The sequence below is a fragment of the Shinella sp. genome, from assembly GCF_052438155.1.
Taxonomy (GTDB): Bacteria; Pseudomonadota; Alphaproteobacteria; order Rhizobiales; family Rhizobiaceae; genus Shinella.
In genome coordinates, this window is record NZ_JBQVPI010000014.1 from 113,081 (window position 1) to 159,585 (window position 46,505).

Below are 46,505 nucleotides of genomic sequence, written 5' to 3' on the forward strand. Positions count from 1 at the left end.
GGTTCGCCGCTCGAAGGTGACGCTCGAGGCGCGCATCCGCCTCGAAGCGCAGACGCTCGACACGATCAGCCGGCTTCAGGCCGGTGACATCATCCCGTTCAACGAATCGGGTGATGTGCGCGTCGAGGTGAATGCGAACGGCCGCAATCTCTATGTTTGCGAATTCGGCCGGTCCGGCGCCCGCTACACGGTTCGCGTCAAAGATACATACGGCTCGGAGGATGACATCCTCCAGCACATCATCGGATAGTTTAAGCATGAAGCCTGTCGAGCGGAACGCCTCAGGCAAGTTTCGAATGGAATAGTGGTCATATGGCACCGAAGAAAACACCCCTTGACGACATGACGCCTTCCCTCAATGCGGGCGACCAGGAACTGGAGCAGGCGATCGACGACCTGCGCGGCGTTCTTCAGAAGGATGCTGTTTCCGGCGCGATGGACGCAGGCCTGCCGGCAACCATCGACGACCCGCTCGCCGCCTTCGGCGGTGATTTCGGCAGTTCCGACTTCGGTGGCGGCGCGGCATCCGATTTCGGCGCCGACACCAGCTTCGGCGGTTCGGATTTCGGCGGCTCCGACTTTGGCGGCGGCAACGATTTCTCCGCGGACCTTGGCGAAGCCTCGAAGCCGGGCAGCGCGCTTGAGTCCAACATGGACCTGATCATGAACATCCCGATCGATCTGCAGATCGTTCTGGGCTCATCGAAGATGCAGGTCTCCAGCCTCATGAACCTCAGCGAAGGTGCCACGATTGCACTCGACCGCCGCATCGGCGAACCCGTCGAGGTCATGGTCAACGGCCGCGTGATCGGCCGGGGCGAAATTACCGTTCTTGAAAACGACGACACCCGCTTCGGGGTGAAGCTCATCGAAGTGAAGAGTACACGAAAGGTCTGATACCGGTTTAGGTTTCAGGAGGATGATCCATGATGGATTTCGAAAATTTCGGCACCTCCACAGCGGTAGGAACACCGCTTTCGGCGGTTGAGAAGGCAGCAGCCGTCCTTCTCGCCATGGGCAAGGGTGTTGCCGGCAAGCTGCTGAAGTATTTCACCCAGAGCGAGCTCCAGGCGATCATCGCCGCCGCGCAGAACCTGCGCGCCATCCCGCCGCATGAACTGATCGACCTCGTCAACGAGTTCGAAGACCTGTTCACCGAAGGTGCGGGGCTGATGGACAATGCCAAGATGATGGAAGGCATTCTCGAAGAGGGCCTGACGCCGGACGAAGTGGATGGCCTGCTTGGCCGCCGCGCCGCCTTCCAGGCCTTCGAGACGACGATCTGGGACCGTCTGCAGGACGCCGACCCGGTCTTTGTCGCGAAATTCCTGCTCAACGAACATGCTCAGACGATCGCCTACATCCTGTCGATGATGCCCTCCGCCTTCGGCGCCAAGGTGCTGCTCGAAATCCCGGAAGAGCGCCGCGCCGACGTCATCAACCGTACGGTCAACCTGAAGGACGCGAGCCCGAAGGCGACCGCAATCGTCGAAGCCCGCGTCATCGAGATGATCAACGCGCTGGATGCGGATCGCAACGCGGTCGGCACCAACAAGGTCGCGGATCTGATGAACGAGCTGGAGAAGTCGCAGGTCGACGAAATGCTCGCCTCGCTCGAAACGGTCTCGACCGAATCGGTCAAGAAGGTTCGCCCGAAGATCTTCCTCTTCGAGGACGTGCTCTACATGCCGCAGAAGAGCCGCGTCTCGCTCTTCAACGACGTCTCCGGCGACATCATCACGGCCGCGCTGCGCGGCACGCCGATGGAACTGCGCGAAGCAATCCTCGCATGCATCGGCGCACGCCAGCGCCGCATGATCGAATCCGATCTCGCAGCCGGCGACCAGGGCGTCAACCCGCGCGAAGTGGCCATCGCCCGCCGCTCGATCACGCAGGAAGCCATCCGCCTCGCTGCGGCCGGACAAATCCAGTTGAAGGAAAAGGAAGAACAGCGGCAGGCTGCCTGACCCTCCTTGACACGTTGACGCCACAGGCGGAGCGTATCTGCGGCCCGAATCTCCTTTCAGGGGGTTCGGGCCGTTTGTTTTTGGCCGACCATGGCCACCGGGGAGCGCGACATGTCCGACGAGGACAAGGACAGTAAAACAGAACTCCCGTCAGAGAAGAAAATCCAGGATGCCATGGAGAAGGGCAATACGCCTTTCTCCCGCGAAATCACCATGTTCGCCTCGACGCTGGCGATCTATCTCTACCTCGTCTTCTTCATGCCGGGCGGCATTGCCCGCATGAACGAGACGTTGCGCGACTTTTTCGAACAGCCGGAGGCCTGGAACCTCAAGTCCGGCACGGACGTCATCGCCATCTTCCGCCATCTCGGCTGGGAAGCCGGCGCCCTGATGCTGCCCATTCTCGTGATGATGATGGCCTTCGGCGTGATCTCGTCGATCTTGCAGAACCTGCCAAGCCCCGTATTGGAGCGGGTGCGCCCGCAGATGTCCCGCCTCAGCCTGGTAAAGGGCCTCGGCCGCCTCTTCGGCAAGCAGGGCCTCGTCGAATTCGGCAAGTCGCTGATCAAGATCCTCATCGTGTCGCTGGTCGTTGCCCTTGCCATGCGCAGCAATTACTTCAGATCGCTCGACACCATGTTTTCCGAACCGGCGGCGCTGATCTACCTGATGGTGTCCGACATCAACAAGGTGCTGCTGATCATCCTCTTCGCCACCGCGATCATCGCCGGCCTCGACTTCGCCTGGACCCGTCATCACTGGTTTTCCGAACTGATGATGACGAAGCAGGAAGTGAAGGAGGAGATGAAGCAGTCGCAGGGTGACCCGATCGTCAAGGCGCGCATGCGCTCGATCCAGCGCGACCGTGCCCGCCGGCGCATGATCACCGCAGTGCCGCGCGCCACCCTCGTCATTGCCAACCCGACTCACTTCGCTGTTGCGTTGCGTTACGTGCGCGAAGAAGGCGACGCGCCGGTGATCGTCGCCAAGGGACAGGACCTTGTCGCCTTGAAGATTCGCGAGATCGCGGAAGAGAACGGAATTCCCGTTTTTGAAGACCCACCGCTCGCACGCTCAATGTTTGCGCAAGTCTCGGTAGATAGTGTCATTCCACCGGTGTTCTACAAAGCTGTGGCGGAACTGATTCACCGGGTATATGCAGCTTCGCCCCAGACCAGACGGGTAAACTAGATCCGATGAGAAAATGCACCTATTCCGCCGAACGCGAGAAGATTGTTGCAGAAGCAATTTGCCCGGTCGCCACAGAGCTTCGATTGCTCGATGCTGCCGATCTTGTCTCGTTGTTGCGTTTCGAGTGCTACGGTAATCTGGCCGATCTGGTCTCTTCCGCCGCAGAGCTTTATTTCCTGCCCGGCACGGTCAATTTCGGCGCCGGCGGCGACTATCGCCTCGACTGGGATACGGAGCCGGAGGTGACGCTGGACATGGAAATCCGCCCGCAGGGCGTGACGGTCTATGCGAAACTGCTGCTTCAGAAAGACACGGCCGGTGTGGAGGTTACCCACGTCGCCTTCAACGACCCGGCAGCCGATCCGGACGACAACACGGCCTTCCTGCGCAAGAGCCTGGCAGAGGCGCGCTACGTGAAGTCCAGCCCGTCGTCGCAACAGGCCCATTGACGAAAAAAGCAGCGGCCATGCCGGGCATGGCCGCGTTCATGTGTCAGTTGATATAGCCAAGGCGAATGGCCTTGGCGATCGCCTGGATGCGGTTCACCGCATCGAGCTTCGTGGTGGCCGTGCCGAGATAGGCGTTCACGGTATGCACCGAAAGTCCCATCTTCTCGGCAATCGCCTCTGAAATGCAGCCGTCGCCGGCCATCTGCAGGCAGGCGATCTCGCGCTCGCTGAGCGCTTCGGACGGCGCCAGCTTCTTTTCCTCGCAGGCCAGCATGTCGATGAGCACCTGGCAGCTCTTCATGTGGATATCGACGATCAGGTCGCTGGACGGCGAGATGAAGGTGCCCATGAAGACGACATAGCCATTGCCATGCGCGCCCAGCCGGATGGGGAATGCGATACCCGACCAGGGCATGAGTTGCGCCGTGAGGCGCGTGGTAAAGGGGGCAGCGCCCGATTCGGCGAACTGATTGTTGCCAGCGCCCTCCCAGATCAATGGCAGCATGGAAGCTTCGAGGTGGGCAAGCATCGTCGAACCATACGTATCGAGGAGCGTACGGGTATTCGCGCCGATGTCACGGCCCCAGTTGTGCAGCGAAAGTGTCAGCTTGCGCGCCGAGGGAAGGCCATGGCCGGTAACCCGGAGAACCGCGAAGTTCTCGGCACCGATGACTGTCTGCATCATCTGCAGGCGGGAAACGAAATCGGACGCCCGCGCCATCTTCGGCGGTCGCGCGAGCCGGATTTCCACCTCCAGGGCGGCAGGACCGGAAAGCTGGATGTTCATGGCAGTTCTCCTCAGACCAGGCTGTTGCGAACGGCCCAGGCGATCGCTTCAGACCGCGTCTTCGTCGCGGTCTTTCGCATCACGCTGGTGATGTAGTTGTTGATCGTATTGCGTGAGATGCCGAGGATGACGGCGATCTCGTCGCTCGTCTTGCCTTCGGCGATCCAGTAGAGGCACTCGATCTCGCGCTCCGTCAGTTCCATCTCGCGGTCATGACGAAGGATCGCGCCCTGGCAGCAGACGCTGGCGAAGTAGCCGGTCATGACGCCGACATCGCGCAGCTTGCTCTGCGAGAGGATGAAATGCTCCGGGAAGAGGAGCATCAGCGACATGCGCACCCGGCCGACATGGAAGGCGATGACGCAATATTCGCGACTGGTGCCCTTCGGCACCGCTATGTCATCGGCCAGGTGGTGGAAGCAGGGCTTGAGAAGCCCGAGGCACTTGTCCAGCTCGCTCATGCGGGACTGTCTGGCGATGACGGCACCGGAAATCGTGCGCACCATGTCAAAAGGCCAGTCCGAGGCGACGACGGTTTCGAGGCCCGCTTCGGGCGAGACGTCGTGGCGAACGAGGAGGTAATGCGAAGCGCTTACATAGTCGGTCAGCGCTTTCAGACCGGAGGAAAGGCCGGCGCGATTTGCACAGCGGCCGAGATGTTGAACCAGAAGCTCACGCGCACTCTTACGCTCACTCGCTTCCGCGGAAAATCCATAGGATTCCCGGGCCGCGACATCCGACCAGATCGTTTCCATGATAGCCCCCTGTTCCGATTCAGAACGGAGAATTCCCGCCTCCTTCCCGTCAAGGGCTTTGGAACCATCCAAAACCCTTCCCGCTCAGGCCGCATCGGCAAGAATCACCAAACGAATCAGTGACTAAAGTGTACATCGGCTATCGCTAAAAACCACCGCCATCTTCTCGGGATTTACTTTTGCAACCTTCTGTGAATCGACTTGAGTGGAGTGATTTGCTTATCTGCCCTCCCAGAAGCCATACCGTTAAGCGACTGTTAACCATACGTTATTCGCGACTGCTCGAACAAAAGCCCGTGCTAATTCGAGTGAAAATTGCGGCTTGCGCATGCCGCTCTCAACCAATGTGGTGGTAAAATTTTTTCAGCGATCACACGGCCGTGAACACGCCCGCTGGCGCCTGGAGTCCGAATGCACAAAATTGCTGCAAGCAGGCTGAACAAGCGTTGCCAAAAAGCGACAGCCGAGGCTCAAAAAACGGCAAGCGCGGTCGTTCCGGCAAACAAAAACGCGGCCACTTCGGGCCGCGTTTTGATCTTCTTTATACGAGGAGCCGTCAGGCTGCTTCTCTCTCGGCGGACCACTTGCGCAGGATTTTCGCGGCGCGTTCCTCGCTGATGTCCACCATCCGGCCGAGGCGGCGTTCCGGGCCTTCCTTGACGCGGCGGTTGAAGGTGCCGTCGCCGTCGTCGCCAGCATTGAGCAGGTCGTCCGTGCTGTCGAAGCCGAAGTCCGCGCCGAAGCCGTCCATGAGGGTAGCACCAGGGCCACCGATACCGGCAGTGGGCGAGAAGTCTGGCAGCTCGAGGCCGGCCGCATCGCTTTCCAGCGCAGTGGCCGCAGCGCCGCCACCGGAGACGGAACGGACCGCCGGGCGAAGGCCGAACCACACCACCAGGAAGGCGACGCCGACGAAGGCAAGCGCATTGATGATGCCGCCAAGATTGCGCGTCAGCACTTCCATGACGCCCGGTCCAGGCACAGCTTCGTTAAGCAGCTGATGATCCAGGAATTCCATGGCGGTGATGGTCACGACGTCGCCACGCTCGCCGTTGAGACCGGCAGCGGACGAGACGATCTTCTGCATGTCCGCGATATAGGCGTCGATCTTCGCCTGGTCCGCCGGTTCGCCGACCATGGCCGCAATGCGAGCCCGGTTGACGACGACCGCCACTGAGAGCTTTTCGAGCGCATAGCCGCTGCGAACGGTCGCGACGGTCTTGCTGTTGATTTCGTAGTTGGTCTGCTCTTCCTTCTTGTCCGCCGCGTCGCTTGATTTCTGGCCGTTGGCGTCGCCCTGGGGGCCGCCCTGCGGGATATTCTGCTCGACGGTCGCGGCCTTGTTGGCGGCCTGCTGCTCGGACTTCTGGGTTTCCCGTGTCACGCGGACAGAGCGCTCGACGCGCGATTCCGGATCGTAGACCGTCTCCTGGATCTGCTGCGTATCCATGTTGAGTGCTGCGGTAACGCTGGCGCGGAAATTCTCCATGCCGAGGAAGGGTGCAAGCGCCTTCTCGATATTGCGCTCGACTTCGGTCTGGATGGTCTGCACGGCCGTCAGCGACCGGTTGACCGCACCGTTCTCGGCATCGTCGCCGGAGGCGAGTAGCTGGCCGGCGGAATCGAGGATGGTCACGCCGTCGACCTCAAGTCCCGGAACCGAGGCTGCCACCAGGTGGCGGATCGCGGCCGACGATTCACGGCCGACCTGCGCACCCGCGCGGATCATGACGGAGGCGGTCGGCACCTGTTCGGCTTTGCGGAAATTGCCGCGCTCCGGCATGACGATGTGCACGCGGGCGGCGGCGATGCCGCTGATCTGCTGGATGGTGCGGGCGATTTCGCCTTCAAGGGCGCGAACGCGCGTCACTTCCTGCATGAAGGAGGTAAGGCCAAGCGAGCCAACCTTGTCAAAAAGTTCGTAGCCGGAATTGGCGCTGTTCGGCAGGCCGCGTTCGGCGAGATAAAGCCGCGCCTTGCCCGTCTGGCCGACCGGGACCTCGATGCTGTCGCCTGCCGTTCCGGTGGTGAAGTCGATATTGGCTTCGGCGAGCGCCAGGCTGATCTGGTTGACGTCGGTCTTTTCCAGTCCGACGTAGAGCGTCTCATAGGCGGGCTTGTTTACCAGGATCCCGGCTGCAAGCACGAGACCGACCGAAACGACGGCGGCTCCCGCCAGCATCGCAAGTTTCGCCTGCCCCAGCGAAGCCAGGTTCTTGTAGACTTTCGTCAACTGTTCCAACAGATTCATTCTGTTCCCGCACGGACTAGTCGCCTGGACACCGGGCAACATGCCGGCGCTATCAGGCAAATTTTCAATCTCGTGGGACGAAACCGGCACATTTCCGCACGCGCCGCCTGCCCCATGGAATACGTGGATCTAACTGACCCGAGATCGAGACTAGACCGTGAAACTTGCGCGAGCATGGCGTTGCCGTGCAAGACGAAGGGCAAGCGGGAACGAAAGATGGCGCCAAAAGGGCGCCATCTGAAAAGCCGATTATCTTTTCAAATCAACTAGAAAGCTTCGAAGTCGCCGACCGCCTTGCCGATCGGCTGGGAATGGCCGTGGCGCATTCCATTGCTCAGCGCCTTCTGCATATCTGCAAGCTTAACCAGATTGAGCGCCGTTGTGACATCGACGACCCAGTTTTCCGGAATGCTTCCGGTGATCGTGTCGATGAACTCGGCGAGGCCGCGCGTCTTCTGTACGGCAAGGTCGATGCCCTGCAGAACCATCATGCGTTCGGCGGCGTGCGCTCCCGTTTCGCCGTGAACGGCGGCCAGCTGCGGCTCGATGCGTTCGATCAGATAGGCGACGTCGTGCAGTTCGGACACGATACGCATCAGGACATCCGGAAGGGCTTCCTCCATGGCAGTCGCTGCACTCAGATACTCGGCTTGCATGGATAACCCTTTTCCCCCGAGCGGGGCCGGCAGATCGATGATCGGGACCGGCAACGCACATACTTTGGTATTTCGCTTCTTTCGGGCGCGATTGCCCGATCAGAAGAATTCGATTGAGCTTTCGACGGGCCTTGCGACAGGAACGGGCCGCTGCTCCAGCGCCACCGTCTTCTGCGTCTCGACGCCGGTCAGCGCATATTGCCGCGCGCGGCCGCTCGACGGCCAGTATTCCAGCTTGCGCCCATGCTCGCCGCCCGTGCTTTCGCCGACGACCTTGATGCCTTCATCCATCAGGAACTGGCGGGCAAACAGCGCGTTCTGTTCGCCGACATTGGAGAAGCGCGCGATCGTCTTCGCGCCGCCAAAGATCTTCGCTTCCAGCCGGTCACGCCGCGCGCCCTGCTTGAGGAGGCCGTTGATCAGCAGTTCCATCAGATGCACGCCGTAGCGTGTGGCGTCGCCGCCCGAGGCCATGGCCTCGGCCGAACCCGGCAGCAGGAAATGGTTCATGCCACCAACGCCAATGACCGGGTCACGCATGCAGGCGGCCACGCACGAACCGAGAATGGTGGTGAGCACCACATTCGGATCGTTGAGGACCTTGTATTCGCCCTGAATGACATGGACGCGGCGCGTCCCGGCTTCTGCTATCATTTCAAAGCCCCGAACACAGCTTCGATGGCCGCCTTCATCTTCTCGATGGTGAACGGCTTGGCGAGAACGTTGTTGGCACCGAGCGCCGCCGCCTTCTGCACCAGGGCACGGTCGCCCTGTGCGGTCAGGATGATGAAGGCTGCCTTCTTGGTGGTGGGGTTGGACCGCACCGCCTGAAGGAACTCGATGCCATCCATCTTCGGCATGTTGAAGTCGGAGATGACAAGGTGATGGGGCTGCTGGGCCATGATGGCCATGCCCTGCGCACCGTCGCCGGCTGCCGTGATCTGCTTGAAGCCAAGCTGCTGCAGGGCATCACCCAGCAGCAGGCGACTGGTCACCTGATCATCAACGATGAGGACTTTAATTTTTTCAGCGATAGACATTATTCGCTTCCTTCTCTGCGCGCCGCAGTGATCTTCAAGATTTCCTCCCCTATGGAGGAGAGCGGAAACTGGTGCTCGACGGCCCCCAGCTCGAAAGCCACTCTTGGCATTCCATATACGACGCAGGTTTTTTCGTTCTGACCGATGGTCCGTGCGCCTGCATGACGCATTTTCAAAAGGCCGCTTGCCCCGTCCCGGCCCATGCCGGTCAGGATGACGCCGACGGCATTGCGGCCCGCGAGTTCGGCAACCGAATCAAACAGCACATCCACCGAAGGGCGATGGCCGTTGACCGGATCCCGTTCCACCAACCGGCAGCAAGGTGCATGCACGCTGGCAATCTGGAGGTGGCGCTCGCCGCCGGGCGCCAGATAGATTTTCCCGATTTCGAGCCGCGCGCCGTCAGTCGCTTCCTGCACGACCGGGGAGCAGAGCCGGTTCAGCCGCTCCGCAAAGCTCTTGGTAAAGCTCGGCGGCATATGCTGCGTGATGACGGTCGGCGGGCAATTCGCCGGGAACTTCTGGAGCACGGCGATCAGCGCTTCGACGCCGCCCGTCGAAGAACCGATGGCCACGACCCTGCGACCAGGCTTGTAGCTGGCAACCGGGTTGACGTTGGCCGCGGTCGGCGCGAGCGGCGGCGGGGCCTCGTGGAACCGACGCTGCGAACGGGCAGCAGCCTTCACCTTTTCGGCGAGATCGCCGAACGGGCGGGCGTCGCCCGGCTGCGGCTTGCCGACGCAATCGAAGGCACCGATTTCCAACGCCATCAGCGAGGCTTCCGCGCCGCGATGGGTCAGCGTCGAGACCATGATGACCGGCATCGGCCGGAGCTTCATGATCTTGTCGAGGAACTCGAGCCCGTTCATGTTCGGCATCTCGATATCCAGCGTCACGACGTCCGGATTGAGCTGCTTGATCGCGTTGCGGGCTTCCATGGCGTCGCCGGCCTGGCCCACGACATTGACGTCCGGGTCGGCATTGAGCACGGCCGTGATCAGGCCGCGCATGGTCGGCGAATCGTCAACGACGAGTACGCGCGCGGGTGCCATCATACGCTCCTCCTGTGCTTGCCGGTGTAGCGGTAGGTTGTGATGCCGATATTATCGAACTGGTTCTTCGCCTCGCCGGAGACGCGCTCCGAATGGCCGATATAGAGATGACCGTTGTCGCCCAGCATGCCGGCGAAACGCGACCAGATCTTCACCTGCGTCGGCTCGTCGAAATAGATGACGACGTTGCGGCAGAAGATGACGTCGAACGCGCCCTTGAACGGCCACTGCGCCATCAGGTTCAGTTCGTTGAAGGTGATGAGCCGCTTCACCCGGTCGTCGATCTGCCATTTCTGCCGGCCGCCGACATCCGTCTCGCGGAAGAACTGTTTTCGCATGGCCGGGTTGACCGTTTCGAGCGCCGTCGCGTCGTAAGCGCCGGCCCGGGCGATGGCGAGAATCTTCGGGTCGATATCCGTCGCGAGGATACGAAAATCGTAATCGGCGGCGTTCGGCATCATCGAGAGCACGGTAAGCGCGATCGAATAGGGCTCCTGCCCATCCGAGCAGGCCGCCGACCAGATGCGCACGCGGCCGCCATTGCGGGCCCGCGCCAGAAGATCCGGCAGCACATCGCTTTTCAGATGGTCGAAATGGTGGTTTTCGCGGAAGAAGCGGGTGAAATTGGTCGTCAGGTGCGACAGCATTTCCTTGCGCGGCCCCGCACCGGCCGGTGAGGAGACGAGCGCACAGTATTCCCGGAACCCCTTGAGGCCGAGCTGGCGGATATGCTTCGACAGGCGCGAATAGACGAGCGAGGCCTTCGTCTCGTTGAGATAGATGCCGGCATCCGCATAGATCATGGCCGCAATCTCGGAGAGATCCTTGCGCGTCAGCGGGTATTCGCCGCTCGCCAGGCACTCGTCCGGAGACTGTCTCGTATCGATGGCCGGGGAATAGGTCATGCGGCTTCGCTTTCCGTATGCGGGAAGAGGGAATCGAGTTCGATGAGACAGATCATGCGGCCCTCCATGGCGAGGATGCCGCGGGCGTAGCCCTTTTCCGCTTCGTTCGCGATATCCGGCGTCGGCTGGATGTTCTCGTCGGTGACGGTGAGGATGTCGGAGACCGAATCGACCAGCAGCCCCACCACCTTCGGCCCGACCTGGGCGACGATGATGACGTGACGGACGGTCGGCTCGGCCGGCTTCATGCCGAGACGTTGAGACATATCGACGATCGGCAGGACGGCGCCGCGCAGGTTGATCATGCCCAGGAGATAGGATGGCGCATGCGGCATCGGTGTCGCCGGGGTCCAGCCACGGATTTCCCGGACCGACATGACGTTCACGCAGAACTCCTGGTCAGCGATCCTGAACGCGATCAGTTCGCGCCCGTGCATGATATTCTTTCCTGCGTACGTCATCGTCTCAACCGGTTGCAGCAAGCGAGATGTCTTGTCTCAGGGAGTGGCCGCGCGATGCGGCAACCACCGCATCGACGTCCAGGATCAGGGCCACACGACCGTCGCCGAGAATGGTCGCCGCGGCGATGCCCGGAACGTGCGTGTAGTTCGCCTCAAGGCTCTTGATGACGACCTGGCGCTGGCCCTGGATCGCATCGACCATGAGAGCGCGCTGGCCGCCACCTTCCGATTCGACGAGGAGTGCCACGCCGTCCATCGGGTTGGCCTGGATGTTGCGGAAATTGAGGATGCGGCCGACATCCACCAGCGGGCAGAACGAGTTGCGGATCGAGATAAGCCGCTGCGAGGCGCCGAAGGAATGGATGGCGGAGGCTTCCGGCTGCAAGGTCTCGACAATGGCCGTCAGCGGCACGACGAGCGTCTGGCCGGCAACCGTGACCACCATGCCGTCGAGAACGGCAAGCGTCAGCGGCAGGCTCATGGTGAAGACGGAGCCCTGGCCCGGCTTCGAGGAGATCGAGATGCGGCCGCCGAGCGCCTGGATCGAGCGCTTGACCACGTCCATGCCGACGCCGCGGCCGGAAAGGTCGGAAACCTTGTCGGCGGTGGAGAAACCGGCGTGGAAGATCAGATTGTCGATTTCCTCGTCGGACAGGTTCGCATCGGCCGCGATCAGGTCGTTGTCGATCGCCTTCTGGCGTACCTTCTCGCGGTTGATGCCGGCGCCGTCGTCGGCAAGCTCGATGACAATGCGGCCGGAACGGTGTTTTGCCGTCAGGCGGACCGTGCCTTCCGGGTTCTTGCCAAGCGCCTCGCGCTTCTCCGGCATTTCGAGGCCGTGATCGACCGCGTTGCGGATCATGTGCGTCAGCGGCTCGGCGAGCTTGTCGATGACGGTCTTGTCGACTTCGGTGTTCTCACCTTCCGTGATGAGACGGACCGACTTGCCGGTGATGTCGGCGATTTCGCGGACCGTGCGGGCCATGCGCTGGAAGACAGGCTTTACCGGCTGCGCGCGGATCGCCATCACCGAATCCTGGATCTCGCGGGTGAGCTGCTGCAGCTCCTCGAGGCCCATATTGATGGAGGACGTGCCGTTGCTGTCGTTCTCGACGACGCTCTGCGAGAGCATCGCCTGGTTGATGACAAGCTCGCCGACGAGGTTGATCAGGCGGTCGACGCGGTCGAGGTCGACGCGGATCGTCTGGCCGGCGGCAGCGGCCTGGTTGGCCTGCGCAGCACTCGCTGCCGATGCGGCGGCAGCCGCCTTGGCGTTGTCGGCGGCGCGGCTTGTGACCTGAGCAACCTTGCTTGCGGTTTCTGCGGCGGCAACGGCGGCAGCGGCATCGCTTTCGATGATCGCCGGTTCATCCTCGGCAGCGACAGAACCGCCATCGTCAAGGATCGACAGGTCGAACGGTACGGGCTGCATCGGCAGCTCTTCGTCATCGGCTGCTTCGCTGACGACGTCTTCCTCGATGGTGCGAATGTCGAGGTCGCAATCCCATTCGGCAAACTCGAAGACGGAGCGCACGCCATCCTCGCCCTTTTCGGTCGTGACCGAGATCTTCCAGGAGAAATAGGCTTCCTCCGGGTTCATCTTGTCGAGCGTCGGCAGGGCATCCATATCGCAATAGACGCTCATCTCGCCGAGACGCGAAACGTCGCGCAGCAAGAGGACAGCCTCATTGCCCTTGGCGTAGAGATCCTTCTTCGGCTTGAAGAGGACCTGGCAGGTCGGAACGTAGTGTGTCTCCGGTTCGTCGTCGAAATCGCCGAAGGAGAACGGGATCGGCTGGAACCCTTCGTCATTGACCACAGGCTTTTCCACGACCGGCGCCGGTGCAGTCGCCTTGGGAGCAGCGGCTGCAGATTTTGGCGCGGGCGCTTCGGCAGAAGCCGGCGTTTCGCCGTTCGCCAAAGCTTCGAGTTCGCGGATCAGGGTGCGGCTGCGGGCCTCGTCGACGCTTCCGCCGTCGCGGGCGGCATTGGTCAGGTCCGCCAGAACGTCGGCGGACTTTAGCATAACCTTCAGGACGTCCTGGGTCGGCTCCAGCTTGTTGGATCGAACGCAATCCAGTGTCGTCTCGAACACGTGGGCGAAGGAAACGAGGTCATCCAGGCCGAATGCACCGGCACCGCCCTTGATCGAATGCACGGCACGGAAAACGGCGTTGACCGTTTCCGGGTCGCGATCCCCGTCGTTCAGCTTCAAGAGACCGGATTCCAATTCCGCGAGTTGCTCCTCGCATTCCTGGAAGAAGATCTCTTTGATTTCGTTCATATCCATCGGGAGAATCCTGGACTAGTGAATTAGGCGGTTACGCGCTCGATTGCGTCGATCAGCTTGGTCGGATCGAAAGGCTTGACGATCCAGCCCGTGGCGCCGGCCTGGCGTGCACGGTTCTTCTTCTCGGCATCGCTTTCGGTGGTCAGGACCAGGATCGGGATTGCCCGGAACTTCTCGTTGCGGCGCACACCCTCGATGAAGCCGAAGCCATCGAGGCGCGGCATGTTGATGTCGGTGACGATGACATCCGGGTTGGCGTTTTCGAGAACTTCCAGGCCCTCGATGCCGTCTTCGGCCTGAATGGTCTCGAAACCTGCATTGTTGAGGGTAACCAGAAGCATGTTCCGGATCGTCCGTGAATCATCCACGGTGAGGACTTTTTTCTTCATTGCCGAAGCTCCTGTGCCAGCAAGTGATCAATGTTCACGCCGATAAGTTGCATTGTCTTCATGAAAGGATCGGAAACCTTGCCGAAGGTGAAGGGCTGCCTGTCCTCTTCCCAGCTCTTGGCACCGGCCATCAGCACCTGGGCACAGAGCGCGCCGACCCGCTCGACCGCCGAAGCGTCGATGACGAGCGGACTGCCCTTCAGACCCATGAGCTGCTGGTGCAGCGCCGTCGCCTCGTTGAGATCGAGAACGGGGGCAAGGCTTAAACTTTTCTGAACGGCTTTCTTGCTCGCCATTACCGGGTTCCTTGTCTGCGTCTGTCCAAAATCATCGTTGCCCTGTTCGGCACTGCGGGCGGATGGCTTTCTTCCGAAAGCCTGCTGCGTGCCGTCGAGAACCAATGCCGGGGTTGCCTGTTCGTCATCTCAGCCTCCAAAACCAACGGCGCGTGCCGAGAGGAAATCGAGGGGAGACGCCTGCGCTTCGTTGCGATCCGGCGCCATCTGCTGTTCCACCGATGCGGGGCGGCCCGGGCGTCGAAGATCGCGGCTTGGGGAAACATGGAACTCCCGGATCGTCCGGCCGAGTTCGAGAATGACAGCGTGCAGGTCGCCGCCTGCCTCGCCGACGCGGCCCGCATCCGAAGCGTCCGCTTCGAGGGCACGACCGGCGCGGCCGATATCGGCCGTGACACCGCCAAGCCCATCTACATCGACAGCGCTTTCGCGCACGATGCCGGTGATCGCGTCGTTGATGCCTTCAACCTGGCGCACGATGTTGCCGATCGCATCCTGGGTGCGGTGGACGTGCTCGACGCCGGTTTCGACCTGCGACTTGGTGCTGGTGACGAGCTGCTTGATCTCGCGAGCTGCATCCGCCGAACGCTGGGCGAGCGCCCGTACTTCCTGCGCGACGACCGCAAAGCCGCGGCCACTGTCGCCGGCCCGTGCAGCCTCGATGCCGGCATTCAACGCCAGCAGATTGGTCTGGAAGGCGATCTCGTCGATGACGCCGATGATCTGGCCGATCTTTTCCGCCGAAGCCTCGATATCCGCCATCGCCGACATGGCCTCGCCGACGATATTGCCGCTCTGGGTAACGGACTGTTGTGTGGAAGCAGCGGCAGACTGCGCCTTGCGGGTTTCAGTGAGCGTCTGGCGAACCCGCTCGACAATGGTGCCAAGCGCATTCGCCGTCTCGATCAGGGTCGCCGACTGCTCGGCGGAGCGGGCCGACAGCGCACCGGCACCCGAGGCAAGCGTGCCGACGAGACGGTCGCCCTCCGCCGCCCGGTCGGCTGCCGACGTGAGGCGGGACTGGATTTCGTCGAGCGCACCGTTCAGCGTCTCGGCAAGGTCGTGCCAGGCATCCGGCATCTCGCCGGCAACGCGGGCGGAGAAATCGAGTTGCGACAGGCTGCGGATCGTATCCCCGAACACGCGGTCAAGTTCGGCGCGATCCTCACGGCGCTGTTCGCTAAGCGCCCGCTGGTGGGCGTGGCGCAGTTCGTTGAAACGCAGCGAGACGCCGATTTCCATATCGACCATCGCGGTGCGCAGGAATGCGGAAACAAGATCAGTCAGTTCCTTGCGGCGCGCCTTGCCGGATCCGGAAAAGATGGATTTCGGCCAGTAATCCTCGATCAGGCCGGAGACGACCGTTTCGACGACAACAGAATGGCCGGCAATGCGCCAGCGCGGGTCGAGGCCCATCTGGCTTTCGCTGTCGGAGAGGACTTTGACGCGCTCGGCGTAAAGCGCATCGAACCGCGCATCGGTGAGTACGCTCCAGTGGGAGCTCTGGAGGTCGTGCAGGCGGTCGATCTGGCGCTCGCTCTGGAAGAGGCGTGCGGCATCGGGAAAGGTCTGGAAACGCTGGAAGAGATCGCGAAGCGCCGTTTCGACATGGCGTTCGAGCGTCTGGCGATGACGGCGGAGCGTATCGCCCTGGCTGCTCTCGACGCCAGCAAAACGCAAACGGTCGCGCAGGCTGGTTGCCTGTCCCGTTCGAGCCTGTTCTGCTGGCATTTCCTGCACCAAATTGCTCCCAAACCAACAATGCCCGGTCGCCCGCAACGGGTGACCGACTGAATTCTCGCATGGAGAGAGGTTGGCTGACGGAGCCGTGCTCAAGGGGGGTGCGTACCGGCAAACCGGCGCACGCGATGCCTCCCGTCGATCCATGATCAAATTCGGTGAAACTCGAATACCGGTTCAAATCCGGTACGGCGGGTCGGCATCATGCCTGGGTGAGAAATGGCGAATTTCCCATTCCGACGCGTAGTTCAATGTTTATGGTTAATTCCTTGCCTGAAGGTTAATAGTTCATAGCTTGCTTCCGGGTTCGCTAAAATTAACATTCCCCAACGTTGCGTCAGCCTCAGACAAGCTCGCGCGCGTAGGGTTAAGGAATAGGCTGACAATGATGTCAGGGGGAAAGAGCAATGATTGTTCTGGCATTGGGCGCGACCGTGATTGCTTCCGCAACGCTCGCCGCCGTCTATCTTCTTCTCGATATCGATGCGGCGCGCACGCCGGTCAAGGCCCGCGTTTTCTGAGCGCATCCGCTGACGGGTTTTACCCGTGCCCGGCGAGCGAGCGCCAGCGCGCCGCATAATCCGCCGCACTCTTCGGCAATTCTTCCGCAGTGGAAACAAGCGCCGGCTCTGGTGCCCTTCCCGCCGCAAGGCAGGCGGCCCCGATACTCGTGCCGGTCGCACTGCCGCCGGCAAGCACCGGGCGTCCGGTCGCGACCTTCAGCATCACCCGGAATGCCCTGTTGGCGGCAAATGGCCCCTCGACGATAATCGGCCCTTCCGCGCCGATCAGATCGAGACAGGTCGCGGTCATAAGCGCGAGGTGGAAGGCGATGACGGCCTGCGCCGCATCCTCGCTCAGCTCTTCGCGCGGCACGGTCCATGACGCCTTGCGGCCGGGGAACGGCCCGGACTCCTCCGGCAATGACGGCAGCAACATGGCGCCGCGCTCCAGCACGTCGACAATGGCAGCGGGGGGCAGATCACCCGACTTGCCGCCGAGCAACGAGAACGCCCTCCCCCCCATGAAGCGCGAGGACGGCACCGGATCCCCGAGCGCGTTGACGTTGATCAGCGTGTCGCGCGCCTCGTCCAGGATGACAGGCCGCGCGCCACTCGCCATCACTACGACCCAGGTGCCGGTGGAAACGACCGCGTAGGGTGCCTTTCGCGTCAATACATGGGGCAGCAGCGACGCGTTGGAATCGTGGATGCCGCAATGGACCGGTACATCCGGCCGAAGACCCGCCGCTGCGGCTACATCCGGGCGGATCAGGGCGAGCACGTCGCTCGCCTTGCGGACCGGCGGCATGAGGCGTGTCCAGCCCCGCCCCTCAACCAGGCTGGAAAAGCGCCCGTTGCGCGGTTCCCAAAGGTCGGCATGGCAGCCGAGCGACGTCACTTCGCTGGCGGCGATGCCGGTGAGGCGGAATGACCAGTATTGCGCATACATCAGGATTGCGCGCGCTTTCGCAAAGGCCTCCGGGAAGCGCATCGCCTGCCAGTAGATCTGCAGCCCGGCATTGAGGCCCATGGGCATGATCGGGGTGCCGCTCTCAGCAAAGCGCGGGCGGACCATGCGATAGGCTTCGGCGAATTCCTGCGGGCCTTCATGCTCATAGTCGAGCACCGGCAGGACAAGGTCGCCATCCTCACCGACAAGCGCGGCAGTGGCACCATGGGTGGTGACGGAAATCGCATCGATCGGGCGCTCCTGATTGAGAGCGCCAAGGCTTTCCACGATGAAGGCCCAGAGCTTTTCCGTGTCGAAATGCGGATAGGGTGCCGCATTCACCACGCCGTTCGGCATGGTGCGGGCGGCGATCTCCTGAAAGCTTTCACCATCGACGAGCACGACCTTGGCATTCGTCTTGCCGATATCGACGACGGCGATGGTTTTTGGCGCGGTCATCGGGTCAGTCCATATGAAAGACGGTGACGAGTGGCACGGCGACAGGCTCGTTGTCCGGCTTCGTCTCCATGATGTCAGCCATATGTGCCCACCAACGTTTCATCACGGGATGGTTCGGCAGGTCCGCCATGGTGTGATCGTCGCTCCGCCAGAGCACGCCGAAGAGCAGGTTCGTCTCTTCGTCGAGATGGATGGAGTAGTCCGAGACACCGGCCTCCTTCAGCAGGGCGGAAAGCTCCGGCCAGATCGCATCGTGCCGCGCCTTGTATTCGGCCGAGCAGCCGGGATTGAGCCGCATGCGAAACGCGTATTTCTCCATGGCTCAATGGCTCCTGCGGCCGCGAAAGCGCCGATAGAGGATCGGCAGCGCGATGACGGAGATCAAGAGCAGGCCGATGAAGATGGACATGACGATGCCCGGCACATTCAAGAGGCCGAAGCCGAAGGTGACCATGCCCATGATGAGCGCTGCAAGAACGACGCCCGGGATGGTGCCCGAGCCGCCGAGGATGTTGACGCCGCCGAGCACGACCATCGTCACCACTTCCAGCTCCCAGCCCATGGCGATGGAGGGGCGCGTCGAACCGAGGCGCGCAGTCAGGCAGATCGAGGCGATCGCTGCCATCAGGCCGGTCAAAAGAAAGAGCACGAACTTGACGCGCCCGACCCGCACACCGGAAAACAGCGCCGCCGTCTGGTTGTTGCCGATCGCGTAGACCGTCCGACCAAAACTCGTCCTGTGCAGCACGACGCCATAGATGACCGCGAGCACGACGAAGAGGCAGAGTTCGAAGGAAAAGACCCACCAGACATAGCCCTGCCCGAACCAGGAGAAGCTTTCCGGGTAGCCGGTAAATGCCTTGTCGCCGAGGATGACGAAGGAGAGGCCGCGGAACAGACTCATCGTGCCGATGGTGACGACGATGGACGGCAGGCCGAGGCCGGTGACGAGCAGGCCGTTGAACGCGCCGCAGAGCAGGCCGGTGGCAAGGCCGACCATGACCAGCGCCGGCGTATCGAAACCGAGCTGCACGGCGTAGCCCATCGCGGTTGAGGTCAGCGCGATGATGGACGCGACGGAGAGGTCGATCTCGCCGGAAATGATGACCAGCGCCATGGCAAAGGCGATCATCGCCTTTTCGGTGAAGTTGAAGGTGGCGTCCGACAGGTTCCAGGGATCGAGGAAATAGGGCGAGGCGAAGGAATTGACGAGAAAGATCGCCAGCGCCACGGCGACCAGTAGCGTCTCCCAGCTTTTCACCAGCCGCGCGCCGCGGCCTTCCAGCCGATCGGGGATGTGGCGCGCAACCATCTGGGTCTCAGCCATGGATAGCCTCCGCTTTCCTGAGAATGACCCGGCCCTTGCGTTTTTCGGCGCGCGCATTCACGGCAACCGCGATGATGATGACCATGCCGGAGATTGCCATCTGGGCGAAGGGCGAGATGTTAATGACTGGCAGCGCGTTTTTGATGACGCCGAGGAACAACGCGCCCAGCAGCGCGCCGCCCACCGAGCCGATGCCGCCGGCAATCGACACGCCGCCGATGACGCAGGCCGCGATTATGTCGAGTTCGAAGCCAGCTGCTATATCGACATAGGCCACGGCATAGCGCGAGACCCAGAGATAGCCGGAAAGGCCGGCTAGCGTGCCGGACAGGCAATAGGCGAAGAAGCGCGTGCGGCCGACATCGATGCCGGTATAGACCGCCGCATGCGGATTGCCGCCGACGGCGAAGAAGGCGCGGCCGAGCGGCGTGCGGCGCATCACCACGACCATGATACCGATGATGACCAGCGACAGCCAGGAGAGCAACGGGAAGCCGAGCACGGCTGCGCGTGGCAATGCCTTGAAGGCATCACTCATCTGGTGCGCATTGATCCAGGCGCCACCGGACAGGAGGAAGATCAGGCCGCGATAGATGGTAAGCGTGCCGAGCGTCACGACGATCGGCGGAATGTCGAGCTTCCAGACGAGCAGGCCGTTGATCGAGCCGAGCACGGCGCCGAGCGCCATGGCGGTCAGGATGACGAGCGGGATCGGCAGGCCCGGCATCGCCGCATTGATCATCGCTGCGACCATGCCTGACAGCGCGAGGTTCGCCGCCATGGAGAGGTCGATGCAGCGCGTCAGGATGACCGCCATCTGGCCGAGTGCCAGGATGATCAGGATCGACGTGTCATTATAGACATTGGCAAGATTGCCCGGCGTGACGAAAGGCGGGAAGCGGAGGGCGATCAACGCCACCAGGGCGACGATCGCCGCGACCAGCAGCATTTCGCGGTTCTTGAGCAAAAGTTTCATGCGGCCTCCTGAATGCCGGCGGCGGCGCGCACGAGTTTCTCGGCTGTCAGGTCCGCGCGTTCGAAGCGGCCGGCGATGCGGCCCTCGCGCATGACGATGACACGGTCGGCCATGCCCATGATTTCCGGGATTTCGGAGGAGACCATGATGACGCTGAGGCCGGAGGCGGCAAGCTCGCTCATGAAGGCGTGCACGGCGGCCTTCGAACCGATGTCGATGCCCTTGGTCGGCTCGTCAAGGATGATGACCTTCGGCCGCGTCGCGAGCCACTTGGCGATCACCACCTTCTGCTGGTTGCCGCCCGACAGCGTGCCGACATCCTGATCGAGCGAGGCGGCGCGCAGATCGAGGCGCGCGGTGTATTCCCGTGCCAAGGCGAACTCCTCCGCCATGCGAAGGAAACCGGCGCGCGAGGTGCGCGAGAGCGAGGGCAGCGTGACGTTCTGGAAGATCGGCAGACCGATGATCGCGCCCTGCCGGCCACGCTCCTCCGGCACATAGACGATGCCGGCTTCGATGGCTTCCGCCGGCGAGCGGATGACCTTGATTTCACCGTCGAGCCTGATCGCCCCGGCAGACGGCTTCGTGATGCCGATCAGCGACTGCATGAACTCCGAGCGGCCGGCGCCAACGAGGCCGTAGAAGCCGAGGATTTCGCCGCGGCGCAGTTCGAAATTGATGTCCTCGAATTCCGTCGGGTGGCGATAGCCGGAGACGGTGAGCACCGGCTCGCCGATTGCAACCTCCTGCTTGGGAAACACCTGGCCAACATCGCGGCCGACCATCAGGCGGACGAGGTCGTCCTGCGTCGTCTCGCCGATCAGCCCCTCGCCCACCATGCGGCCATCGCGAAAAACGGTGTAGCGGTCGGCGATCCGAAAAATCTCGTCGAACTTGTGGCTGATGAAGAGGATCGCCTTGCCATCCGCCTTCAGCCGGTCGACCAGTTCGTAGAGCTCGTGGATTTCCTTGTGCGACAGCGCCGCCGTCGGCTCGTCCATGATGACGACGCGGGCGTCGATGGAGAGCGCGCGGGCGATAGCGACGAGGTGCTTGTTGGCGATGCCGAGGTCGCGCAGGCGGATCGACGGATCGAGATCGGCGCCAACGCGCGACAGCAGCGCACGCGCATTCGCGTTCATCCTTTTCCAGTCGATCAGGCCGAGGCCGGTGCGCGGGGCGTGCCCCAGAAAGATGTTTTCGGCAACCGACAGCTCGTCGAACAGCACGGTCTCCTGATGGATGGCGGTGACGCCGGCCTTGGCGGCGGAGGTGGCAGTCGGGAAACGCGTCTCTACGCCATCGACCCGGATTTCCCCTTCGTCCGGCTGGTAGATGCCGGTGAGGATCTTGACGAGCGTCGACTTGCCGGCCCCGTTCTCGCCGACGAGCGCGGTCACGGAGCCCGGATAGAGCGCGAGCGAGACCTCGGCGAGCGCGCGCACGCCGGGAAAGGATTTCGAGATCCCCTCAAGTGCGATGGCGGGCTTCATCCGCGATGTGGTCGTGTCCTGCAGCAAGTCTCGGTCCACCAGCAAAATTTCGGAGCGATTGTCTTATTTTAGTGCCGCCGTCGCGGTTCCTCTTCTCCCCAGCGGGGAGAAGTGCCGAGCGAATGCGAGGCGATGAGGGGGAAGTCACGGCACAACGCCTGCGGCCAAGCCCCCTCATCCGACCTTCGGCCACCTTCTCCCCGAGGGGAGAAGGGGTAAAGCCAGATCAGAAGATCTTGGCGAACTCTTCGACGTTCTTGGCATCGTAGATGAAGGGATCGGCCATGGCGCCTTCGTTCTTGTCGTCGAGCTTGACGGTGCCCATGCGGCCCATCTTCAGTTCCGCGCCGGGCTTGGCTTCCGCACCGCCGATCAGGTCGTAGGCGATCATCGTCGCCGAGTAGCCGAGGTCGATCGGGTTCCAGATCGCGAAGGATTTTGACGCGCCCGACTTCACATGGCCGGCCATTTCGGACGGCAGGCCTAGGCCGGTGACGTTGATCTGGCCGACCTTGCCGGCGTCGGTGACGGCCTGTGCGGCGGCGACGATGCCGACGGAGGTCGGCGCGATGATCGCCTTCAGGTTCGGATGCGACTGGATGAGGCCCTGCGTCTCACGGTAGGACTTGTCGGCAAGGTCGTCGCCATAGACGGTCGCGACGACGTTGATGCCCTTGTAGTTCGGCAGCACCTTGGTCATCTCCTCGATCCAGACGTTCTGGTTGGTCGAGGTGGCCGTTGCCGAGAGTACCGCGACGTCGCCGCCATCAGGCAGGTTGTCGGCGGCAAGCTTGATGATCATGTTGCCGATCAGCGGGTTCGACGACGGGTTGAGGTGCATCGAGCGGCCTTCCGGCGCGACGCCCGAATCCCACGAGATGACCTTGATGCCGCGGTCCATGGCCTTCTTGAGGGCCGGTACAAGGGCATTTGTGTCGTTGGCCGAAACGGCGATGGCATCGACCTTCTGGGCGATCAGCGAATTGATCACCTCGATCTGACCTTCGGCGGTCGTCGTGGTCGGGCCGGTATAGATGACTTCGACGTCGCCGAGTTCCTTGGCGGCTTCCTGCGCGCCCTTGTTGGCGGCTTCGAAGAAGCCGATGCCGAGCGCCTTGACGACGAGGGCGATCTTCTTGGTTTCCGCCTGTGCGGTTGCCATCATCGCGACCGAGACGGCCGCGGTCACAAGCAATGTCTTCAGAATTTTCACGACGTTTCCTCCCAGTGAAAATCAACCCTCCGGCGTTATGCCGAGGAGGGTGCAGTCTGCGTTCTGGCGTCGGTCTGAACGTTTGCAACGATCAGGTTGACGCCGGCCTCCTCCAGCATCGCGGCATCCCTGTCCTCGATGCCCGAATCCGTGATGACGGTTGCGATGCGCTTCAGCCCGCACAGGATGAGGCTGGAGCGCTTCTTGAATTTTGTGGAATCGATCAGAACGATGAGCTCGTCCGCCTGGTCGATCAGCTTCTGTTCCGCCTGGATGAGCAGCGGATCGGCCTCCATCAGGCCTAGCGGCCCCAAGCCCTGCGCGCCCATGAACATGCGGCGCGCATAGAAATTGCGCGTCACGTCGTTGTCGAACGGGCTGAGCACGATGTTCTGCTCGCGGTAGATCGTGCCGCCGGAGAGCATGATCGTGTTCTTCGAATGCTTCAGCAGGTGTTCGGCGATGTTGAACGAGTTGGTGAAGACCTGCATGCGGCGGTTGGTCAGGAAATGCACCATCTGGAACGTCGTCGTGCCGCCGTTGATGATGATGGGGTCGCCATCCTCGCAGAGCCCGACCGCCTCCTTGGCGATCGCCTGCTTCTGGCGGGTGTTCAGCGTCTCGTTCACCGTGAAGGGTCGACCGGCAAGGCCGACGAACTGCGGCGGATGCAGCGCCTCGGCGCCGCCACGCACCCGGCGCAGCTTCTTCTGCACGTGAAGTGCTGCGATGTCGCGGCGGATCGTCGCCTCGGAACTGTCGGTCAGGTCCACCAGCTCGGGCACGGTGATGACCGGCTTTTCCTGAACCGCGGACAGAATGATCCGATGTCTTTCCTTCTCGTGCATGGCTCCTCCAGTGCTTGCAATGCTTCCATCACGATCGCGCAATGTCAATCACAATCAATCATATTTTTTCATTGTGCAGCGCAATATGATTGTTTTTGATCGTTTATGATTGACATCGGCGAAACTCTCATGTGATCTGAAAGCATGCCTTCAAGCGCGGCGATAGCCTTGCGAATGAGAACCATCGCCTTGCGCATGAGAAACACCGGGAGGAAATGCCGATGCTGGAGAAGAACCAGGGCGCACGCCTTGCTAACCTGTGGGATGACGCCAAGGCGTCGACGATGAGCGAATCGGAGCGCCTGCTCTATCGCTCAAACCTGCTCGGCTCCGACAAGCGCATCACCAATTACGGCGGCGGCAACACCTCGGCGAAGGCCATCGAGACGGACCCGCTCGGCGCGGGCGCGGTGGAAGTCCTCTGGGTCAAGGGCTCGGGTGGCGATGTCGGCACGATCAAGATGGACGGCTTCGCCACCCTCTACATGGAGAAGCTGAATGCGCTGAAGGGCCTCTATCGCGGCCTGGAGCATGAGGACGAGATGGTGGGCTACCTCCCCCACTGCACCTTCAATCTCAACCCGCGCGCCGCCTCCATCGACACGCCGCTGCATGCCTATGTGCCGAAGAAGCATGTCGACCACATGCACCCCGATGCAATCATCGCCATTGCCGCCGCGAAGAACAGCCGCGAGCTGACGCAACAGATTTTCGGCGAGGATATCGGCTGGCTGCCCTGGAAGCGACCGGGCTTTGAACTCGGCCTGTGGCTCGAGAAATTCTGCCTGGAAAACCCAGCGGCGCGCGGCCTTGTGCTGGAAAGCCATGGCCTCTTCACCTGGGGCGATACGGCGAAGGAATGCTACGAAACGACCGTTGAGATCATCAACAAGGCGATCGGCTGGTTCGAAGAGAACAACACGACACCGGCCTTCGGGGGCGCGGTAAAGCCAGTTCTGCCTGCCGCCGAGCGCCGCGCAATCGCCGAAAAGCTGATGCCGGTCATTCGCGGCATGATCAGCCTCGATGAAAGGAAGGTCGGCCATTTCGACGACGGTGAAGCCGTGCTCGACTTCGTGACATCGAAGAACCTGGCGCCGCTTGCAGCCCTGGGCACCAGCTGCCCGGACCACTTTTTGCGCACGAAAATCCGGCCGTTGGTCGTCGATTTCGACCCTGCCAATCCGGATATCGACAAGACGCTCGCAGGCCTTGCCGATGCGGTTGCCGCCTACCGCGCCTATTACGCCGCCTATTATGAACGCTGCAAGCGGGACAACAGCCCCGGCATGCGCGATCCCAATGCCGTCGTCTATCTGGTGCCCGGCGTCGGCATGATCACCTTTGCCAAGGACAAGGCGACGGCGCGCATTTCCGGCGAGTTCTATGTCAACGCCATCAATGTCATGCGCGGCGCTTCCGGTGTCTCGGACTATGTCGGCCTGCCGGAGCAGGAAGCCTTCGACATCGAATACTGGCTGCTGGAGGAGGCGAAACTCCAGCGCATGCCGAAGCCGAAGAGCCTTGCCGGCCGCATCGCGCTTGTCACCGGCGGTGCCGGCGGTATCGGCAAGGCCACCGCCAACCGCCTGATGGCGGAAGGTGCCTGCGTGGTGCTGGCGGATATCGACGAGACGGCGCTTGCAGCCGCTCAAAGCGAGCTGGCAAGCCGCTATGGCAAGGATGTCGTGCGCTCGGTCGCCATGAACGTCACCGACGAGGCGCTGGTTGCAAAGTGCTTTGCCGATACGCTTGTCGAGTTCGGCGGCCTCGACATCCTCGTCTCCAATGCCGGCCTCGCTTCCTCCGCAGTCATCGAGGAGACGACACTGGAGCTGTGGAACAAGAATATCGGCATTCTCGCGACCGGCTATTTCCTCGTGGCGCGCGAAGCCTTCCGCATCTTCCGCCGACAGAAGGCGGGCGGCAACGTCGTCTTCGTCGCCTCCAAGAATGGCCTTGCCGCCTCCCCCGGCGCATCCGCCTATTGCACGGCCAAGGCTGCCGAAATCCACCTCGCCCGCTGCCTCGCGCTTGAAGGCGCATCCGAGCAGATCCGCGTCAACGTGGTGAACCCGGACGCCGTGCTGCGCGGCTCGAAGATCTGGACCGGCGAGTGGAAGGAACAGCGCGCCGCGACCTACAAGACCGACGATCTGGAAGCGCACTACCGCGAGCGTTCCATGCTGAAGCTCTCGGTCTTCCCGGAGGATATCGCCGAGGCTATCTACTTCCTTGCCTCCGACATGTCGGCCAAATCGACCGGCAACATCGTCAATGTCGACGCGGGCAATGCCCAGTCCTTCACGCGCTGAGGAATTTTGTCATGACGATGATTTCCAAGGACGTGATCGCGCGCGAGAACGACAGGCGTCTCGCCGACCTGAAGAGCGACTATGAGCATCTCGGCGCCCAACTTGCCCGTCGCGGCGTCGATATCGATGCGGTGAAGAACAAGGTCGCGGCCTACGCGGTTGCCGTACCCTCCTGGGGTGTCGGCACCGGTGGCACGCGCTTTGCCCGCTTCCCCGGCGAGGGCGAACCGCGCAACATTTTCGACAAGCTGGAGGACTGCGCGGTCATCCAGGAACTGACCCGCGCCACACCGACCGTTTCCCTGCATATCCCGTGGGACAAGGTCACGGACCTCAAGGAGCTGAAGGAACGGGGCAATGCGCTGGGCCTCGGCTTCGACGCGATGAACTCCAACACCTTCTCTGACGCGCCGCAGCAGGAGCATTCCTATAAATATGGCTCGCTGTCGCACGCCAATGCCGCAACGCGCCAGCAGGCCGTCGAGCACAATCTGGAATGCATCACCATCGGCAATGCGCTCGGTTCCAAGGCGCTGACGGTGTGGATCGGCGACGGCACGAACTTTCCGGGCCAGGCCAACTTCACCAAGAGCTTCGAGCGCTATCTCGATGCGATGAAGGCCATTTATAAAGAACTGCCGGACGACTGGCGGCTGTTCACCGAACACAAGATGTACGAGCCAGCCTTCTATTCGACGGTCGTGCAGGACTGGGGCAGCAACTACCTGATCGCTCAGGAACTCGGTCCCAAGGCCTATTGCCTCGTCGATCTCGGCCACCATGCGCCGAACGTCAATATCGAGATGATCGTCGCCCGGCTCATCCAGTTCAAGAAGCTCGGCGGCTTCCATTTCAACGATTCGAAATATGGCGACGACGATCTCGATACCGGTTCGATCGATCCCTACCGGCTCTTCCTCGTCTTCAACGAGCTGGTCGATGCCGAAGTGCGAAAAGCCGAGGGCTTTTCACCGGCACACATGCTCGACCAGAGCCACAATGTCACCGACCCGATCGAAAGCCTGATGCGCAGCGCCATGGAAGTGTGCCGCGCCTATGCGCAGGGGCTGATCGTCGACCGCGCAGCCCTTGCCGGCTACCAGGACGGCAACGATGCGCTGATGGCCTCCGAAACGCTGAAGGCCGGCTTCCGCACCGACGTCGATCCGATCCTTGCCATGGCGCGGCTCGGCGCCGGCGGCGCGATCGATCCGGTCGCGACCTATCGGTCGGCAGGTTACCGGGCGAAGGTGACAAGCGAGCGGCCGGCGATTGCGAGTGGCGGCGGCGGCATCGTCTGAGCGGCTGAAGAGAAGTTTTCAGCGCCCCTTGCTTTCCTGAGAACGGCTGCCAGATTCAGCAGGGACAGATGGAACTGTCAAAGGGAGCATAGTATGGGCATTGAAAGCATTCTCGTTTTCCTCATCGTCGGCGCCATTGCCGGCTGGCTTGCGGGCCTGATCGTCTCGGGCTTCGGCTTCGGCCTCGTCGGCAACATCGTCGTCGGCATCGTCGGCGCCTTCATCGCCGGTTTCCTGTTTCCAAGGCTCGGCTTCTCGATCGGCGGCGGCATCCTTGCCGCCATCATTCACGCAACGATCGGCGCAGTGATCCTGCTCGTGCTCATCAAGGTCATCAAACGCGCCTGACCAGATTGCAGGAACGAAAAAGGCCGTGCCGGTTTTCCGTCACGGCCTTTTCTTTCAGTTGACGCTGACCGGTTTCGATCGCATGCGCGACACCGTTTCGCGCTCGGCGCGCTTGCAGCGCATCGGCGGCAGGCCGCGGTCCATCAGCGCCATGTCTTCCAGCACCATGTCCCCCATCTTCTTGAACGCACTGTCAAGCGCACCGGCGCGATGCGCCGAGCGCACGAAGCCTTTGAGCTTGCGCACCGGATGGTCGAGCGGCAGCGGTTCCTGCGGATAGACGTCGCTTGCTGCAACGATATGGCCGGATTCGACAGCCGCCATCAGCGCCGGGAAATCGACGACATCCGCCCGGCTGAGCAGGATGAAGGCAGCGCCCTTGCGCATCGAGGCGAAAGCCTCTGCGCCAAGAAAGCCCTTGTTCTCGCTCGTCACCGACGCGACGACGAAGACGAAATCGCTCATCGCCAGCACTTCGGAGAGCGACGCCGGCTCGACACCCGCCTCGCGCAGCATGGACGGCGGCAGCCAGGGATCGAAGACGCGGATTTTTGCGCGGAAGCCGGAGAGCACGCGGTTCAGCGCGCGGCCGAGATCGCCGAAGCCAACGAGGCCGATCTCGGAGCCGGACAGCAGGCGGGCGGACTGGTTGCCCTCCCCACCCCACAATTCCTGCCCCTCGCGGAAGGCGACGTCCGCATCGATCACGCCGCGCGCCAGGTTCAGCGCCATGGCAAGGCCAAGCTCGGCGACCGGCTCGGCAAAGACCTGTCCCGTCGTCACGACATGGATGCCGCGCTCGAACAGGATCTCATAGGGCATATTGTTGAGGAGGTTGCTTTCGACATTGAGGATCGACCGCAGCTTCGGCATGCGCGCCAGTGTTTCCGCCGAAAGCGGCGGCTGGCCGAGAATGTAGCGCGCCTCCGTCAAAACGTCGTCGCCGAGACCGGCGATGTTTTCCGGATCGGCCTCGACAATGCGGTAGGTCCTGCGCAGCTCGGCCTCCGCCGCCGGAGTGAAGATGAGGTCCAGCGTGCGCGGTTCGGGCGCGCTGATTACCAGCGGCAAGGTATCGTCGGTCATGGCTCCTCCGGATAACAGTCTCGATGGGATGGGCGAAGCGAAGGGGCGGCCTGTGTCTTATCAGTCGAGACCGCGCAAACTCCGCTCGCGTGACAGCGGCTGGCCTCTCCCGGTGATCATCACGCCGCCACGTACGCAATCATAGACGGTGTGTCCCCATATCTGCCTGGAACTGTTTTCCGGCGGAGGAACATAGCGCGGCTCGCATGTCACACGATCTTCCGCCTCATGCTCTTCCGTCGTCACAACGCCCGGCAGGTCGTGAAAAACCTGCGCCTGGGCGGTCGGGACGATCGTCAGCATGGCAAGGGCGGCAAGGGTCAATCGTATCGTCATCATCTCTTCCGGCCGGCGGCCGATCCTTCGCAATCCACAAAGAGGTACCGCAGGGCAAAAACTTGCGCTATAGGCCTGCGGATATTCGTGCTGCTTAGATGGGGTTTTTCATGGCAAGTGCAATCCGGTATCACGAAGGTGACATCTCGGCGGCCGATGCGGCCCGCTATACCGGCGCGATCGCCATCGACACCGAGACGCTCGGCCTGATCCCGCGCCGCGACCGGCTGTGTGTGGTGCAGCTTTCGCCGGGCAACGGCACGGCGGACGTCATCCGCATCGCCGCCGGTCAGAAGGAAGCCCCGAACCTCGTCGCCATGCTGGAAGACCCGAGCCGCCAGAAGATTTTTCACTACGGCCGCTTCGATATCGCCGTGCTGTTTCATACCTTCGGTGTCACCACCACACCGGTCTTCTGCACCAAGATCGCCTCGCGCCTGACGCGCACCTATACCGACCGGCACGGCCTGAAGGACAATCTCAAGGAAATGCTCGAAGTCGACATTTCCAAACATCAGCAGTCCTCCGACTGGGCGGCCGAAACGCTGTCGCCGGCGCAGCTCGACTATGCCGCGTCCGATGTGCTCCACCTCCACGCGCTACGCGACAAGCTCAATGCCCGCCTGGTGCGCGATGGCCGGCTTGCCCATGCCGACGCCTGCTTCACCTTCCTGCCAACCCGCGCCAAGCTCGATCTGCTCGGCTGGGACGAGACCGACATTTTCGCGCATAGCTGAGCCAGTCCGTGGAAAACGGACAGCAGCACCAGACCGGGCCGGCGCTGGAACCGCTGCGGCGGCTGATCCGCGACCGGCTTGCGGCCCTCCCGCCCGGGCTTGCCGAGTTCATCCTGTTCGGCCTGAAACAGGCCTGGGCCTGCCTGTTCGGCGCCCTCATGCTCGGGCTGATCATCCTGACGAAGCTCGTCTGGCAACCTGACTGGCCGATCCATCGCTACGACGCCCTCTTCCTGATGGCGCTCGCTATTCAGGTCACCTTCCTCAAGCTGAAGATGGAGAGCCTGGAGGAGGCGAAGGTCATCCTGATTTATCATCTCGTCGGCACGGCCATGGAGATCTTCAAGGTCCATATGGGCTCCTGGGTCTATCCGGAGGACGCTATCTTCCGCATTGGCGGCGTGCCGCTGTTTTCCGGCTTCATGTATGCCTCGGTCGGCAGCTACATGGCGCGCGCCATCCGCATCTTCGACATGCGCTTCACGCACTATCCGTCCTTCTGGATGACGGCGCTGCTGGCGATCGCGATCTATGCCAATTTCTACCTGCACCACTTCATCATCGATATCCGCATGGTGCTGTTCGCGGCGACGGTGCTGCTGTTCTGGCGGGTGCGCATCTATTATACGGTGGAGGCGAAGTCGCGCTGGATGCCGCTCGTCGTGGCGGCCTTCCTCACCAGCATCTTCCTCTGGATCGCGGAAAACATCGGTACGGCGACGGGTGTTTGGCTCTATCCGGGGCAAAAGACCTGGCACATGGTGCCCTTCACCAAGCTCGGATCGTGGTATCTCCTGCTCTATGTCAGCTTCGTACTGGTGACGGTCGTCTGCCGGCCGCAGCCGCCGGATACCCCTGAAATCCGACGGGCACAGGATTAACGCCTGGTTAATCGACCCGTCCTATCCTCCGATGAGACCGGAGGTTGCCATGTTGACACCCCTGCAGAGCGCGCAATCCACTGCCGCCGTCTCGGCGATGCAGTCGATCGTCGAGACGCTGGAGGAACGCCAGCGCAAGGAAGCGGAGAAGGCGAGCGGGCGCAAGCCCGACGAAATCCGAGAGCAGACACATCTGCGCTCGGACGACACGGCACGCCAGGCGAACGCCCGCATCAACGAACATTTCTTCGGCAGCAATGCCGGCAGTGAAGACACGCTTGCCAAGCTGGTGTCCCGTTTCAGCGATGCACTCGGCCTCACCCAGCAGGATGGTGAATCCAGCCGGCAATTCGCCCAGCGCCTTGCCGACCAGCTGACACTCATCGACGGCATCGCACTTCCCGCCAAGGGGAGCACGCTCAACGTCACCCTCGGCTCGCTCGGCACGACACTGACCGCCGTCAAGCAGGCGATGAGCGGCCCCTCCGACGATGCGACGGCAAACCTCGTCGCGCGCCTCGCGCTGACCGCCGACGTGACGCAGGGCGAAGACGAGACGGACGCCGACTTCGAGCAGCGCCTCTCCAGTATGCTGACGCGCCAGCGCGGCGAATTGCCTGCCGATATCGCGACATTGGAGAAGAAGACCGGCCTCTCCGAGCTCGGCCTTGAAGCGAGCGACCTCGTTGCCGCGATCCGCAATCCCTATGGCACCGAAGCCGAGCGGGTGAAGGAAGCGCTGGCCGAGAAGGCGCATGATGAAAAGGCGCTGACGCCCGAGATGCAGAAGGTGCTTGCCCGTCTGGAAGACGCGGCGAACCCGAAATCAATCGAGGAGCTGAAGCTCGACCGCACCCGGCGGGACCCGACCCGTGTCGAGGATGCGGAGACGCGCAAAGAGCGCGAAGACACGATCCGCAAGCTGGAAGCCGGCAAGAAGCTCGAGGACGTGCAGGAGCTTCAGGACGCCGTCGGCGAAGCCCACGAAGACGCGAGCGCCGGCAAAACGAAGGACAAAAAAGCCACCGATCCGTCCGCTGCCGCACTCGATACGATCCAGCTTCTCGCCGCTGGCGCGGAAGCGACCGAAATTACCGACAAAGCGCCTGCGAAAACCGACAACACCCTGTTCAAGAACAAGGAAGCCGCAGCCGAAACCACCGGCGAGGCGGTCCGCAACCTCGATGCAGCCAGCACCCGCGAACTGGAAGAGCGGGAAGAGGCGAAGAAAGAAGTCTTTGCACTGCGGGTCGACGACAACGGCATCTACGATCTGATCACGCGCCAGCTCGTCGCCTGACGCCTAGGCCTTCCGCCGCACGATGCCGAGCCTTGCAATCACCTCGGGCGGAATGCCGTAGCGGCGAACCGCGTCCTTCTGGCTGCGCAAGCCGCACATTTCCCGCTGGATGAAGAAGGCCCAGACCTTGTCGGCCGCGTCGTTCAGCAGGTCTTCGCGTTCGCCATCACCGCATCCTGCGGCAAGGCGTTCGCTGAGCAGCGCCAGCACCTTCTCGACCTTCAGCCCGTGCCGGCCGAGCGCATCCGCTCGCTCGGACATCAACTCGTATTCGAGGATATTGAGCCCCGTGTCCTTGGTGAAGGAGGGGGCAAGGGCCTGTGGCGGGCGAACCGTCATCTCTCGTCTCCAGTCAACGAGCGAAAGATGGCGCGGACCGCGTGCTGTTGCAAGAGGTCAGGTGGCGCGGGCGCGGATCTCCTCGAAGGTCCAGTCGCGCAGCAGCTGGCCGTCGCGCCAGACCGGCTGAAGCAGGTTCTCGCGACCTACCAGCTGGTCGATGCGGGCGGCTTCCAGACCGCCGGCGCCTGCCACCACGGCCTGCCGGCCACCCTTCGAGGCCTTGAGGTTCATGGTCGCCGGGCGCTTGAACACGTCATGCCAGGCGCCTTGCGTGTCCTGCCGCGCATTGGCCTTCATGGCGAAGGAATAGGTGTCGCGGTTGACCTTCTGCAAAAGCCCCGCCCCCATACCGAAGGCGATGTTCTCCGCCGAGAAGCCGAAAGCCTCCAGCCGACCAAGGATGAGACCGATATCGGCCGGCGAAATGCCGTCGCCCTGGATGACGCGCACGCTGTTGTCCAGCACCTTGTAACCCTTGGCATTGAGATGCGTGCCGAAGGCATAGGCGAGTTGGCGCACGACCTGCACCGGCGTCTCCACCGGGTCGCCGCTATCCGGCCGGACGACGAGCGTGCCGCCGGCAGACTGCACCCGGTCCTTCAACTGCTTGCCCCAGATTTCCGTGACGGCATTGTTGATGTCGTAGCTGTCCGACACGACGGCATAGAGACCCTTGGCGCCGAACTTGTCGATCATGTTGCCATAGGCATCCGCCTCATGCTCCTGGCCCCAGGAGGTCATGGTCGAGTGCTCCGATGCCGGGATCGAAAACCCGGCCATGTCCGCACCGTAGTAGCGGCGCGCAAAGAGCACCGCGCTCACCGTATCGGTGCCCATGAAATTGACGAGATGGGCCACGCCACCGATGCCCGCCTGCTCGAAGCTCGTCGTGCCACGCGCACCAAAATCGTGCAGGCGGAAAGGCAGAACGGCGGCGGGGTCGTCGCAGGTCTTGTCGAGGATTGGCTGGATGATCTGCTTCACCTTACGGGAATTCGAGGCGACTGTGCTCGGATACCAGATGGCGCGCAGAAGCGAGGTCTCGATATAGGAGGTCAGCCAGTAGCAGTCGGGATCGGTGTTGACGACCTGCGCAACCGGTACGCCACGGCGCACCAACGTGCCTTCCGGCAAGGCCTCGATGGAGAGCGGCAGGAAGCCACCATGTTTGTTGACGATATGCGTCCAGCCCGCGCGGTTGAACGGCAGGCCGTGCGCCGCCACGATCGCTTCGGCCTCGTCCACGTCCGCTTTCGTCACCGGTTTCGAGAGATATTCCTTGAGGAACATCTGGAGGCCGAAGAACAGCACTTCCGCCTGCTCGGAATGGCCGCGCGCCTCGACATAGGAGGAGATGGCGCGGGTTTCCGGCGGGTATTGCAGGTAGTGGCTGAACTTGTAGCTGTCGGTGTTGAGGATGAAATTGGTGAGGTTCATCGAGGGATCTCCGCCGCATCCGCGGCCCGCATGTATCGGCGGTTAACAGTGTGGGGAAGATTTACGCGAGGTGAGCATAAGGGGCAAGCCCCTGTAAAAGAGGTGAAATCTTGCGGTCGTTGCTGCACATGCGAAGGATTTTCGCCCGTATTAGGATTTCGTTAACCATAAAATGCCAATTGTAAGGGTCAGTAGATGTTCGGAGTCCAGGGTTCCTCCCGTCCGGTACAGTTAAGCGGTTCAGTGCTTGCCGGGTTGCCCGCCGCCTCCGCGTAAAATGCCCGGTTCGTCCGGGCCGAATGCTCACCCTTCGCAGCGTCGCGCATGATGCGCCATCCGACGGACGATGGAACATTGGCAGGCCTGGCGATGCGGGAACGCATCGGCGATGGAGAACAGGAGGCAGGCATGCTGCCGCGCGTGGCAACAACGACCGGGACTTTGCAGCCCTCCCCCGCCCTTCCGGCGGGCGGCTCGGTCGATGCGACCGCCAGGCCGCAGCTCTCCGCCGCCGCACTCGCCAATCTTCGGGCGGACGTGCTGCTCCGGCTCATCGAAACCATGCTGAAGCACCTGCCGCCGGGCGCGGAGGCAAACCCCAGCCGTGACCTGCTCGAGACATTGCTTGTCGCGCTGAAGACCCTGCCGGGCCGCGAGGGCGAGAATGGCCGCAAGCTTGCCGATATTCTCGCCAAGCTTCCGCCGGAACTTCGCCCGAGCGTGGAAAAACTGATCAGCACCGTGCTCTCCTCCATGCCCACGCGCAGCCTGATCGAAATCATTCGCAACCCGAACGGGCCGGAGGCTCAGAAACTCGCCACCCTGATCGCGACCAGCCTCTCGCTCCCGGATGGTGGCGACTTTCATGGCGGAGGTGCGGAACATCCGCAGAAACCGCTCGGCCTGACGCTCCAGCAGCTCGCCATTCTCGACCGTCAGGGCAGCAACCCGCTCTCCGCCATTCCGGCGCGCGTACTTGCCGAGGCCTTGCGCAATCCGAGCGGGCCGGAAGCGCAAAAGCTTGCTAGCCTTATTGCAACGGGCCTTCCGATCGCCGACGAAGGTGGGGCAGAGCACCAGCAGAAGCCGATTGGTCTTGCCAACCAGCAACTTGGCATCATCGGCCGCCAGGGCAATCTGCTCTCTGCCATTCCGGCGCGCGTGCTCGCCGAAATCCTGCGCAATCCAAGCGGGCCGGAAGCACAAAAACTGGCCGCTCTCCTTGCGAACGTCGATCTCGACCAGGGCGACAACAGTTTTCACGCTGCCGGTGCGGAGCGCAAGCCACTTGGCCTGACCGCCCAGCAACTTATCGCCATCGGCCGCCAAGGCACGCAGCAGGCAGGGCAATCCGGGGATGCGCGTGCACTGCAAGCGGCGCTGAAAAGCATCTTCGATGCCGACGGCAGCAGCAAGCCACGCGCCGTGGTGGCACGCGCGGCGGAGGCCGTTGCCGGCCGGCTGGATCCCGCCTTGGTAAACCGCTTGCCCGCCGAAACAAATGCGGCGGCCCGGACAGAGCTGCATTCGCCACTGCCCATCGCCAAACACGGCGACCAGCAGCCCGTGGAAGCCGTAGCAGGGGCCGTCCGCCACGGTGAACATGCGGAAGAACCTGAAACCGCGACACCGGCAGCAAAGCGGGAGGAACTGCCCGCGAAGGCACAGTCCGCCAACGCGACGGGACAGGCGCTGGCCCGCAGCGTGCTGCAGGCAGTGGCACGCGATGTGCCGCCCGCCCTGCTGATGCAGGCAGTGGCTCATCTGGTCGAAAACCTCTCGCCCGAGGAAGCAAGCTTTCTTCGGGCGCTGCTGGAGCGACCGCTCGATGCGATGGTTGAGCCGGAAATCGAACGCGCCGAGACCGGACACCCGGAGGAGAGCGTACAGCAGGCCATCGAGACCGAAACCGCGGCCGAAGGCAACAAGGCAAAGCCCGAAACCTCCCTCTCCTCGCCACGGCAGGTTACAGAGCAGGACGAGGCATTGCCGATGCCGGCTCGCCCGGCCGCCCAGCCGGTAACGGTGGTCGACGTGACGCCGGACAGGTTGCTCCCGACAGCGATGCCGCGTGACGGAATACCGCTTGCCTTCGTTCCCTACCTGCCTGCCGAAGAAGACCTCGAATGGTCGGAGAAGAGGAATACGGAAGACGACGAAGCTGCCGATGAAGACGCGGCAGACAGTGAAGCCGGAGGCGACGACGCAGCACAGCAGGAAGCGGACGCCTCCGATGACGAGCCTGAAAGCGCCGACATGGCCCGCAAGCGCGAGAAGACGGCGGAGATGGTCGGCGTCATCGAGCCCGGTCTCGTCTTCTACCAGAAGCTCGGCGACTACTGGGCCTGAGCGCGCGCCAAAAACCTCGTAACGAAAAAGCCCGCGGAGATCGCTCTCCGCGGGCTTCTTATTGGTCAGGCAAGCAAGGCTTACTCGGCGTTGTTGCGGTTCTTCAGAGCCGCGCCGAGGATGTCGCCGAGCGAAGCGCCCGAGTCGGACGAACCGAACTGTGCGACGGCTTCCTTCTCTTCAGCGATTTCCAGAGCCTTGATCGAAAGCTGGATCTTGCGATCCTTCTTCGAGAAGTTCAGGACGCGGGCGTCAACGGTCTGGCCGACCGAGAAACGCTCCGGACGCTGTTCGTCACGGTCACGCGACAGGTCGTTGCGGCGGATGAACGACGTGAGGTCCTCGTGGTTGACGAGCTTCACTTCGATGCCGCCATCGTTGATCGCGATGACTTCGCACGAAACGACGGCATTCTTGCGCAGGTCGCCGGACGTGGCGGCGTCGCCGACAGCGTCCTTGCCGAGCTGCTTGATGCCGAGCGAGATGCGCTCCTTGTCGACGTCCACATCCAGAACGACAGCCTTGACGACGTCGCCCTTGTTGAACTCTTCGATGACCTGCTCGCCCGGACGGTTCCAGTCGAGATCCGACAGGTGCACCATGCCGTCGACGTCGCCGTCGAGGCCGATGAACAGGCCGAATTCGGTCTTGTTCTTGACTTCGCCTTCAACTTCCGTGCCAGCCGGGTGGCTGTGCGCGAATGCCTGCCACGGGTTCTCGAGGGTCTGCTTGAGACCGAGCGAGATGCGGCGCTTCGTCGGGTCGACTTCGAGAACGACCACGTCAACTTCCTGGCTGGTGGACAGGATCTTGCCGGGGTGAACGTTCTTCTTGGTCCAGGACATTTCGGAGATGTGGATCAGGCCTTCGATGCCCGGCTCCAGCTCAACGAACGCACCGTAGTCGGTGATGTTCGTAACCGTACCGGAAATCTTCTTGCCGGTCGGGTACTTGGTGCCGATGCCATCCCACGGATCCGACTCTAGCTGCTTCATGCCGAGCGAGATGCGGTGGGTTTCCTGGTTGATGCGGATGATCTGAACCTTGACCTGCTGGCCAATGGACAGGATTTCCGACGGATGGTTGACGCGGCGCCAGGCCATGTCGGTGACGTGCAGCAGGCCGTCGATGCCGCCGAGGTCAACGAACGCACCGTAATCGGTGATGTTCTTGACGACGCCGTCAACAACCTGGCCTTCTTCGAGGTTCTGAACGATTTCAGAACGCTGCTCGGCGCGCGACTCTTCGAGAACCGTACGGCGCGAGACGACGATGTTGCCGCGACGCTTGTCCATCTTGAGGATTTCGAAGGGCTGCGGGTTGTGCATGAGCGGCGTGACGTCGCGGATCGGACGGATGTCGACCTGCGAACGCGGCAGGAAGGCAACGGCGCCGTCGAGATCGACGGTGAAGCCACCCTTGACCTGGTTGAAGATGACGCCTTCGACGCGCTCGCCGGCTTCGAACTTGACTTCGAGCTTGGCCCAGCTCTCTTCGCGGCGAGCCTTTTCGCGCGACAGAACAGCTTCGCCCAGCGCGTTTTCGATGCGCTCGACATAGACTTCGACTTCGTCGCCGACCTTCAGCGTGCCGTCCTTGGACTTGGCACCGAATTCCTTCAGCGGTACGCGGCCTTCAACCTTGAGGCCGACGTCGATGATGGCGACGTCCTTCTCGATGGCTGTAACGATACCCTTGGCAACATAGCCTTCGGCGAGATCGTTGGTGGCAAAAGATTCCTGCAGCAGGGCTGCGAAATCTTCGCGCGTGGGGTTTGCTTGAGACATGAAAACTCCTGGTGTGCCTCTCGGGCACAGGCGCCGGGGGTTAGCGTTGATGATAAACAAAACTTTGTCCGCTGCCTCAAGGGCAGCTAATCCGGCGCGGGGACAGGCTTCGTTCTATTGCTTAAGCGCGGCGTCGATGAACGATTTTGCCGCCGAAAACGCCGCCTCTATACTCATTTCCGAGGTATCAAGCAAGTGCGCATCGTCGGCGGGCTTCAGCGGGCTGTCCGCCCGGCCCATGTCGCGCTCGTCGCGGCGGCGGATATCGTCGAGGATCGTCTCGAAATCGACCACCCCACCGCCGGCGAGGATTTCCTCGTAACGACGCTTCGCGCGCACCTCCGGCGAGGCCGTAACGTAGAGTTTCACCGGCGCATCCGGGCAAACCACCGTGCCGATATCCCGGCCATCGAGCACCGTTCCGGGCTCACGCGCTGCAAAAATCCGCTGCGCCTCGACCAAAGCCCGACGCACGGAGGGCATGACGGCAATCTTGGACGCCGCCTCGCCGATGGCATGCGCGGACAGAACCGAGCGGTCGAGCCCGCCGAGATCGAGATTGCGCGCCACATCGGCGGCGACGGTCTCGTCGTCAAGCGGCAGACCGCGGTCCAGCAATGCCTTCGCCGTTGCCCGGTAGGTCAGACCCGTATCGAGATGATGAAAGCCGTAGTCTTCCGCAATGCGGCGCGACAGCGTCCCCTTGCCGGCAGCAGCAGGACCGTCGATGGCAATCGTCTTCATGTCGCACCCATGCGTCAAATGCTTTTCATCAAGGGTGTTAGCGGAAGACGGGGGGCGATGCCAAGGGGCAAGGCCCATCAACAGGTCGGCCATTTTCCTTTGGCATTGGAAAAAAGCGTATTGCCTCGCTACGCGCCGACAGCATTCTCAGCCTTCCGTTTCTCTGTTGCGCGCCGTCGCCGCTCTGCAAACAGCACATGAAGGGCCAGCGGGCATACCAGAAGAATCAATACGACGTGAAATCCGCTCATTGCAGGCTGCGGACTATCGATTCCGAGAACATCTGCAACCACTCTCCACAAAGCCGCCAGAAGAACTGCGCCGAGGCCAATCATGAGGTTGCGCAATCTTCGGTCGCTAATCGCGGAAAAGAATTGCCGGGCAATCAAGCGGGCAATCTGCGCGATAGACGGGCGTGGCTCAACGTTGTCTGTCGCCGATACAGGCGCCCTATCGAGGATGGACGCCATGGCCCGCGTGTAGCCTCGTTCGACCAGCGTCACGACAACGAGCAGAATCAGGGTCAACGCGATTGCGAACAGTCGTATTGAGGGATTGAAGAAGGCTACAGCCGCCGAAAGCCAAATCCCCAGAGCTAAAAACACCTGAAGGAAGTAGCTCCACTTCGCCATGCCTTCAACGCGCTCGCACTCCGCACTTGTCAGCACCACCGCCTTCGCTCGCAAATGAAGGCGATAGACAACGCGCCCATCATCAAGACGGCGAAGAATGCGGCTTGGAATTTGGGTCACGCATGTCCTCCGGGTTTCTGCGAAACCTAGGGGATGGCACTTAACAGCCTATTCCCGGCAAAGTCGAAATTTTACGCGTTCAGCTCTATCTTCGCGCCCAGGCCCGCCATCAGGTCCATGAACTCCGGAAAACTCGTCGCAATCATCGTCGCGTCATCGACGGTCACCGGGTTTTCCGAGACGAGGCCCATGACGAGGAAGCTCATGGCGATGCGGTGGTCGAGATGCGTTGCGACGGCTGCACCCGAGGCATTGCCGAGGCCCTTGCCGTCCGGGCGGCCGCGCACGACGAGCGAGGCTTCGCCCTCGTCGCAGTCGACGCCGTTGAGCTTCAGGCCGATCGCCACGGCGGAAAGACGGTCGCTTTCCTTGACACGCAGTTCCTCGAGGCCGTTCATCACCGTCGTGCCCTCCGCAAAAGCGGCGGCGACGGCGAGTACCGGATATTCGTCGATCATCGACGGGGCGCGGTCTTCCGGCACCGTCACACCCTTGAGTTCGGAGGAACGCACGCGCAGGTCCGCCACGTCTTCGCCGCCGGCAAGGCGCGGGTTCAGGACGTCGATGTTCGCACCCATTTCCTGAAGCGTCAGGATAAGGCCGGTGCGGGTCGGGTTCATCAGCACATTGAGGATCGTCACGTCGGACGCCGGAACCAGAAGGGCAGCGACCAGCGGGAAGGCCGTCGAAGACGGATCGCCCGGCACGTCGATGACCTGGCCCGTGAGCTTGCCGCGGCCTTCAAGCCGGATCGTGCGCACACCGTCCGCATCCGTCTCGACGGAGAGGTTGGCGCCAAAGCCCTGCAGCATCTTCTCGGTGTGGTCACGCGTCATGATCGGCTCGATGACCGTCGTGATGCCCGGCGTGTTGAGGCCGGCAAGCAGCACCGCGGACTTCACCTGGGCGGAGGCCATCGGCACGCGATAGGTGATCGGCGTCGGTGTTTTCGGCCCATGCAACGTCACCGGCAGGCGGTCGCCAGCGTCAGAGGTCACCTGCACGCCCATTTCGCGCAACGGATTGAGCACGCGGCCCATCGGGCGCTTGGTGAGCGACGCATCGCCGATGAAGGTGGAATCAAAGTCGTAGACGCCGACGAGGCCCATGGTCAGGCGGCAGCCGGTGCCGGCATTGCCGAAATCGAGCGGCGCTTGCGGTGCCAGCAACGCGCCGTTGCCAAGACCATTGATGATCCAGGTGTCGCCATCCTTGCGGATCTTGGCGCCCATGGCCTGCATCGCCTTGCCGGTATTGATCACGTCCTCGCCTTCGAGCAGGCCCGTGATGCGGGTTTCACCGCTGGCAAGCCCGCCGAACATGAAGGAGCGGTGAGAAATCGACTTGTCACCGGGGATGCGAACGGTCCCGGAAAGGCCGGAGGACTTGCGGGCGGTTGCGGGCCGTGCACTGGCGCCGTGCGACATGGGCGTCTTCCTTATATACATCCACCGCTCCCCGAACGGAGCGCGCCGGGGAGAACGCGGGCTTGCTATCACAAACGATTTAAAGCGTCATCATCCCGCCGAAAAACATTCGTCGGAGGCTTCGGATCAGGCCGCTTCCAAGTTTGGCTTTGACAGGATTGCCCAAGACGATTATGGGGACCGGCTAATCATTCTACGTCCAACGCGCCGGAACCCCCGGCCCCGCCGGAAACATTCGGCACCTGAGAGGCTTTGACTGTGGCGAAACAGGAACTCGGAACCAAACGCATCGACCCGGAAACAGGCAAGAAATTCTACGACCTGAACCGTAATCCGATCGTCTCGCCCTACACGGGCAAGTCCTATCCGCTGTCCTTCTTTGAAGAGACGGCTGCGGTTGCGGTTCTCGAAAAGGCGGCTGAGGAAGAGGAAGTCAACGAAGTCGACGCCGAGAACACGGAAGTCGAACTCGTCTCTCTCGAGGATGCCGACGAAGCAGCGAGCGGCGACGACCTGCCGGATCTCGGCGATGACGAGGTCGAAATCGACGGCGACGAAGACGATACGTTCCTGGAACAGGACGAAGATGACGACGATGACGACATGACCGGCCTGATCGGCGTCACCGGCGACGAAGACGAAGCATAAGACGTTGTTTTTCCGGCCGGTTTCAAAAAAACCGGCCGGATTTCATTTTTCGGCTTGCCATCTCCGATCACCGGAAGTAATAAGCCGCACACCGAACGGAAACGCCGCTTCGGTTCCCGGAAAACCGGCCTAGCCGGACCCGTTATGGGGCTATAGCTCAGCTGGGAGAGCGCTTGCATGGCATGCAAGAGGTCAGCGGTTCGATCCCGCTTAGCTCCACCAATCTCTCTCAAGTAATTGGTTTCCTTACAGGCCTTTGGCCGACAAAGGTCATTTCTGCCGCGTTGGTGCACCACGAGCAGAAAACTCGCGGCGAAGAAAAAACAACGTCTCAGCCTGCGCGCGCCGAACCGCCAGCCTTGCCGCACGATCTTCGTCCACAGAGCGTCGCTTAACTCATACCGCTAGGCCGGCCCCCAAAGACCGCCGTGGTTCAACGCGGCATCCCATGAAGCATGCGATCAGGCAAATCAGGAATCCTGAATGCCGATCCGGCCTACCCCCTAGTATTTTTTCTTGCGGACGATCTTGTTGCCCCGCGGTCCGCTGACGACTGGCGTTCGGTTGCGGTTTTCTGCAAGCAGGCTGCGCCAGCGTTCCAGGCGATCGACAGCTAGGTCGCCGCTGGCAACCGCCGCCTGCACGGCGCAGCCCGGTTCGTGGGCATGGGTGCAGTCGCGAAATCGGCAAAGCGGGGCCAGGTCTGTGATTTCAGCAAACAGCGTATCGATACCGTCGGTAACATCGCTGACGTAGAGCGTTCGTATTCCCGGCGTATCAATGACCCAGCCGCCGCCTGAAATGGCATGCAGCGATCGTGCGGTCGTGGTGTGCCGGCCCTTTGCATCTTTTTCCCGGATCCCTCCGGTCTTCTGCGTTGTGCCGGATGCAGGCCCGGCCAGGGTGTTCACCAGCGTCGATTTTCCGACGCCGGAGGACCCCACCAGCGCCACAGTCTGGCCAACACCGCACCAGGGCCTCAGCAGGGACACGGCATCGGCCGAGCGCGCATTCAAGACAACGACGGGCAAGTCACGCTGTAGCGCCTTGGCTTGCTGCTCGAACAGGCCGGCGTCATCGGCGGTGTCAGCCTTGGTCAGCACGATCACCGGATTGGTCCCGGCCTGGTTGGCCATGATCAAGTAGCGTTCCAGCCTTCCGAGGTTGAAATCGGCATTGCACGAGGTCACGATAAACAGGGTATCGACATTGGCCGCAGCAAGCTGCTGGCCGTGCCCGCCTTCCGCGCGCCGCTGGAACACGGTTCTTCGGTCGAGGCGGCGGACAAACATGCCCGTCAGGGGATCGGCAAGAACCCAATCGCCCACCGCAAAGTCAGCAGTGTTGGTATTGGCCGGAAGCTCTAGTCCGATCGGCCCGGTGGCATCGATCGCGTCGATGCGCGCCCGGTGAACCGAGGCGACGCGCCTGGCTGCGAGATCCGCTTCGCCCGGCTCGACCTGCGCCGCGAAGAAATCCGACCAGCCAAGCAGTTCAAGCGATGAGGGCGGGTTGGAAGCGGTCAAAGTTTGATCCGACTATTCGGCGATGCTGTCATGGACAGGCTTTCCGCAGGTTGAGGTTGCTTGATTCCATGGGAGAATCACGTTGTTTTGACCGCTCGACATGCTGCTACTGGCTGATTGACGTTGTCCAACCGCGAAGCCGACTTTGTCGCCTGCGCGGAGGGAACCGCCGCATTGCAAGGCAGACAGACGAACGAAGCAGTCAATGCTCAGCTTGTCATTTCAACGTCCGCAGGGCTACCGTTGGAGAGACGAATCCCTCAGCAAAATCCGTTTAATTTGAGAATCTTATGCGCCTCGATGGAAGCGCGAAGCTCATCCTCGGAAATGCGATTTCCCTGGTTGGTATCGGGATGGTGCATCTTGAGCCTTTCCTTGTAGCGGCTCTTGATTTCCTCGGGCGTCGCATCCGGCGAAAGACCGAGTGTCTCAAATGCCTTGGCTTCAAGCACCTTGAGCTTCCGCTTCTGGAGTTCGGCTCTTTGCGCCTGGCGCTGCGCCGCGGTCTTGCGGGCATTCAATGCCTTTGCAGAACCGGAGCGGACGGTAGAGGGCATCGGAACTTCGGATCCCCGGTCGACTGCTGCCCCCCAGGTCGGCCGCGCGCCGATTGTCGCTTCTTTCTGGTAGCGGGCGATGTCTGCATCAGAAAGACCTGTCGCAAAATTGTAGCCCTTGTTGTACTCCTTTACATGCTCAAGACAGAACAGCAGATACAGGCCTTCGGCGTCTCGCCCGACGGGTGCGCGGTGCGAACCGGTCTTTTCGCAACCATCCCATTGGCATTTCGGCCCGACAGGCTCGCTTTGCGGGGTCGCCTTCTTCCGCGTGGATTTAAGGCCGACGAATATTTTGGAATCACGTGTCATGGGACCGATATGAAGGTAGCGGGGGGCGTTGGCAAGAATTAGCGAGCTTTGCAGTTAAAGGCTTTCAGCACGCGATACGTCAGAATCGGCGTGATGTCTCTCCCCTTCTCCCGTTGGCTACTCGACATGTTGCCTGCGAGCTTCTTGTCCCCGGCCATTCTCAAGCACGCCCAAAACAGGAAACTCTGCTAGCACTCTCGGCGCGGGAGTGCTAAGAGTGTTTACCGGGATGGGCCATTGGGCCGCGTCTCGCCAAGGAACCCCAAAATGACAAGTACCGTTTTCCGGCCGTTGCACGACCGCGTCGTCGTGCGCCGTATCGAGGCTGAAGCCAAGACCAAGGGTGGCATTATCATTCCTGACACCGCCAAGGAAAAGCCGCAGGAAGGCGAAATCGTCGCCGTCGGTTCCGGCGCTCGTGACGAGTCCGGCAAGGTCGTCCCGTTGGACGTCAAGGCTGGCGACCGCATCCTGTTCGGCAAGTGGTCGGGCACCGAAGTCAAGCTCGACGGCGAAGACCTTCTGATCATGAAGGAAGCCGACATCATGGGCGTCATCGCCTGATCTCGACGGCTTCTTCCGTTCCTATTGACAAAGACCATTGGGCCAACAGCCCGGGAGTTTTCCATGTCTGCCAAACAGATCAAATTCGGCCGTGATGCACGCGAAAAGCTGCTGCGCGGCGTCGATATCCTCGCTGACGCAGTGAAAGTCACGCTCGGCCCCAAGGGCCGCAATGTCGTGATCGACAAGTCGTACGGCGCGCCGCGCATCACCAAGGACGGCGTCACCGTCGCCAAGGAAATCGAACTGGAAGACAAGTTCGAGAACATGGGCGCCCAGCTCGTTCGCGAAGTTGCTTCCAAGACCAACGACATCGCCGGCGACGGCACGACGACGGCAACCGTTCTTGCGCAAGCCATTGTTCGCGAAGGCGGCAAGGCCGTCGCTGCTGGCATGAACCCGATGGATCTGAAGCGCGGCATCGACCTTGCGGTCACCGCCGTCGTCAAGGACCTGCTCGCCAAGGCCAAGAAGATCAACACCTCGGAAGAGATTGCCCAGGTCGGCACGATCTCGGCCAATGGCGAAAAGGAAATCGGCCAGTACATCGCCGACGCGATGCAGAAGGTCGGCAACGAGGGCGTCATTACCGTCGAGGAAGCCAAGACCGCCGAGACGGAGCTTGAAGTCGTCGAAGGCATGCAGTTCGACCGCGGCTACCTCAGCCCCTATTTCGTCACCAATGCCGAGAAGATGGTGGCTGATCTGGAAGACGCCTACGTGCTGCTGCACGAAAAGAAGCTCTCCAACCTGCAGGCCATGCTGCCGATCCTGGAAGCTGTCGTTCAGACCGGCAAGCCGCTGGTGATCATCTCGGAGGATGTCGAAGGCGAAGCGCTTGCAACGCTCGTGGTCAACAAGCTGCGTGGTGGCCTCAAGATCGCTGCCGTCAAGGCTCCTGGCTTCGGCGACCGCCGCAAGGCCATGCTGGAGGATCTTGCGATCCTGACCGGCGGCACTGTCATCTCCGAAGACCTCGGCATCAAGCTCGATACCGTCACGCTCGACATGCTCGGCCATGCCAAGAAAATCTCGATCACCAAGGAAACCACCACCGTCGTCGATGGCGCCGGCACCAAGGCTGAGATTGAAGGCCGCGTGGCCCAGATCAAGGCGCAGATCGAAGAGACCACGTCGGACTACGATAAGGAAAAGCTGCAGGAACGTCTTGCCAAGCTTTCTGGCGGCGTTGCCGTGATCCGTGTCGGCGGCTCGACGGAAATCGAAGTCAAGGAAAAGAAGGACCGCATCGACGACGCGCTCAACGCGACGCGTGCTGCCGTCGAAGAAGGTATCGTGCCCGGCGGCGGAACTGCCTTGCTGCGCGCTTCCATCGTCCTCGACGTCAAGGGCGAGAACGACGACCAGAATGCCGGCGTCGCGATCATCCGCAAGGCCTTGCAGTCGCTGGTTCGCCAGATCGCCGAAAACGCCGGCGACGAAGGCTCCATCGTGGTCGGACGGATTCTCGAAAGCAATACGGACAATTACGGCTACAACGCCCAGACGTCTGAATATGGCGACATGATCGCCATGGGCATTGTCGATCCGGTCAAGGTGGTTCGTACCGCGCTTCAGAATGCAGCTTCGGTTGCTGGTCTGCTCGTGACGACGGAAGCCATGATTGCCGATCTGCCGAAGAAGGACGCTGCCGGCGGCGGCATGCCGGACATGGGCGGCATGATCTAACGGCGTCCGTTCGGAACGCATTGATCCACGATTACACAGGGCTCCGCTTCGGCGGAGCCCTGCATATGGC

45 protein-coding genes and 1 tRNA gene (1 of these 46 cut by a window edge) are annotated in these 46,505 nt (G+C 62.0%); 16 read left to right on the forward strand and 30 right to left on the reverse strand.

All coding sequences use genetic code 11. The annotated features are described in order from the left end of the window. The 5 genes from ACT6VE_RS22630 to ACT6VE_RS22650 form a co-directional block, all read left to right on the forward strand. Nucleotides 1-250: the final stretch of a FliM/FliN family flagellar motor switch protein gene (locus ACT6VE_RS22630; RefSeq protein ID WP_444800675.1), read on the forward strand. 695 nt of this gene lie to the left of the window's left edge; 250 of the gene's 945 nt are visible here — the last part of the coding sequence; the start codon falls outside the window, past its left edge; its stop codon occupies nucleotides 248-250. 62 nt (nucleotides 251-312) lie between these two features. Further along, nucleotides 313-897, forward strand: coding sequence for a flagellar motor switch protein FliN (fliN, locus tag ACT6VE_RS22635; RefSeq protein WP_444800676.1), 585 nt, complete (start codon nucleotides 313-315; stop codon nucleotides 895-897). 29 nt (nucleotides 898-926) lie between these two features. Then, nucleotides 927-1,967: a flagellar motor switch protein FliG gene (gene fliG, locus ACT6VE_RS22640; protein WP_444800677.1), complete on the forward strand. Its 1,041-nt coding sequence runs from the start codon at nucleotides 927-929 to the stop codon at nucleotides 1,965-1,967. A gap of 111 nt (nucleotides 1,968-2,078) precedes the next feature. Continuing rightward, nucleotides 2,079-3,158 (forward strand): flagellar biosynthesis protein FlhB, encoded by a 1,080-nt coding sequence (gene flhB / locus ACT6VE_RS22645; protein WP_444800678.1) that lies wholly within the window; start codon nucleotides 2,079-2,081, stop codon nucleotides 3,156-3,158. A 5-nt stretch (nucleotides 3,159-3,163) separates the two neighbouring features. Continuing rightward, nucleotides 3,164-3,607: a hypothetical protein gene (locus tag ACT6VE_RS22650; protein WP_444800679.1), complete on the forward strand. Its 444-nt coding sequence runs from the start codon at nucleotides 3,164-3,166 to the stop codon at nucleotides 3,605-3,607. Between the two features lie 43 nt (nucleotides 3,608-3,650). Here the strand turns inward: ACT6VE_RS22650 and visR are convergent, their stop codons facing one another. From visR to ACT6VE_RS22750, 20 genes are all read right to left on the reverse strand, one after another. Continuing rightward, on the reverse strand, nucleotides 3,651-4,394 hold the full coding sequence (gene visR, locus ACT6VE_RS22655; protein WP_444800680.1) for a transcriptional regulator VisR: 744 nt from the start codon (nucleotides 4,392-4,394) through the stop codon (nucleotides 3,651-3,653). Nucleotides 4,395-4,405: 11 nt separating this feature from the next. After that, nucleotides 4,406-5,149: a transcriptional regulator VisN gene (visN, locus tag ACT6VE_RS22660; RefSeq protein ID WP_444800681.1), complete on the reverse strand. Its 744-nt coding sequence runs from the start codon at nucleotides 5,147-5,149 to the stop codon at nucleotides 4,406-4,408. A 556-nt stretch (nucleotides 5,150-5,705) separates the two neighbouring features. Then, a complete protein-coding gene (gene fliF, locus ACT6VE_RS22665; RefSeq protein ID WP_444800682.1) occupies nucleotides 5,706-7,400 on the reverse strand; it encodes a flagellar basal-body MS-ring/collar protein FliF in 1,695 nt (564 codons plus the stop codon). Nucleotides 7,401-7,666: 266 nt separating this feature from the next. Next, complete coding sequence (gene cheT, locus ACT6VE_RS22670; RefSeq protein WP_069059976.1) at nucleotides 7,667-8,056, reverse strand: chemotaxis protein CheT; 390 nt, start codon at nucleotides 8,054-8,056, stop codon at nucleotides 7,667-7,669. Nucleotides 8,057-8,155: 99 nt separating this feature from the next. Continuing rightward, a complete protein-coding gene (cheD, locus tag ACT6VE_RS22675) occupies nucleotides 8,156-8,710 on the reverse strand; it encodes a chemoreceptor glutamine deamidase CheD (protein ID WP_069059977.1) in 555 nt (184 codons plus the stop codon). Continuing rightward, on the reverse strand, nucleotides 8,707-9,096 hold the full coding sequence (locus ACT6VE_RS22680; RefSeq protein ID WP_069059978.1) for a response regulator: 390 nt from the start codon (nucleotides 9,094-9,096) through the stop codon (nucleotides 8,707-8,709). The genes cheD and ACT6VE_RS22680 overlap by 4 nt, the downstream gene beginning before the upstream one ends. After that, nucleotides 9,096-10,151: a protein-glutamate O-methylesterase CheB gene (cheB, locus tag ACT6VE_RS22685; RefSeq protein WP_444800683.1), complete on the reverse strand. Its 1,056-nt coding sequence runs from the start codon at nucleotides 10,149-10,151 to the stop codon at nucleotides 9,096-9,098. Before cheB ends, ACT6VE_RS22680 begins: the two co-directional genes overlap by 1 nt. After that, nucleotides 10,148-11,053, reverse strand: coding sequence for a protein-glutamate O-methyltransferase CheR (gene cheR / locus ACT6VE_RS22690; RefSeq protein ID WP_444800684.1), 906 nt, complete (start codon nucleotides 11,051-11,053; stop codon nucleotides 10,148-10,150). The genes cheB and cheR overlap by 4 nt, the downstream gene beginning before the upstream one ends. Continuing rightward, nucleotides 11,050-11,514, reverse strand: coding sequence for a chemotaxis protein CheW (locus ACT6VE_RS22695; RefSeq protein ID WP_444800685.1), 465 nt, complete (start codon nucleotides 11,512-11,514; stop codon nucleotides 11,050-11,052). The genes cheR and ACT6VE_RS22695 overlap by 4 nt, the downstream gene beginning before the upstream one ends. A gap of 4 nt (nucleotides 11,515-11,518) precedes the next feature. After that, on the reverse strand, nucleotides 11,519-13,804 hold the full coding sequence (locus tag ACT6VE_RS22700; RefSeq protein ID WP_444800686.1) for a chemotaxis protein CheA: 2,286 nt from the start codon (nucleotides 13,802-13,804) through the stop codon (nucleotides 11,519-11,521). 23 nt (nucleotides 13,805-13,827) lie between these two features. Next, the gene (gene cheY1, locus ACT6VE_RS22705) at nucleotides 13,828-14,193 is read right to left on the reverse strand and encodes a chemotaxis response regulator CheY1 (protein ID WP_444800687.1); all 366 of its coding nucleotides are present in this window, start codon (nucleotides 14,191-14,193) and stop codon (nucleotides 13,828-13,830) included. After that, nucleotides 14,190-14,489 (reverse strand): STAS domain-containing protein, encoded by a 300-nt coding sequence (locus ACT6VE_RS22710; protein ID WP_444800688.1) that lies wholly within the window; start codon nucleotides 14,487-14,489, stop codon nucleotides 14,190-14,192. The genes cheY1 and ACT6VE_RS22710 overlap by 4 nt, the downstream gene beginning before the upstream one ends. A gap of 129 nt (nucleotides 14,490-14,618) precedes the next feature. Continuing rightward, nucleotides 14,619-16,220, reverse strand: coding sequence for a globin-coupled sensor protein (locus tag ACT6VE_RS22715; RefSeq protein ID WP_444800689.1), 1,602 nt, complete (start codon nucleotides 16,218-16,220; stop codon nucleotides 14,619-14,621). 549 nt (nucleotides 16,221-16,769) lie between these two features. Then, nucleotides 16,770-18,140: an FGGY-family carbohydrate kinase gene (locus ACT6VE_RS22720; protein WP_444800690.1), complete on the reverse strand. Its 1,371-nt coding sequence runs from the start codon at nucleotides 18,138-18,140 to the stop codon at nucleotides 16,770-16,772. A gap of 4 nt (nucleotides 18,141-18,144) precedes the next feature. Then, nucleotides 18,145-18,459 carry an L-rhamnose mutarotase gene (rhaM, locus tag ACT6VE_RS22725; protein ID WP_444800691.1) on the reverse strand — a complete coding sequence of 105 codons (315 nt, stop codon included), beginning with the start codon at nucleotides 18,457-18,459 and terminating at the stop codon, nucleotides 18,145-18,147. A gap of 3 nt (nucleotides 18,460-18,462) precedes the next feature. Then, entirely contained in the window at nucleotides 18,463-19,467 is a 1,005-nt protein-coding gene (locus ACT6VE_RS22730; protein WP_444800692.1) for an ABC transporter permease, read from the reverse strand. Then, the gene (locus tag ACT6VE_RS22735) at nucleotides 19,460-20,443 is read right to left on the reverse strand and encodes an ABC transporter permease (RefSeq protein WP_444800693.1); all 984 of its coding nucleotides are present in this window, start codon (nucleotides 20,441-20,443) and stop codon (nucleotides 19,460-19,462) included. Before ACT6VE_RS22735 ends, ACT6VE_RS22730 begins: the two co-directional genes overlap by 8 nt. Next, the gene (locus ACT6VE_RS22740) at nucleotides 20,440-21,936 is read right to left on the reverse strand and encodes a sugar ABC transporter ATP-binding protein (protein WP_444800717.1); all 1,497 of its coding nucleotides are present in this window, start codon (nucleotides 21,934-21,936) and stop codon (nucleotides 20,440-20,442) included. The genes ACT6VE_RS22735 and ACT6VE_RS22740 overlap by 4 nt, the downstream gene beginning before the upstream one ends. A gap of 226 nt (nucleotides 21,937-22,162) precedes the next feature. Beyond that, nucleotides 22,163-23,149, reverse strand: a complete 987-nt coding sequence (gene rhaS / locus ACT6VE_RS22745; RefSeq protein ID WP_069059991.1) for a rhamnose ABC transporter substrate-binding protein — start codon at nucleotides 23,147-23,149, stop codon at nucleotides 22,163-22,165. Nucleotides 23,150-23,184: 35 nt separating this feature from the next. After that, the gene (locus ACT6VE_RS22750) at nucleotides 23,185-23,997 is read right to left on the reverse strand and encodes a DeoR/GlpR family DNA-binding transcription regulator (RefSeq protein WP_160857550.1); all 813 of its coding nucleotides are present in this window, start codon (nucleotides 23,995-23,997) and stop codon (nucleotides 23,185-23,187) included. Between the two features lie 221 nt (nucleotides 23,998-24,218). Here ACT6VE_RS22750 and ACT6VE_RS22755 point away from each other — a divergent pair, with 221 nt between their 5' ends. From ACT6VE_RS22755 to ACT6VE_RS22765, 3 genes are all read left to right on the forward strand, one after another. Further along, nucleotides 24,219-26,312, forward strand: a complete 2,094-nt coding sequence (locus ACT6VE_RS22755) for a bifunctional rhamnulose-1-phosphate aldolase/short-chain dehydrogenase (RefSeq protein WP_444800694.1) — start codon at nucleotides 24,219-24,221, stop codon at nucleotides 26,310-26,312. Nucleotides 26,313-26,323: 11 nt separating this feature from the next. Further along, nucleotides 26,324-27,613: an L-rhamnose catabolism isomerase gene (rhaI, locus tag ACT6VE_RS22760; protein WP_444800695.1), complete on the forward strand. Its 1,290-nt coding sequence runs from the start codon at nucleotides 26,324-26,326 to the stop codon at nucleotides 27,611-27,613. 93 nt (nucleotides 27,614-27,706) lie between these two features. Beyond that, on the forward strand, nucleotides 27,707-27,961 hold the full coding sequence (locus tag ACT6VE_RS22765) for a GlsB/YeaQ/YmgE family stress response membrane protein (protein WP_069059994.1): 255 nt from the start codon (nucleotides 27,707-27,709) through the stop codon (nucleotides 27,959-27,961). Between the two features lie 54 nt (nucleotides 27,962-28,015). Here ACT6VE_RS22765 and ACT6VE_RS22770 read toward each other — a convergent pair whose 3' ends face one another. Together ACT6VE_RS22770 and ACT6VE_RS22775 are read right to left on the reverse strand one after the other, a co-directional pair. Then, nucleotides 28,016-29,047 (reverse strand): hydroxyacid dehydrogenase, encoded by a 1,032-nt coding sequence (locus ACT6VE_RS22770; RefSeq protein ID WP_444800696.1) that lies wholly within the window; start codon nucleotides 29,045-29,047, stop codon nucleotides 28,016-28,018. A gap of 60 nt (nucleotides 29,048-29,107) precedes the next feature. After that, a complete protein-coding gene (locus ACT6VE_RS22775) occupies nucleotides 29,108-29,383 on the reverse strand; it encodes a hypothetical protein (RefSeq protein ID WP_444800697.1) in 276 nt (91 codons plus the stop codon). A 110-nt stretch (nucleotides 29,384-29,493) separates the two neighbouring features. Between ACT6VE_RS22775 and ACT6VE_RS22780 the strand changes: the two genes are divergently transcribed. The 3 genes from ACT6VE_RS22780 to ACT6VE_RS22790 are packed head-to-tail and all read left to right on the forward strand — an operon-like array spanning nucleotide 29,494 to nucleotide 32,301. Continuing rightward, nucleotides 29,494-30,120, forward strand: coding sequence for a ribonuclease D (locus ACT6VE_RS22780; protein ID WP_444800698.1), 627 nt, complete (start codon nucleotides 29,494-29,496; stop codon nucleotides 30,118-30,120). Between the two features lie 8 nt (nucleotides 30,121-30,128). Next, the gene (locus ACT6VE_RS22785; protein WP_444800699.1) at nucleotides 30,129-31,001 is read left to right on the forward strand and encodes a DUF817 domain-containing protein; all 873 of its coding nucleotides are present in this window, start codon (nucleotides 30,129-30,131) and stop codon (nucleotides 30,999-31,001) included. 49 nt (nucleotides 31,002-31,050) lie between these two features. Then, entirely contained in the window at nucleotides 31,051-32,301 is a 1,251-nt protein-coding gene (locus tag ACT6VE_RS22790) for a hypothetical protein (RefSeq protein ID WP_444800700.1), read from the forward strand. Between the two features lie 3 nt (nucleotides 32,302-32,304). On the opposite strand, the gene ACT6VE_RS22795 is transcribed toward ACT6VE_RS22790, so the two are convergent. Together ACT6VE_RS22795 and ACT6VE_RS22800 are read right to left on the reverse strand one after the other, a co-directional pair. Continuing rightward, nucleotides 32,305-32,640, reverse strand: a complete 336-nt coding sequence (locus ACT6VE_RS22795; RefSeq protein WP_444800701.1) for a DUF6665 family protein — start codon at nucleotides 32,638-32,640, stop codon at nucleotides 32,305-32,307. A 57-nt stretch (nucleotides 32,641-32,697) separates the two neighbouring features. After that, on the reverse strand, nucleotides 32,698-34,080 hold the full coding sequence (locus tag ACT6VE_RS22800; protein ID WP_444800702.1) for a nicotinate phosphoribosyltransferase: 1,383 nt from the start codon (nucleotides 34,078-34,080) through the stop codon (nucleotides 32,698-32,700). 324 nt (nucleotides 34,081-34,404) lie between these two features. On the opposite strand from ACT6VE_RS22800, the gene ACT6VE_RS22805 reads away from it, so the two are divergent. Then, nucleotides 34,405-36,429, forward strand: coding sequence for a hypothetical protein (locus ACT6VE_RS22805; RefSeq protein ID WP_444800703.1), 2,025 nt, complete (start codon nucleotides 34,405-34,407; stop codon nucleotides 36,427-36,429). A gap of 80 nt (nucleotides 36,430-36,509) precedes the next feature. Here the strand turns inward: ACT6VE_RS22805 and rpsA are convergent, their stop codons facing one another. The 4 genes from rpsA to aroA form a co-directional block, all read right to left on the reverse strand. Further along, complete coding sequence (gene rpsA / locus ACT6VE_RS22810) at nucleotides 36,510-38,216, reverse strand: 30S ribosomal protein S1 (protein ID WP_444800704.1); 1,707 nt, start codon at nucleotides 38,214-38,216, stop codon at nucleotides 36,510-36,512. A 114-nt stretch (nucleotides 38,217-38,330) separates the two neighbouring features. Further along, entirely contained in the window at nucleotides 38,331-38,960 is a 630-nt protein-coding gene (cmk, locus tag ACT6VE_RS22815; RefSeq protein ID WP_444800705.1) for a (d)CMP kinase, read from the reverse strand. A gap of 128 nt (nucleotides 38,961-39,088) precedes the next feature. Then, nucleotides 39,089-39,712: a hypothetical protein gene (locus tag ACT6VE_RS22820; protein WP_444800706.1), complete on the reverse strand. Its 624-nt coding sequence runs from the start codon at nucleotides 39,710-39,712 to the stop codon at nucleotides 39,089-39,091. 71 nt (nucleotides 39,713-39,783) lie between these two features. After that, complete coding sequence (gene aroA, locus ACT6VE_RS22825; protein WP_444800707.1) at nucleotides 39,784-41,139, reverse strand: 3-phosphoshikimate 1-carboxyvinyltransferase; 1,356 nt, start codon at nucleotides 41,137-41,139, stop codon at nucleotides 39,784-39,786. 258 nt (nucleotides 41,140-41,397) lie between these two features. Between aroA and ACT6VE_RS22830 the strand changes: the two genes are divergently transcribed. Next, nucleotides 41,398-41,787 (forward strand): TIGR02300 family protein, encoded by a 390-nt coding sequence (locus ACT6VE_RS22830; RefSeq protein ID WP_444800708.1) that lies wholly within the window; start codon nucleotides 41,398-41,400, stop codon nucleotides 41,785-41,787. A 146-nt stretch (nucleotides 41,788-41,933) separates the two neighbouring features. Further along, nucleotides 41,934-42,009: transfer RNA gene (locus tag ACT6VE_RS22835), tRNA-Ala, on the forward strand. 281 nt (nucleotides 42,010-42,290) lie between these two features. On the opposite strand, the gene rsgA is transcribed toward ACT6VE_RS22835, so the two are convergent. Together rsgA and ACT6VE_RS22845 are read right to left on the reverse strand one after the other, a co-directional pair. Continuing rightward, on the reverse strand, nucleotides 42,291-43,313 hold the full coding sequence (gene rsgA / locus ACT6VE_RS22840) for a ribosome small subunit-dependent GTPase A (protein WP_444800709.1): 1,023 nt from the start codon (nucleotides 43,311-43,313) through the stop codon (nucleotides 42,291-42,293). A 260-nt stretch (nucleotides 43,314-43,573) separates the two neighbouring features. Then, entirely contained in the window at nucleotides 43,574-44,182 is a 609-nt protein-coding gene (locus tag ACT6VE_RS22845; RefSeq protein WP_444800710.1) for a J domain-containing protein, read from the reverse strand. A 267-nt stretch (nucleotides 44,183-44,449) separates the two neighbouring features. Here ACT6VE_RS22845 and groES point away from each other — a divergent pair, with 267 nt between their 5' ends. Together groES and groL are read left to right on the forward strand one after the other, a co-directional pair. Then, complete coding sequence (groES, locus tag ACT6VE_RS22850) at nucleotides 44,450-44,746, forward strand: co-chaperone GroES (protein ID WP_069060008.1); 297 nt, start codon at nucleotides 44,450-44,452, stop codon at nucleotides 44,744-44,746. Nucleotides 44,747-44,809: 63 nt separating this feature from the next. Beyond that, nucleotides 44,810-46,435 carry a chaperonin GroEL gene (groL, locus tag ACT6VE_RS22855; protein ID WP_444800711.1) on the forward strand — a complete coding sequence of 542 codons (1,626 nt, stop codon included), beginning with the start codon at nucleotides 44,810-44,812 and terminating at the stop codon, nucleotides 46,433-46,435. Nucleotides 46,436-46,505 lie beyond the last annotated feature (70 nt).

Excerpts from the sequence above, each read along its gene's own strand:
- fliF (WP_444800682.1), bottom strand. The coding sequence starts at position 7,400 with ATGAATCTGTTGGAACAGTTGACGAAAGTCTACAAGAACCTGGCTTCG.
- rhaI (WP_444800695.1), top strand. The coding sequence starts at position 26,324 with ATGACGATGATTTCCAAGGACGTGATCGCGCGCGAGAACGACAGGCGT.
- ACT6VE_RS22735 (WP_444800693.1), bottom strand. The coding sequence starts at position 20,443 with ATGAAACTTTTGCTCAAGAACCGCGAAATGCTGCTGGTCGCGGCGATC.
- visR (WP_444800680.1), bottom strand. The coding sequence starts at position 4,394 with ATGAACATCCAGCTTTCCGGTCCTGCCGCCCTGGAGGTGGAAATCCGG.
- flhB (WP_444800678.1), top strand. The coding sequence starts at position 2,079 with ATGTCCGACGAGGACAAGGACAGTAAAACAGAACTCCCGTCAGAGAAG.
- ACT6VE_RS22790 (WP_444800700.1), top strand. The coding sequence starts at position 31,051 with ATGTTGACACCCCTGCAGAGCGCGCAATCCACTGCCGCCGTCTCGGCG.
- fliG (WP_444800677.1), top strand. The coding sequence starts at position 927 with ATGATGGATTTCGAAAATTTCGGCACCTCCACAGCGGTAGGAACACCG.
- rpsA (WP_444800704.1), bottom strand. The coding sequence starts at position 38,216 with ATGTCTCAAGCAAACCCCACGCGCGAAGATTTCGCAGCCCTGCTGCAG.
- groES (WP_069060008.1), top strand. The coding sequence starts at position 44,450 with ATGACAAGTACCGTTTTCCGGCCGTTGCACGACCGCGTCGTCGTGCGC.
- aroA (WP_444800707.1), bottom strand. The coding sequence starts at position 41,139 with ATGTCGCACGGCGCCAGTGCACGGCCCGCAACCGCCCGCAAGTCCTCC.
- ACT6VE_RS22730 (WP_444800692.1), bottom strand. The coding sequence starts at position 19,467 with ATGGCTGAGACCCAGATGGTTGCGCGCCACATCCCCGATCGGCTGGAA.
- ACT6VE_RS22650 (WP_444800679.1), top strand. The coding sequence starts at position 3,164 with ATGAGAAAATGCACCTATTCCGCCGAACGCGAGAAGATTGTTGCAGAA.
- ACT6VE_RS22770 (WP_444800696.1), bottom strand. The coding sequence starts at position 29,047 with ATGACCGACGATACCTTGCCGCTGGTAATCAGCGCGCCCGAACCGCGC.
- ACT6VE_RS22710 (WP_444800688.1), bottom strand. The coding sequence starts at position 14,489 with ATGGCGAGCAAGAAAGCCGTTCAGAAAAGTTTAAGCCTTGCCCCCGTT.
- cmk (WP_444800705.1), bottom strand. The coding sequence starts at position 38,960 with ATGAAGACGATTGCCATCGACGGTCCTGCTGCTGCCGGCAAGGGGACG.
- visN (WP_444800681.1), bottom strand. The coding sequence starts at position 5,149 with ATGGAAACGATCTGGTCGGATGTCGCGGCCCGGGAATCCTATGGATTT.
- ACT6VE_RS22775 (WP_444800697.1), bottom strand. The coding sequence starts at position 29,383 with ATGACGATACGATTGACCCTTGCCGCCCTTGCCATGCTGACGATCGTC.
- cheD (WP_069059977.1), bottom strand. The coding sequence starts at position 8,710 with ATGATAGCAGAAGCCGGGACGCGCCGCGTCCATGTCATTCAGGGCGAA.
- ACT6VE_RS22795 (WP_444800701.1), bottom strand. The coding sequence starts at position 32,640 with ATGACGGTTCGCCCGCCACAGGCCCTTGCCCCCTCCTTCACCAAGGAC.
- ACT6VE_RS22805 (WP_444800703.1), top strand. The coding sequence starts at position 34,405 with ATGATGCGCCATCCGACGGACGATGGAACATTGGCAGGCCTGGCGATG.
- cheT (WP_069059976.1), bottom strand. The coding sequence starts at position 8,056 with ATGCAAGCCGAGTATCTGAGTGCAGCGACTGCCATGGAGGAAGCCCTT.
- ACT6VE_RS22680 (WP_069059978.1), bottom strand. The coding sequence starts at position 9,096 with ATGTCTATCGCTGAAAAAATTAAAGTCCTCATCGTTGATGATCAGGTG.
- cheB (WP_444800683.1), bottom strand. The coding sequence starts at position 10,151 with ATGATGGCACCCGCGCGCGTACTCGTCGTTGACGATTCGCCGACCATG.
- groL (WP_444800711.1), top strand. The coding sequence starts at position 44,810 with ATGTCTGCCAAACAGATCAAATTCGGCCGTGATGCACGCGAAAAGCTG.
- ACT6VE_RS22750 (WP_160857550.1), bottom strand. The coding sequence starts at position 23,997 with ATGCACGAGAAGGAAAGACATCGGATCATTCTGTCCGCGGTTCAGGAA.
- ACT6VE_RS22740 (WP_444800717.1), bottom strand. The coding sequence starts at position 21,936 with ATGAAGCCCGCCATCGCACTTGAGGGGATCTCGAAATCCTTTCCCGGC.
- ACT6VE_RS22780 (WP_444800698.1), top strand. The coding sequence starts at position 29,494 with ATGGCAAGTGCAATCCGGTATCACGAAGGTGACATCTCGGCGGCCGAT.
- ACT6VE_RS22715 (WP_444800689.1), bottom strand. The coding sequence starts at position 16,220 with ATGCCAGCAGAACAGGCTCGAACGGGACAGGCAACCAGCCTGCGCGAC.
- cheR (WP_444800684.1), bottom strand. The coding sequence starts at position 11,053 with ATGACCTATTCCCCGGCCATCGATACGAGACAGTCTCCGGACGAGTGC.
- ACT6VE_RS22800 (WP_444800702.1), bottom strand. The coding sequence starts at position 34,080 with ATGAACCTCACCAATTTCATCCTCAACACCGACAGCTACAAGTTCAGC.
- fliN (WP_444800676.1), top strand. The coding sequence starts at position 313 with ATGGCACCGAAGAAAACACCCCTTGACGACATGACGCCTTCCCTCAAT.
- ACT6VE_RS22695 (WP_444800685.1), bottom strand. The coding sequence starts at position 11,514 with ATGACGTACGCAGGAAAGAATATCATGCACGGGCGCGAACTGATCGCG.
- ACT6VE_RS22755 (WP_444800694.1), top strand. The coding sequence starts at position 24,219 with ATGCTGGAGAAGAACCAGGGCGCACGCCTTGCTAACCTGTGGGATGAC.
- ACT6VE_RS22765 (WP_069059994.1), top strand. The coding sequence starts at position 27,707 with ATGGGCATTGAAAGCATTCTCGTTTTCCTCATCGTCGGCGCCATTGCC.
- cheY1 (WP_444800687.1), bottom strand. The coding sequence starts at position 14,193 with ATGAAGAAAAAAGTCCTCACCGTGGATGATTCACGGACGATCCGGAAC.
- ACT6VE_RS22845 (WP_444800710.1), bottom strand. The coding sequence starts at position 44,182 with ATGACACGTGATTCCAAAATATTCGTCGGCCTTAAATCCACGCGGAAG.
- ACT6VE_RS22720 (WP_444800690.1), bottom strand. The coding sequence starts at position 18,140 with ATGACCGCGCCAAAAACCATCGCCGTCGTCGATATCGGCAAGACGAAT.
- rhaM (WP_444800691.1), bottom strand. The coding sequence starts at position 18,459 with ATGGAGAAATACGCGTTTCGCATGCGGCTCAATCCCGGCTGCTCGGCC.
- ACT6VE_RS22700 (WP_444800686.1), bottom strand. The coding sequence starts at position 13,804 with ATGGATATGAACGAAATCAAAGAGATCTTCTTCCAGGAATGCGAGGAG.